At 71.2% G+C, this 44,581-nt stretch carries 41 protein-coding genes (1 of these 41 only partly in view); 18 read left to right on the plus strand and 23 right to left on the minus strand.

The window, feature by feature from the left end:
* Positions 1-1,542, minus strand: the 5' portion of a protein-coding gene (locus tag ACFYW9_RS06865) for an AMP-dependent synthetase/ligase (RefSeq protein WP_351863054.1). 363 nt of this gene lie to the left of the window's left edge; only the first 1,542 of its 1,905 coding nucleotides appear in the window; its start codon is at positions 1,540-1,542; the stop codon falls past the left edge of the window.
* Positions 1,543-2,048: 506 nt separating this feature from the next.
* On the opposite strand from ACFYW9_RS06865, the gene ACFYW9_RS06870 reads away from it, so the two are divergent.
* Together ACFYW9_RS06870 and ACFYW9_RS06875 are read left to right on the plus strand one after the other, a co-directional pair.
* Entirely contained in the window at positions 2,049-3,170 is a 1,122-nt protein-coding gene (locus tag ACFYW9_RS06870; protein WP_389145663.1) for a MaoC family dehydratase, read from the plus strand.
* A gap of 216 nt (positions 3,171-3,386) precedes the next feature.
* Positions 3,387-4,679 carry a DUF6716 putative glycosyltransferase gene (locus tag ACFYW9_RS06875; protein WP_389145666.1) on the plus strand — a complete coding sequence of 431 codons (1,293 nt, stop codon included), beginning with the start codon at positions 3,387-3,389 and terminating at the stop codon, positions 4,677-4,679.
* Positions 4,680-4,720: 41 nt separating this feature from the next.
* On the opposite strand, the gene ACFYW9_RS06880 is transcribed toward ACFYW9_RS06875, so the two are convergent.
* From ACFYW9_RS06880 to ACFYW9_RS06915, 8 genes are all read right to left on the minus strand, one after another.
* The gene (locus ACFYW9_RS06880; RefSeq protein ID WP_389145669.1) at positions 4,721-5,395 is read right to left on the minus strand and encodes a TetR/AcrR family transcriptional regulator; all 675 of its coding nucleotides are present in this window, start codon (positions 5,393-5,395) and stop codon (positions 4,721-4,723) included.
* A 47-nt stretch (positions 5,396-5,442) separates the two neighbouring features.
* Positions 5,443-5,748 (minus strand): DUF4229 domain-containing protein, encoded by a 306-nt coding sequence (locus ACFYW9_RS06885; protein WP_351863050.1) that lies wholly within the window; start codon positions 5,746-5,748, stop codon positions 5,443-5,445.
* 129 nt (positions 5,749-5,877) lie between these two features.
* The gene (locus ACFYW9_RS06890) at positions 5,878-6,411 is read right to left on the minus strand and encodes a GNAT family N-acetyltransferase (protein ID WP_389145673.1); all 534 of its coding nucleotides are present in this window, start codon (positions 6,409-6,411) and stop codon (positions 5,878-5,880) included.
* 1 nt (position 6,412) lies between these two features.
* Complete coding sequence (gene mqnE, locus ACFYW9_RS06895) at positions 6,413-7,576, minus strand: aminofutalosine synthase MqnE (RefSeq protein WP_389145677.1); 1,164 nt, start codon at positions 7,574-7,576, stop codon at positions 6,413-6,415.
* An 83-nt stretch (positions 7,577-7,659) separates the two neighbouring features.
* Positions 7,660-8,115, minus strand: coding sequence for an Lrp/AsnC family transcriptional regulator (locus ACFYW9_RS06900; RefSeq protein ID WP_266761447.1), 456 nt, complete (start codon positions 8,113-8,115; stop codon positions 7,660-7,662).
* Between the two features lie 77 nt (positions 8,116-8,192).
* A complete protein-coding gene (locus ACFYW9_RS06905; RefSeq protein ID WP_351863047.1) occupies positions 8,193-8,882 on the minus strand; it encodes a UbiX family flavin prenyltransferase in 690 nt (229 codons plus the stop codon).
* Between the two features lie 31 nt (positions 8,883-8,913).
* A complete protein-coding gene (gene mqnP, locus ACFYW9_RS06910) occupies positions 8,914-9,816 on the minus strand; it encodes a menaquinone biosynthesis prenyltransferase MqnP (RefSeq protein ID WP_389145682.1) in 903 nt (300 codons plus the stop codon).
* Complete coding sequence (locus ACFYW9_RS06915) at positions 9,813-11,264, minus strand: menaquinone biosynthesis decarboxylase (RefSeq protein ID WP_351863045.1); 1,452 nt, start codon at positions 11,262-11,264, stop codon at positions 9,813-9,815. The genes mqnP and ACFYW9_RS06915 overlap by 4 nt, the downstream gene beginning before the upstream one ends.
* 89 nt (positions 11,265-11,353) lie before the next feature.
* Here ACFYW9_RS06915 and ACFYW9_RS06920 point away from each other — a divergent pair, with 89 nt between their 5' ends.
* The gene (locus ACFYW9_RS06920) at positions 11,354-11,752 is read left to right on the plus strand and encodes a PLD nuclease N-terminal domain-containing protein (RefSeq protein WP_351863044.1); all 399 of its coding nucleotides are present in this window, start codon (positions 11,354-11,356) and stop codon (positions 11,750-11,752) included.
* Between the two features lies 1 nt (position 11,753).
* Complete coding sequence (locus ACFYW9_RS06925) at positions 11,754-12,659, plus strand: LysR family transcriptional regulator (RefSeq protein WP_389145687.1); 906 nt, start codon at positions 11,754-11,756, stop codon at positions 12,657-12,659.
* Here ACFYW9_RS06925 and ACFYW9_RS06930 read toward each other — a convergent pair.
* Positions 12,544-13,584: a DMT family transporter gene (locus tag ACFYW9_RS06930; protein WP_389145690.1), complete on the minus strand. Its 1,041-nt coding sequence runs from the start codon at positions 13,582-13,584 to the stop codon at positions 12,544-12,546. The genes ACFYW9_RS06925 and ACFYW9_RS06930 overlap by 116 nt on opposite strands.
* 100 nt (positions 13,585-13,684) lie before the next feature.
* Entirely contained in the window at positions 13,685-14,332 is a 648-nt protein-coding gene (locus ACFYW9_RS06935; RefSeq protein ID WP_389145801.1) for a TetR/AcrR family transcriptional regulator, read from the minus strand.
* Between the two features lie 179 nt (positions 14,333-14,511).
* Here ACFYW9_RS06935 and ACFYW9_RS06940 point away from each other — a divergent pair, with 179 nt between their 5' ends.
* From ACFYW9_RS06940 to ACFYW9_RS06965, 6 genes are all read left to right on the plus strand, one after another.
* Positions 14,512-15,969, plus strand: coding sequence for an MFS transporter (locus ACFYW9_RS06940; RefSeq protein ID WP_389145693.1), 1,458 nt, complete (start codon positions 14,512-14,514; stop codon positions 15,967-15,969).
* A 118-nt stretch (positions 15,970-16,087) separates the two neighbouring features.
* The gene (locus ACFYW9_RS06945; RefSeq protein WP_389145696.1) at positions 16,088-16,753 is read left to right on the plus strand and encodes a class I SAM-dependent DNA methyltransferase; all 666 of its coding nucleotides are present in this window, start codon (positions 16,088-16,090) and stop codon (positions 16,751-16,753) included.
* 62 nt (positions 16,754-16,815) lie between these two features.
* Positions 16,816-17,274 carry a nucleoside deaminase gene (locus tag ACFYW9_RS06950; protein ID WP_351863039.1) on the plus strand — a complete coding sequence of 153 codons (459 nt, stop codon included), beginning with the start codon at positions 16,816-16,818 and terminating at the stop codon, positions 17,272-17,274.
* 91 nt (positions 17,275-17,365) lie between these two features.
* Complete coding sequence (locus tag ACFYW9_RS06955) at positions 17,366-18,316, plus strand: isopenicillin N synthase family dioxygenase (protein WP_389145804.1); 951 nt, start codon at positions 17,366-17,368, stop codon at positions 18,314-18,316.
* Positions 18,317-18,413: 97 nt separating this feature from the next.
* Positions 18,414-20,573 (plus strand): hypothetical protein, encoded by a 2,160-nt coding sequence (locus ACFYW9_RS06960; protein ID WP_389145699.1) that lies wholly within the window; start codon positions 18,414-18,416, stop codon positions 20,571-20,573.
* Positions 20,573-22,117 (plus strand): ABC transporter substrate-binding protein, encoded by a 1,545-nt coding sequence (locus ACFYW9_RS06965; RefSeq protein WP_389145702.1) that lies wholly within the window; start codon positions 20,573-20,575, stop codon positions 22,115-22,117. The genes ACFYW9_RS06960 and ACFYW9_RS06965 overlap by 1 nt, the downstream gene beginning before the upstream one ends.
* On the opposite strand, the gene ccsB is transcribed toward ACFYW9_RS06965, so the two are convergent.
* The 7 genes from ccsB to hemL all read right to left on the minus strand — a co-directional run bounded on the left by ccsB (position 22,114) and on the right by hemL (position 29,968).
* The gene (gene ccsB / locus ACFYW9_RS06970) at positions 22,114-23,235 is read right to left on the minus strand and encodes a c-type cytochrome biogenesis protein CcsB (RefSeq protein ID WP_389145705.1); all 1,122 of its coding nucleotides are present in this window, start codon (positions 23,233-23,235) and stop codon (positions 22,114-22,116) included. The genes ACFYW9_RS06965 and ccsB overlap by 4 nt on opposite strands.
* The gene (locus ACFYW9_RS06975; protein WP_389145708.1) at positions 23,232-25,064 is read right to left on the minus strand and encodes a cytochrome c biogenesis protein ResB; all 1,833 of its coding nucleotides are present in this window, start codon (positions 25,062-25,064) and stop codon (positions 23,232-23,234) included. The genes ccsB and ACFYW9_RS06975 overlap by 4 nt, the downstream gene beginning before the upstream one ends.
* A 3-nt stretch (positions 25,065-25,067) precedes the next feature.
* Positions 25,068-25,805: a cytochrome c biogenesis CcdA family protein gene (locus tag ACFYW9_RS06980; RefSeq protein WP_389145807.1), complete on the minus strand. Its 738-nt coding sequence runs from the start codon at positions 25,803-25,805 to the stop codon at positions 25,068-25,070.
* Positions 25,806-25,855: 50 nt separating this feature from the next.
* Entirely contained in the window at positions 25,856-26,473 is a 618-nt protein-coding gene (locus ACFYW9_RS06985) for a TlpA family protein disulfide reductase (RefSeq protein ID WP_389145711.1), read from the minus strand.
* A 66-nt stretch (positions 26,474-26,539) separates the two neighbouring features.
* The gene (locus tag ACFYW9_RS06990; RefSeq protein WP_351863033.1) at positions 26,540-27,802 is read right to left on the minus strand and encodes a hypothetical protein; all 1,263 of its coding nucleotides are present in this window, start codon (positions 27,800-27,802) and stop codon (positions 26,540-26,542) included.
* A 151-nt stretch (positions 27,803-27,953) separates the two neighbouring features.
* Positions 27,954-28,655, minus strand: a complete 702-nt coding sequence (locus tag ACFYW9_RS06995; RefSeq protein ID WP_389145714.1) for a histidine phosphatase family protein — start codon at positions 28,653-28,655, stop codon at positions 27,954-27,956.
* Complete coding sequence (gene hemL, locus ACFYW9_RS07000) at positions 28,652-29,968, minus strand: glutamate-1-semialdehyde 2,1-aminomutase (RefSeq protein WP_351863032.1); 1,317 nt, start codon at positions 29,966-29,968, stop codon at positions 28,652-28,654. The genes ACFYW9_RS06995 and hemL overlap by 4 nt, the downstream gene beginning before the upstream one ends.
* A gap of 578 nt (positions 29,969-30,546) precedes the next feature.
* On the opposite strand from hemL, the gene ACFYW9_RS07005 reads away from it, so the two are divergent.
* On the plus strand, positions 30,547-30,984 hold the full coding sequence (locus ACFYW9_RS07005) for a hypothetical protein (protein ID WP_326790851.1): 438 nt from the start codon (positions 30,547-30,549) through the stop codon (positions 30,982-30,984).
* A gap of 108 nt (positions 30,985-31,092) precedes the next feature.
* Here ACFYW9_RS07005 and ACFYW9_RS07010 read toward each other — a convergent pair whose 3' ends face one another.
* Positions 31,093-31,827 carry an SDR family NAD(P)-dependent oxidoreductase gene (locus ACFYW9_RS07010; RefSeq protein ID WP_389145719.1) on the minus strand — a complete coding sequence of 245 codons (735 nt, stop codon included), beginning with the start codon at positions 31,825-31,827 and terminating at the stop codon, positions 31,093-31,095.
* Between the two features lie 464 nt (positions 31,828-32,291).
* Here ACFYW9_RS07010 and ACFYW9_RS07015 point away from each other — a divergent pair, with 464 nt between their 5' ends.
* The 5 genes from ACFYW9_RS07015 to ACFYW9_RS07035 all read left to right on the plus strand — a co-directional run bounded on the left by ACFYW9_RS07015 (position 32,292) and on the right by ACFYW9_RS07035 (position 38,582).
* Entirely contained in the window at positions 32,292-33,026 is a 735-nt protein-coding gene (locus tag ACFYW9_RS07015) for a hypothetical protein (protein WP_389145722.1), read from the plus strand.
* Between the two features lie 308 nt (positions 33,027-33,334).
* Positions 33,335-34,057, plus strand: coding sequence for a class F sortase (locus ACFYW9_RS07020; protein WP_351863030.1), 723 nt, complete (start codon positions 33,335-33,337; stop codon positions 34,055-34,057).
* Positions 34,058-34,240: 183 nt separating this feature from the next.
* The gene (locus ACFYW9_RS07025; RefSeq protein WP_351863029.1) at positions 34,241-36,196 is read left to right on the plus strand and encodes an amino acid transporter; all 1,956 of its coding nucleotides are present in this window, start codon (positions 34,241-34,243) and stop codon (positions 36,194-36,196) included.
* 160 nt (positions 36,197-36,356) lie between these two features.
* The gene (locus ACFYW9_RS07030) at positions 36,357-37,073 is read left to right on the plus strand and encodes a response regulator transcription factor (protein ID WP_389145727.1); all 717 of its coding nucleotides are present in this window, start codon (positions 36,357-36,359) and stop codon (positions 37,071-37,073) included.
* Positions 37,074-38,582, plus strand: a complete 1,509-nt coding sequence (locus ACFYW9_RS07035) for an ATP-binding protein (protein WP_389145730.1) — start codon at positions 37,074-37,076, stop codon at positions 38,580-38,582.
* A 251-nt stretch (positions 38,583-38,833) separates the two neighbouring features.
* Here ACFYW9_RS07035 and ACFYW9_RS07040 read toward each other — a convergent pair whose 3' ends face one another.
* Together ACFYW9_RS07040 and ACFYW9_RS07045 are read right to left on the minus strand one after the other, a co-directional pair.
* Complete coding sequence (locus tag ACFYW9_RS07040; protein ID WP_389145733.1) at positions 38,834-39,535, minus strand: FMN reductase; 702 nt, start codon at positions 39,533-39,535, stop codon at positions 38,834-38,836.
* Positions 39,532-40,623: an LLM class flavin-dependent oxidoreductase gene (locus ACFYW9_RS07045; RefSeq protein WP_351863257.1), complete on the minus strand. Its 1,092-nt coding sequence runs from the start codon at positions 40,621-40,623 to the stop codon at positions 39,532-39,534. Before ACFYW9_RS07045 ends, ACFYW9_RS07040 begins: the two co-directional genes overlap by 4 nt.
* 256 nt (positions 40,624-40,879) lie before the next feature.
* On the opposite strand from ACFYW9_RS07045, the gene ACFYW9_RS07050 reads away from it, so the two are divergent.
* Positions 40,880-42,301, plus strand: a complete 1,422-nt coding sequence (locus tag ACFYW9_RS07050) for an MFS transporter (protein WP_389145736.1) — start codon at positions 40,880-40,882, stop codon at positions 42,299-42,301.
* A 103-nt stretch (positions 42,302-42,404) separates the two neighbouring features.
* Here ACFYW9_RS07050 and ACFYW9_RS07055 read toward each other — a convergent pair whose 3' ends face one another.
* Complete coding sequence (locus ACFYW9_RS07055; protein ID WP_389145739.1) at positions 42,405-43,295, minus strand: NADP-dependent oxidoreductase; 891 nt, start codon at positions 43,293-43,295, stop codon at positions 42,405-42,407.
* Positions 43,296-43,417: 122 nt separating this feature from the next.
* On the opposite strand from ACFYW9_RS07055, the gene ACFYW9_RS07060 reads away from it, so the two are divergent.
* Positions 43,418-43,831, plus strand: coding sequence for a winged helix-turn-helix transcriptional regulator (locus ACFYW9_RS07060; RefSeq protein ID WP_389145742.1), 414 nt, complete (start codon positions 43,418-43,420; stop codon positions 43,829-43,831).
* Here the strand turns inward: ACFYW9_RS07060 and ACFYW9_RS07065 are convergent.
* Positions 43,804-44,307, minus strand: coding sequence for a MarR family winged helix-turn-helix transcriptional regulator (locus ACFYW9_RS07065; RefSeq protein ID WP_389145745.1), 504 nt, complete (start codon positions 44,305-44,307; stop codon positions 43,804-43,806). The genes ACFYW9_RS07060 and ACFYW9_RS07065 overlap by 28 nt on opposite strands.
* Positions 44,308-44,581 lie beyond the last annotated feature (274 nt).

The raw sequence follows: 44,581 nt of genomic DNA on the forward strand, positions 1-44,581 counted from the left end.
GAGGGGCGCCGGGGCGACGTTCTTGCCGCCCGCGGTGATCAGGATCTCCTTCTTGCGGCCGGTGATGGCGAGGTAGCCGCCGTCGTCCAGTTCGCCGATGTCGCCGGTCGCGAACCAGCCGTCCGGGGCGGCGTCGACGACACCGCCCGCGTGCGGGTCCCAGTAGCCGCGGAAGACCTGCGCGCCGCACAGCAGCACCTCCCCGTCGGCGGCGATCCGCACCCGGGTGCCCGGCAGGGGCCGGCCCACCGTGCCGAGGCGCGGTTTCTGCGGCGGCGTGACGGTCGCGGCGGCCGTGGTCTCCGTCAGGCCGTACCCCTCGAAGATCTCGATGCCGGCTCCCGCGTAGAAGGCGGCGAGCCGGCGGCCGAGCGGGGACCCGCCGCAGATGGCGTGCCGGACCCTGCCGCCGAGGGCGTTGCGGATACGCCGGTAGACCAGGGGGTCGTAGAGGGCCCGGGCCGCGCGCAGGGCCCGGCTCGGGCCGGGACCGGTGCCGTGCTGTTCGGCCTCGACGGCCTCGCCGTACTTCTGGGCGATCCGGGCCGCCCGGTCGAAGGACGAACCGCGGCCCATCCGTTCGGCCGTGGCGCGGCCGGTGTTGAAGACCTTCTCCAGGACGTAGGGGATGGCGAGCAGGAAGGTCGGCTTGAACGAGGCCAGGTCCGCGAGGAGTTCCTCGGTCCGGAGACTCGGGGCGTGGCCGAGTTTGACCCGCGCGCGCAGACAGGCCACGGCCACCATGCGGCCGAAGACGTGCGAGAGGGGGAGGAAGAGGAGGGTGGAGGCGGGATCCCGGGTGCGGGCCTTGAAGATCGGGTAGAGCAGTTCGACGGCGTTGTCGACCTCGGCGAAGAAGTTGCCGTGGGTCAGGACGCAGCCCTTGGGGCGGCCGGTGGTGCCCGAGGTGTAGATGAGGGTGGCGAGCGTGTCCGGGCCCAGCACCCCGCGCCGTACGGTCACTTCCTGGTCCGGGACCTCACGGCCGAGCTCCGCGAGACGCTCCACATGACCCTTCTCGAAGATCCACATGTGCCGCAGGTCGGGGATGTGTCCGCGCTCGGGGCCGAGCGCGGCGGCCTGCTCCACGGACTCCACGGCGAGCGCGACGGCTCCCGAGTCCTGGAGGATCCAGCGGGTCTGGAAGACGGAGGAGGTCGGGTACACCGGCACGGTGACCAGGCCCGCGGCCCAGGCGGCGAAGTCGAGGAGCGTCCACTCGTACGTCGTCCGGGCCATGATGGCGATCCGGTCGCCCGGCACCAGCCCCTCCGCGATCAGCCCCTTGGCCACCGCCAGGACCTGCTCGGCGAACTCGGCGGCGGTCACGTCCGTCCAGCCCTCGCCGTCCGGGGTCTTCCGGCTGAGGACCGGCTCCAGCGGGGCGGCGGCCGCGTTGTCGAACGGGATGTCCGCGAGGGATCCGTGCGTCACCTGTCCCACGATCGGCGGCACCGCGACCTCGCGCACGACACCGTCCAGCCGCCTGATCTCGGGCTCCGGAAGGAAGGGGGCGGAGTCGGACGAGTACGGGCTGGACACGGGGCGGCTCCTTGTCGGCCGAAGGCCGGGGCGGGTGCGAAGCGTGTTCGGGCCCGGAGGAGACGCGCGGGGGCGCGAATCCTCGTACGGGCCCTGGGAGTGGGGGTTCAGGGGTCTCGGCAACCCGGTGAGACGGGGATCCTACGGTGCCGAAGTGTGGGGTTTGTGACGCTTTGCCGCAGGCGAAGTGCGGGTTACCCGGGGTAGCTGTGCCCTTTCCGGCCCCGCGGCCGACGACGCCGAACGCCCTGGCCACCCCTGCGCCGGAGCACCCGGCGCCGGTGCGCCGAAGCCTTCGCGGCCCGCCTCCGAGCGCCCCGCCGCCAAGAGGCCGCCGCAGCCCATCTCGCCCCCCACCCCCTCCCCGACGTAGCCTTACCCTCGGTAACTTACTCCAGAGTCACCTCATACCCGCCCCCACGCCGGACAGTCCCGCCCGCCGAACCCCGCGCCGCCCCGCCCCGCCCCGCCGAGAGCCGCACCCTTCCGCCCGCCTGGAGACTCCGATGCGCGTTCAGCCCCCCGTCCGCCCCGAGCCGGGGACCCGCACCCTCGCCGCTCCCCCCTCGCTCGTCCCGCTGCTGGCCCGCGGCGCCCTGCTCTCCCCCTTCAAGCGGCCCCGCCCGGACGCCCCCGTCCCCGCCACCCGGTTCGTCCTCCCCGGCGTGCGGGCCGACCTCGCCCACCTCGCCGCGTACGAGCGGGTGTGCGGGTTCCCTACCGGCGCGGACGCCCTTCCGGTCACGTATCCGCATGTGCTCGCCTTTCCGCTGGCGATGCGGATCCTCGCGGGGCGCGCGTTCCCGCTTCCGCTGCTCGGGCTCGTGCACACCTCGATCGAGATCACCGGACGCCAGGAGTGCGCCGCGAGCGCGGAGTACGAGCTCGCGGTGCTGGTGGAGAAGCTGGCACCGCACCGCAGGGGCACGGAGGCGACGGTGCTGACCGAGGCGAGGGTGCACGGCGAGCTCGTATGGGAGTCGAGGAGCACCTACCTCGCCCGGCACAGTCCCCGGAACCCGGACAAGGCTCCCGCCCGGGCCCACAACCACCCCCGGAATCCGGACCTGGATCACGACCAAGGCCGGGACCCGGACCATGACCACGGCCGGAACCTGGACCCGGGCCACGACCACGACCGGGACCAGCCCCGGAATCCGGACCCGGACCACGGCCAAGGCCGGGACTCGGACCACGGCCGGAACCCGGGCCAGGACCACGGCCCGGGCACGGACCACGACCACAATCACGGCCGGGACCCGGCGCACCGCCAGGACCCCACCCCCCAGCGGGACTCCGAGCCGCTGCCCGCCCTCGCCGAGTGGCACCTCGCCCCGGACGTCGGCCGCCGCTACGGCGCCGTCTCCGGCGACCGCAACCCCATCCACCTGCATCCCCTCACCGCCCGCCTCTTCGGCTTCCCCCGTGCCGTGGCGCACGGCATGTGGACGGTCGCCCGCTGCCTCGCCGAGTACGGGCCGGGGCAGCCGGCCGAGGTCCGGGCCGAGTTCAGGGCGCCGGTACTGCTGCCCGGGGCGGTGACGTACGCCGCGCGGGGGACGTCGTTCGAGCTCCGCTCGGGCGGGCGGCTCCATCTGACCGGCCGGGTACGGCCACCGCGCGCGTGAGACGGAATGAACTTCGGGCGAACACCGCATGACGGAAGGCTCCCGCCACACGCTCCCGCCGCCGTCAACTCCCAGGTGGGACAGCTTTGCCGAGAAAGCCCTCACAGGGTTCACCCAGCGCGCCAAGGCGCCGTCAAGCAGTCCCTCATCCCCTCCTCAGACAGCGTTCCTAGCCTCGGTCCACCCCCGGCCGCCGCCAGGAAAGGCTCCCGAACCATGCCCCCCAGACGTATCGCCGTCATCGCCGACTCCGACACCCGCTGGAAGTGGGGCGCGTCCGTCGCCCGGCAGATCGCCCCCGGGCACGCCCTCGACGCGCTCTTCCTGCGCACCCGGGCCACCCCGACGGAGCGCCAGCTCACGGAGATCGGGATCGTGCCGGACACCCGGCGCGACGTCACGGTCGCCGAACTGGTCGACGACCGGGAGCTCGCCGCCGCCGACGTGCTCGTCCTGGCCACCGCGGGAGGAACGACACTCGCGCTCACCCACGGCCTGGGCATCGCGTGGCAGGGGCGGGAGCGGCGGCCGGTCACGGTCACGGGATATGTCGGGGTCGTGTACGAGAAGATGGTCGACGGGCTGATGGCCCGGGCCGGCACCGACCTCGTCCTCGCCAACAGCGGGTACGACGCCGACCGTTTCCGTGCCGCGTTCGCGAGCGTCGGCGTCGACCCCGGCTCGGTCGTGGAGTGCGCCCTGCCCTTCCTCGGCGGGGAGCCGTACGCGCCGTCCGCGGAACGGCCCTTCACGCTCACCTTCGCCGTCCAGCCGTCGGTGCCCAAGGGCCGGGCGTCCCGGCTCCAGTTGCTGGAGCGGGCGGCGGCCCACGCGCGACGGCACCCCGACCGGCTGGTGCTGATGAAGCTGCGCAGTCTGCCGGGCGAGCACACCACGCACGTCGAGGCCGATCCGTACCAGCTCCTCGTCGAGAGGATGGCCGAGCCGGCCCCGGCCAACCTGCGTCTCGTCTACGGCAACATGGGCGAGGTCCTGGACCGCACCGACCTGTTGGTGACGGTCAGCTCCACGGCCGCCCTGGAGTCGATGCACCGCGGCATCCCGACCGCGATCCTCACCGACTTCGGGGTCCGCGAGGCCCACGGCAACCACTACTTCGTGCACTCGGGCTGCCTCGCCTCCTGGGACGACCTCGACGCCGGCGCGGCGCCCCGTGTCGACCCGGCCTGGGCGGCACGGCAGGGCGTCGGCAAGAGCGATCCGTACGCCGCCGCCCGCGCCCGGGTCACCGCGCTGGAATCGGCGGGGCGGCTGCCGGCGCTGCGGCCGTACTACTCGCCGCAGCGGGCGGGGGCGTATCTCGGCGGCATCCTGGAGCGCAACGGCCTCGACGACAAGGGCAGGCCGTCGGCGCTCGCGCCGGGCGGGAGCGACGCGGGCCCGCTGCGGACGGTGATCCGCCGGGCCGCGCGCGGCGGTGCCAAGTCGCTCTACCGCGTGGGCCGGGAGCGGGTCGCCCCCGCGCTGCGCCGCTGGGGCCAGAACTGACCCCGCCCGGAACGGACGGGTCCCGCCCTAGGGCCTGGGTGTCAGGCCTCCGCGGCGGTCTGGGACGGGATGCCCGTGACCGGCAGGGACCAGGGCCGGCCCTGCATGAGGGTGCCGAGTCCCGTCCAGGCGAAGTTCATCAGGGTGGCGGCGGCCTGCCGGGCCGAGACGCCGGGGGTGGCGTTGGCCCACGCGGCCATCGACTCGGCGGCGCCGACCAGCGCCTCCGCGAGCCCGGCGACCTCGCGTGCGGGCAGCGACGGGTCGCGATGTGCCTCGCGGGCGGCGACGACGATCAACTGCGTGACGAAGTGGACCAGTTCCTCGCGCATCGCGAAGACCTCGGCGGCGAAGGGCTCGCCGTGCGTACGGGCCTGGAGGTGCAGGACCGCCCAGCCGTCCGGGTTCTCGGCGGTGTGCGTGAAGAACGCCCTCAGCCCTTCCCAGAGCTGACGGTCGGCGGGCAGTTCGGGACGGACGCCGGCGCGGACCGCCACGGTCAGCGCCTTGGCCTCACGCCGGATGCACGCGGTGAACAGGTCTTCCTTCGAGTTCAGGTACAGGTACACCAACGGCTTGGACACGCCCGCCAGTTCGGCGATCTCGTCCATCGACGCGGCCCGGTACCCACGCTGCCCGAAGGTCCGTACAGCCGCGTCCAGCATCTGCTGTTCGCGTACCGCACGCGGCATCCGCTTGCTCTTCACAGCACCCATGCGCCCAGCCTACGAGGGACCGCGGGGCGGCCGGGCGCGCGGCGGTTTCAGGACGCCTGGTTCGCGGCGCCCCGGTCGGCCTCGTCCACGGCGACGTCCTCCTGGCTGCGGTTGCGGTCCAGGTTCGCCCGGGCGCGGTCCACGCGGGCGACGACCTCGGCCGAGGCACGGTCGCGCGCGCCGCGCAGGACGACGAAGCTGATCGGCGCGGAGATCACCAGGGCCAGCAGGACGACCCACATGTAGTTGGAGTCGCCGAGGCCGCGCGGGGCGACGCCCGAGTAGACGAGGCCCCAGACGACCACGAGGCAGCCCACGAAGATACCGAGGCGCATCAGTGTGTAGCGGAGCATCTCAATCCACTCTTCCGTTCCGAACGTTCCCAAAGAACCCTGTCCAGTGAAGCACGCCGGAACAGCGATCTTGCAGGGGGTCCTCGGTCACGGGGACGGGGCGTCCTCGGTCACGGAGCGGGAGGGCGGTCAGGCGCGGCGCGGCAGGGGCAGCAGCATCGTGATGTCGTCCCGCTCGTCGCCGGGTGCGACGCGGATCGCGCCCGGCACCCGTCCGACCTCCTTGTAGCCGCAGGAGGAGTAGAAGCGTTCGAGGCCCTCACCGCCCCGGCAGGTCAGCCGTATCGCCTCGATGCCGTCGAGACGGCCCGCGGCCTCCTCGGCGGCGACGAGCAGATCCCGGCCGTATCCCCTGCCCTGGTGCCGCGGGTGCACCATCACGGTGTACAGCCAGACCCAGTGCCGCATCAGCCGGTGGGTGTTGTGCGTGAGGAAGGCGGTCGCGGCGACGCCGCCCTCCTCGTCCCGGCCGACCAGCAGCCGGGTGCGGCCCTCCGCCATGGCGACGAAGTGCTTCACGAGTTCGGGGCGCACGTCGCCGGCGGCCACCGGCGGCACGAAGCCGACGGAGCCGCCCGCGTTCGAGACGTCCACCCAGAGGGCGACGACACCGTCCCTGAGCTCAGGGGTGACCGCCGGGTCCAGTTCGAAGACCAGCGCCACGTCAGACCCGCATGGCCTGCGGGGTCTCGCGGCGCGCCGCGTCCGGTCCGTCGTACTCGCGGATGATCTCGTAGCGCGTGTTGCGCTCCACCGGGCGGAAGCCCGCGTCCCGGATGAGGTCCAGCAGGTCCTCGCGGGTGAGCTTGTTCGGCGTGCCGTAGTTGTCCGCGTCGTGCGTGATCTTGTACTCGACGACCGAGCCGTCCATGTCGTCGGCGCCGTGCTGGAGCGCGAGCTGGGCGGTCTGGACTCCGTGCATGACCCAGAAGACCTTGACGTGCGGGACGTTGTCGAAGAGCAGCCGGGAGACGGCGAAGGTCTTCAGCGCCTCGGCGCCGGTCGCCATCTGGGTGCGCGCCTGGAGGCGGTTCCTGACCTTGCCGTCCTTCATGTCCACGAAGTCGTGCTGGTAGCGCAGCGGGATGAAGACCTGGAAGCCGCCGGTCTCGTCCTGGAGCTCACGCAGCCTGAGCACGTGGTCGACCCGGTGACGGGGTTCCTCGATGTGCCCGTAGAGCATCGTGCACGGGGTCTTGAGACCCTTCTCGTGCGCGAGGCGGTGGATGCGCGACCAGTCCTCCCAGTGGGTGCGGTGGTCGACGATGTGCTGCCGGACCTCCCAGTCGAAGATCTCCGCGCCGCCGCCGGTCAGCGACTCCAGGCCGGCCTCGATCAGTTCGTCGAGGATCTCCGAGGCCGACAGCCCGGAGATGGTCTCGAAGTGGTGGATCTCGGTGGCCGTGAACGCCTTCAGCGAGACGCTCGGCAGGGCCTTCTTCAGTTCGCTGAGCGAGCGCGGGTAGTACCGCCAGGGCAGGCTGGGGTGCAGGCCGTTGACGATGTGCAGCTCGGTGAGGTTCTCGCCCTCCATCGACTTGGCGAGGCGGACGGCCTCCTCGATGCGCATCGTGTACGCGTCCTTCTCGCCCGGCTTGCGCTGGAACGAGCAGTACGCGCAGGACGCGGTGCACACGTTCGTCATGTTGAGGTGACGGTTGACGTTGAAGTGGACGACGTCGCCGTTCTTCCGCGTGCGCACCTCGTGCGCGAGCCCGCCGAGCCAGGCCAGGTCGTCCGACTCGTACAGCGCGATGCCGTCCTCGCGGCTGAGCCGCTCACCGGCCCGGACCTTGTCCTCCAGCTCGCGCTTGAGCCCGACATCCATGCGATTACCTCTCCCTGTGACGAACGCTGCCAACCGTACTCCCCCGCCTTTCCGGCGAAGGGCCCCCACCAGGGGGTTCGCGCCTACTCCTCCTCGGGCAGTTCTCCGACCCGGTTCTCCCACTTCGTGGAGAGCACGATCGTCGTGCGGGTGCGGGAGACGCCCTTGGTCCCGGACAGCCGCCGGATGGTCTTCTCCAGTCCGTCGACGTCGCTGGAGCGCACCTTGAGCATGAACGAGTCGTCTCCCGCGATGAACCAGCAGTCCTCGATCTCGCTGAGGTCGCGCAGCCGCCGGGCCACGTCCTCGTGGTCGGCGGCGTCGGAGAGCGAGATGCCGATCAGGGCGGTGACGCCGAGACCGAGCGAGGCCGAGTCGACCGTCGCGCGGTACCCGGTGATGACGCCGGCCGCCTCCAGCCGGTTGATGCGGTCGGTGACACTGGGTCCCGACAGTCCGACGAGGCGCCCCAGCTCCGCGTAGGAGGCCCGGCCGTTCTCCCTCAGTGCCTGGATGAGCTGCCTGTCCACCGCGTCCATGCGATCGAAGCCTTCCGCTGAAAAGGTCGGAGAAGTCGTGAGAGTTCGGTCGTGAGAGTTCGAGAGGTCGTGAGAGGTCAGGTGGTGGCGTCCCGGGAGCCGCTCCCGAGTTCGCCCTTCCACCGGCGGTACAGGCCGTGTTCGACGCCCGCCGCGTCGAGGGCCCGTCCGGCGACGAAGTCCACCAGGTCCTGGATGTGCGTGGCTCCCGCGTAGAACGCCGGCGAGGCGGGCAGCACGGTGGCGCCCGCGTCGTCCAGGGAGACCAGGTGACGCAGTGTCTGCCCGTTCAGCGGGGTCTCCCGCACGGCGACGACCAGCTTGCGCCCCTCCTTGAGGGTGACACTCGCGGCCCGTTGCAGCAGATCCTTGGAGAGGCCGAGGGCGACTCCGGCCACACAGGCGGTGGACGCGGGCACGATCAGCATGCCCTTGGCCGGATACGAACCCGACGAGGGGCCCGCCGCCAGGTCGCCGGCGCTCCAGTGCCGTACGCCGTCGAGATGTTCCCCGGGGACGTCGAAGGTGCCGGGCTTGCCGTCGGCGCCCCGTTCCAGCCACGCGCGCAGATCGTCCCGCCAGTGGGCGTCGCGGAACGGGAGGCCGGTCTCGTCGAGCAGCGTGAGCCGTGAGGCCCTGCTGACGACCAGGTCGACGCTCTCCCCCGCTTCCAGCAGCGAACGCAGCACCGCGGCCGCGTACGGCGTACCGGACGCGCCGGAGACCCCCACGATCCAAGGCCGGCGCTGCGTCTGTCCTGGCTTCATGGTGTCGAGCCTATCCGGCCACCGGCCATGGTCAGACCGTCAGCCCGCGCACCAGCAGGTCGAGCAGGGCACACACGAACAGGGCGATCCCGATGAAGCCGTTGACCTGGAAGAACGCCCGGTTCAGCCGGCTCAGGTCGTGCGGCTTCACGATGGAGTGCTCGTAGAGGAAGGCACCCGCGACGATCACCAGACCCAGCCAGAAGAAGGCGCCGGCGCCGGTGGCCGCTCCGTACCAGACGAACAGCGCCGTCGTCACCGCGTGGCAGCCGCGCGCGCCCTGGATGGCGGCCGGGATGCCGAAGCGCGCCGGGACCGACATCACGCCGATCTCCCGGTCGGTCTCGACGTCCTGGCAGGCGTAGATCAGGTCGAAGCCGCCGATCCAGACGCCGACCGCGAGGCCGAGGACGACCGCGTCCCAGGACCAGGTGCCGGTGACGGCGATCCAGGCGCCGACCGGGCCCATGGCCTGGGCGAGACCCAGGATGGCCTGCGGGAAGTTCGTGAACCGCTTGCCGTACGGGTAGACGACCATGGGGATGACCGCGATGGGCGCCAGCGCGAGGCACAGCGGGTTGAGCAGGGCCGCGGCGCCGAGGAAGACGACCAGGGCGACCAGCGCGCCCGTCCAGGCGTGCTTCACGCTCATCGCGCCGGTGACCAGTTCGCGATGGGCCGTACGGGGGTTGCGGGCGTCGATCTCGCGGTCGATGATCCGGTTCGCCGCCATGGCGAAGGTGCGCAGGCCCACCATCGCGACGGTGACCAGGAGCAGCTTCGCCCAGTGGATGTTCTTGTCGACCTCGAACATCGCGGTGAGCGCCGCGATGTACGCGAAGGGCAGCGCGAACACCGAGTGCTCGATCATGACGAGGCGCAGGAACGCCTTGGTGCGGCCCGGCTGCGGAAGCGCCGCGGAAGCTGAACTCACAGCCCGTACTCCTTCCAACGGCGGTCGACCTTCGCCGCCGTCCGCGGGTCGGACAGCACCATCTCGGGCCAGCCGCCGTCCCGGGTGTAGCCCTCCTCGGGCCACTTCTTCGTCGCGTCGATGCCCGCCTTGCCGCCCCAGAACTGCTGGTAGGAGGCGTGGTCGAGGTGGTCGACCGGGCCTTCGACGACGGTGAGGTCACGCGCGTAGTCCGTGTTGCCGAGCGCGCGCCAGGCCACCTCGTGCAGATCGTGGACGTCGCAGTCCGCGTCGACGACCACGATGAGCTTCGTCAGGGACATCATGTGGGCGCCCCAGACGGCGTGCATCACCTTCTGGGCGTGCTTGGGGTACTTCTTGTCGATCGAGACGATCGCGCAGTTGTGGAAACCGCCCGCCTCCGGCAGGTGGTAGTCCACGATGTCCGGCACGATGATCTTCAGCAGGGGGAGGAAGAACCGCTCCGTCGCCCGGCCGAGGGGCCCGTCCTCCGTGGGGGGCCGCCCCACCACGATGGACTGGAGCAGCGGCCGCCTGCGCATCGTCACGCAGTCGATGGTCAGCGCCGGGAACGGCTCCTGCGGGGTGTAGAACCCGGTGTGGTCGCCGAACGGCCCCTCGGGCAGCGTCTCGCCCGGCTCCAGCCAGCCCTCCAGGACGACCTCGGCGTTCGCGGGCACCTGGAGCGGAACGGTCTTGCAGTCGACCATCTCGATCCGCTTGCCCTGGATGAACCCGGCGAAGAGGTACTCGTCGATGTCACCGGGCAGCGGGGCGGTGGAGGCGTACGTCACGGCGGGCGGGCAGCCGAAGGCGATCGCCACGGGCAGCCGCTCGCCCCGGCGGGCCGCGACCTGGTAGTGGTTCCGGCTGTCCTTGTGGATCTGCCAGTGCATGCCGATGGTGCGCTTGTCGTGGCGCTGGAGGCGGTACAGACCGAGGTTGCGGATGCCGGACTCGGGGTCCTTGGTGTGGGTGAGGCCCAGGTTGAAGAAGGAGCCGCCGTCGTCGGGCCAGGTGAACAGGGCGGGCAGGGCGTCGAGGTCGACGTCCTCGCCGCGCAGCACCACTTCCTGCACCGGCGCGTCCTTGACCTTCTTCGGCGGAACGTGCGCCATCGCGCCGAGCTTCCCGAAGGCCTCGCGCACTCCCACGAAGCCGTGCGGCAGCTCCGGCCGGAGCAGTCCGCCGATCTTCTCGGAGATCTCGGCGTACGACTTCAGGCCGAGGGCCTTCAGCAGTCGCCGGTCGGTGCCGAAGACGTTCATCGCGAGCGGCATCGCCGACCCGCGCACGTTCTCGAAGAGCAGCGCGGGGCCGCCCGCCTTCTGCACCCGGTCGACGATCTCCCCGACCTCCAGGTACGGATCCACCTCGGCCTTGATGCGCTTGAGGTCTCCCTCGCGCTCCAGCGCCCTCAGCAGGGAGCGAAGATCGTCGTAAGCCATGTGTCCAAGTATCGGCCACCCGCTACCCTGTGCCCGTCACCGGGGGGCCCGTGCCGCCCCGCCGTCGCTCACTGGGGGATCGTTCGGCCATGCTCAGGTATCTGCCCTTCCTGCTGGTCCTGGCGCTGTGGATCTATGCCTTCATCGACTGTCTGAACACGCCGGAGGAGGAGGTCAGAGGCCTGCCCAAGGTCGTCTGGGTCATCATCATCCTGCTCTTCGGCGAGGTGCTGGTCGGTCCGGTCGCCTGGCTGGTCGCGGGCCGCAACCGCCGGGGTCCGGCAGACGGCTCCACGCCCTCCGAGTGGCACCGCAACCACCGCACGCAGTTCGTCGCGCCCGACGACAACCCCGAGTTCCTCAACTCGCTCAAGGCCGAGAACCGCAAGGACGAGTCCCTCCTGAAGGACTGGGAGGCCGACCTGCGGCGCCGCGAGGAGGAGCTGAAGCGGCGCGAGGAGCAGACCAGGTCCGACGAAGAGTCCTGAGATGGAGCTGCGCCTGCTGGTGACCTTCGAGAAGGTCGCGACCGTCCTGAGCTTCACCCGGGCGGCGGCCGAGCTGGCGTACGCGCAGTCCAGCGTGACCGGCCAGATCCGCGCCCTGGAGTCCTCGCTCGGCACGGAGCTCTTCGACCGGCTGGGCAGCAGGATCCGGCTGACCGAGGCGGGTGAGCGGCTGCTGCCCTACGCCCGGCAGATCATCGAGCTGACGGAGGAGGCGCGGGTCGCGGTCGTCGGCGCCGAGGAGCCCTCCGGGGCGCTCACCGTCGGCACGATGGAGTCCCTCACCTCGTACCGGCTGCTGCCGCTCCTGGAGTTCTTCCATCACCGCCATCCCCGGGTGCGGCTGTCGCTGCGCACGACCATCGGTGACGAGACCCGACAGGCCCTGCGCCAGGGCACGTACGACGTCGGCTTCCTGATGGAGGAGGACACCGAGCACGCGGGTCTGGAGGTCGCGGTGCTCGCGGAGGAACCCCTCGCGCTGGTCGCCGCCCCCGGCGATCCGCTCGCCGGCACGGCACCGGCCACCGCCGACCTCACCGGCCGCTCCCTGCTCGCCACCGAACCCGGCTGCGCCTACCGGGACTTGTTCGAGCGGGAGCTCAACTCCCTCACCCCGGAAGCTTCTCCCGTCGACTTCACGGAGTTCGGCACGATCGAGGCGACCAAACGGGCCGCGGCGGCCGGCCTCGGGATCGCACTGCTTCCCGAGGTGACGGTCGCCGCGGAACTGGAGCGGGGCACGCTCGTACGGCTGGACTGGGAGCCGCCGTTCACGCTTCGGACGCAGCTGGCGTGGCGGGCCGGGAAGCGGCTTCCGGCGCATGCGCGGCTGTTCGTGGAGCGGGCACGGCAACTGGTGTCCGAGGAGTCCGGCCGGCCCGGGTGATCCGGCCCGCCAGGGAGATCCCGCCGGTCCCGGCGGTCCCGGCGGTCCCGGCGGTCCCGGCGAGCGTGACCTTCAGGCTGGCCGTCACGATCAGCGGGACGCCGAGGGCCTGGACGAGCCCGATGTGGTGGCCGTACACCGCCCAGTCCATGACCATCGCGACGGCCGGGTAGGTGAAGGCGAGCACGGCGATCTTCGCGGTCGGGAGCTTGGCGTACGCGGCGTACATCAGGACGTACATCAGCCCGGTGTGGACGACTCCGAGCCCGACCAGCCAGCCCCAGTCCGCCCCGGTCCCGCGCATCGCGCCGAAGTCGGCGAAGGGGAGCAGCAGCGGGATGCCGACGAGGACCTGGACGAGCGCGATGAGGTGCGGGCGGACGCCGGTGACGCGCTTGGTGACCAGGGTGGACAGTCCGTAGAGGAGCGCGGCGAGGAGTGCCTGTCCCAGGCCGGTGAGGTACGAGCCGCCGTTCGCGAAGTCGGCCGGGGAGACGCCCGAGACGAGGACGAGACCGGCGAAGGCGAGGGCGATCCAGCCGACCTTGGCCGCCGTGAGCCGCTCACGGAAGAGCAGGGCGCCGAGCAGCACCACGTAGAACGGCTGCGTGTGGTAGACGACGGTCGCGACGGAGATCGAGGTGTTCTCGTACGACTGGAAGAGCAGGACCCAGTTGAAGACGATGAACATCCCGCCGAGCGCGGCGAGTCCGAGCGTGCGCGGGGTGAAGCCGTGGCCCCGGAAGTAGCCCCGGGCCAGCGCGTAGCCGCCGAGGGCGAGCGCCCCGAACAGGACGCGGAAGAAGACGACGTCGAAGGGCGGGGCCCCGGACTCGACGACGAAGACGCCGAGGGTCCCGGAGAGCATCATGGCGGCGGTGAGCTGGGCGACGCCCTTGTTCTCGACCGCGGTGGCTGAGGTCATGTGCCGAAGGTAGGAGCGGGACCCGCCGCCGGGCCACGGCCCACCGGGGCGTCCTGCCGATGCCCCCATCGGCACCGCCGATGGGTACGGGCGGGAGGCGTCAGACTCCGGCCTGGAGGCGGAGGCCCGCCAGGGTCAGGTCCAGCGCGGCGAGGAACTGCACCTTGTCGTCGTGCCCGTCGAACTCCTCGACGATCTCGTGCACGAACGGGAACTCCTTCGCGTCGAGCGCACGCCAGGTCCCGGTGTAGCGGCCGAGGAACTCGTCGCGGTCCATGACGCCGTCGAGCACCTCCTGGGGCGGCTCCTGCCCCATCTCGGCGGCGTTGCCGACGACGACGCCCACGATCGCCGACACGGCGTGGAACCGCTGCAACGGCGTGAGGTCGAGTCGGAGCGTCTGCTGCCCCAGCTTCTCGAAAAGCCGCAACGAGTTGCCCTGGACGTCGGTGCGGCGCATGAAGTGCGCGCCCAGCCACGGCCGGTCCACGACCGCGTCGAACAGCGTGACGGCCATCACGCGCAGGTCGTCGATCGGGTCGCCGCCGGCGGTCTGCCCCTCGACGGCGGTCAGCACCCCGCCGAGCACGTGGTCGATGGCCCGGTCGAGCAGGTCGTCCTTGCCCGAGACGTACCAGTAGATGCTGCCGACGCCGGTGCCGAGCCGGGTCGCGAGGGCGCGCAGCGTCAGCGCCTGCTCGCCCGCCTCGTCGAGCAGGGCCACGGCCGCGCCGAGAACGGCCTCGATGGAGTGCGAGGCCCGCTGACGTCCTCGGGAAGGGCGATCGGCGGGTCGTGGTCGCGGGCCTGTCATGACGTCCATCCAATCACAGCTTGCGTCATCATCGAACCTCGTTCTATTCTCGAACACCGTTCCATTGTCGAACGTCGTTCCATAGCCGACGGCGTTCCGAGAGGAGGCCCGCCATGACCACGACCGCCCTAGCGCCCGCCGCGTCGCGCACCTATCCGTCCCTGCGCGCGGCGTGGATTCCCCTGGCCGCGCTCTGCCTGGCCTTCTTCGTCGAGATGGTCGACAACACCCTGCTCTCGATCGCGCTGCCCACGATCGGCCGGGACCTCGACAGCAGCACGACCGCGCTGCAGTGGGTCACCGGCGGGTACTCGCTGACGTTCGGCGGCCTGCTGCTGACGGCGGGATCGATGGCCGACCGGCTCGGGCGCCGGCGTGTGCTGCTGGCCGGCCTGGCGGTGTTCGGCCTGCTGAGCCTGGCCGTCGTCGCGGTCACCACCGCGGGGCAGCTCATCACCTTGCGGGCCGGCCTCGGCGTCGCCGCGGCGGCGATGGCCCCCATCACCAACTCGCTGGTCTTCCGGCTGTTCGACGACAAGGCGCTGCGCATGCGCGCGATGACCTTGATGATCGTCGTCGGCATGTCCGGCTTCGTCCTCGGCCCGCTGCTGGGCGGCACCGCCCTGGCCCACTTCCAGTGGCAGTGGCTCCTGGTCGTCAACGCCCCGATCGCGTTGATCGCGGCCATCGGCGTCCGCCTCGGCGTCCCGGCCGACCGGCCGCAGGACCTGACCCACGACAAGCTCGATCTGCCGGGCGCGGGCCTGAGCGTCACCGCCATCGGCCTCGCCTGCTACTCGCTGACCAGCGGCGTCGAGCACGGCTGGCTCTCCACGGCCACCCTCGCGTCGGTCCTCGGCGCCGTCGTCGCGGGGATCGCGTTCGTGTGGCACGAGCGCCGCAGCGCGTCCCCGATGCTGGACCTCCGCCTCTTCTCCGACGGCACCGTCCGCGGCGCCGCCATCGCGCAGATCGGCACGGCCATCGCGATGGCCGCCGTGATGTTCGGGCTGATCCTCCACTTCCAGTACGTCTACGGGTGGAGCCCCGTACGGGCCGGCCTGGCGAACCTGCCGATGATCGTGACCATGGTCGTCGCGACCCCCCTGTCCGAGTGGCTCGCGGGAAGGTTCGGCCACCGCGTCGCCTGCCTGGTCGGCGCGGCCTGCCTGGCCGGCTCACTCGCGGGGCTGTCCTGGGGCGTCGACCGCGGCTACGGCGCGATCGCGGTCTGCATGGTCGTGATGACCGTCGGACTGCGCACCGTCATGACGATCTGCGCCATCGCGCTCGTCGACGCGATGCCGGGCAACCGCACGTCGATCGGCACGGCGCTCAACGACACCGCCCAGGAGGTCGGGAGCAGCATCGGCACCGCCGTGGTCGGCACCCTCATCGCCGCGCTGGTCACCACCCATCTGCCCGCGGGCACCTGGAGCGACTCCCTGGTGGCGTCGTTCTTCCACGGCGAGCGGATCACCTACGCCGTGCTGGCGGTCGTCGTCGGCCTGATCGCGGCCGGCGGCGCACTCACGCTCACCGACTCCCACGTCACCGAGGAGCCCGCCTGAGACGTCCGAGCCGGGGTTGCCGGGTGCCTCCGCGGCACGGGCGAGCCGCTGCCGCGGGTGGCGGATTCCGGCCGGTGGCGGCCGTGAGTGTCCGGGCTCCGGTCTACCCTTCGCCGCCATGACCACTCGCCTGCACGCCACCCGCACCTCCTACGACACCGTCGCCGCCGACTACGCCGAGCTGCTCAAGGACGAGTTGGGCAGACCGCTGGACATGGCGATGCTGGCGGCGTTCGCGGAACGGGTGCGGGCCGGCGGGGGCGGGGCCGTGGCGGACCTCGGGTGCGGGCCGGGCCGCGTGACCGCCCATCTGGAGAAGCTCGGGCTCGACGCGTTCGGGATCGACCTGTCGCCCGGGATGGTGGCGGTGGCCCGCCGGACCCATCCTCGTCTGCGGTTCGAGGTGGGCACGATGACCGGACTCGGCCTCGGGGACGGCACGCTCGCCGGAGCACTCGTCTGGTACTCCACCGTGCACACGCCGGTCGACGAACTGCCGGTGATGTTCGCCGAGTTCCACCGCGTCCTGGCCCCCGGCGGCCATCTGCTCATCGCGTTCAAGGCCGGCGACGGACAGGTGCGGCTGGAGCACGCCTACGGCCACGACGTGGACCTCGACGTCCACCGCTTCCCGCCCGAGCGGGTGGCCGTACTCCTGCGGAACGCGGGCCTGTCCGAGGTCGCCCGCCTCGTCCGCGAGGCCGAGCCCCCGGAGAAGACCCCGCAGGCCTTCGTCCTGGCCCGCAGGACCGGAGATCCGCTGTCGGCCGCGACGGTTCTCTGAGTGCCCCGACGCGCCCTCGTGTTCCGGCGACGCGGGAGGGGGGCCCGGGGGACAGTGGAGTCATGGAGCGCATCGATCAGGTACGGGCCCGCGCGTGGCTCGCGACCGCCCTGGCGGAGGCACGCGCCGGGCTCGCCGAGGGCGGTATCCCCATCGGGGCCGCGCTGTACGGCGCGGACGGCACCCTGCTCGGCCGCGGCCACAACCGCCGCGTCCAGGACGGCGACCCTTCGGCGCACGGCGAGACGGCCGCGTTCCGCGACGCGGGACGGCAGCGGACGTATCGCGGCACGACCATGGTGACCACCCTGTCGCCGTGCTGGTACTGCAGCGGGCTGGTCCGGCAGTTCGGGATCTCCCGGGTGGTCGTCGGCGAGGCGGCCACCTTCCACGGCGGCCACGACTGGCTCGCCGAGCACGGCGTGCAGATCGTGCTGCTCGACGATCCCGAGTGCACCGCGCTGATGCGCGACTTCATCGAGAAGAACCCGGCCCTGTGGAACGAGGACATCGGTGAATGACCCGGCGAACACCCAGGCGAACAGCCCGGCGGATCCCCCGGGGACGGCGAAGGCCGGTACCGCCGACCCCGCACGCTCCCCGGCTCCCGGCATCCCCACCATCGATCTGCGGCCCTGGTTCTCCGGGGACCCCGCCGCCCGTGCCGTGCTCGCCCGCACCGTCGACGACGCCCTGCGAACCGCCGGGTTCCTGCTCGTCACCGGCCACGGCGTGGACCCGGAGCTGCGCCGCGGCCTGCGGGAAGCCGCCCGCGCCTTCTTCGCGCTGCCCGCCGGGACCAAGCAGCCGTACGCCGCCCGGGTCGGCGGGCGCGGCTGGCTCGGGCCCGGCGCCGAGGCCAACGGCTACGCGGAGGGCACGATGACCCCGCCGGACCTCAAGGAGTCGCTGACGTTCGCGACGCACGAGCCGTTCGAGGACCCGGAGACCAACGCCCAGTGGTACGCGCCGAACGTCTGGCCCGCCGAGGCCCCTTCGCTGCGGGCGCTCTGCGAGGAGTACCTGGCCGGGATGGCCCGGCTGGAGAACGAACTCCTGGAGCTGCTCGGCGAGGCGCTCGGCCTCGGACCGGACTTCTTCACCCGGCACATGGACCATCCGACGTACGGCTTCAACATCAACTGGTACCCGGGGACGGAGGTCGTCGGCGAGCCCGAGCCGGGCCAGTTCCGCATCGGGCCCCACACCGACTTCGGCACCGTCACCATCCTCGACCGGCAGGCCGGAAAGGGCGGCCTCCAGGTGTTCACGGACGCGGACGGCTGGCAGGACGCTCCGTTCGACCCGGCGGCACTGACGGTCAACATCGGTGATCTCATGGCCCGTTGGACCGGCGACCGCTGGCGCTCGGGACGGCACCGGGTACTGCCGCCGCCGACCGACGCGCCCGCCGAGGAGCTGATCTCGCTCGTGTACTTCGGCGAGTGCACCCCGGGAACGCTGGTCGAGTCGGTACCCGCCCCGGTCGGCCGCGTCGCGTACGAACCGGTGGATTCCCACACATACCTGCGCCGGAAACTCGATTCGATCACTGTCGGTTGAACGGTTGAATGCTTTCGTAACTGAACGGACACCGGATGGCCTATCCCGAACCAACCCCCCCTTCTTAAACTGTTGTTGATACACCTCACAGCAGCACATGTGGAATGAGCCGGACCGCGGACCAGGGGGAGATGCGGTGCACACAGGGCTGCACGGCCGGGGGGCGCTGTTCGACACCGATCCGCCCGGACTCGCGTCACGACTGGTCGGCCTGCGTCCGTACCAGCTGCGCGCCACACCGTACGAACATCCCGGGGAACCGCCCTTCGTGATCTTCACGGGCGGCCGGGGACTGGGCAAGACCGCCGTGCTCCTCGCCCTGCGCGAGGCCTACCGCGGGCACACCCCCGTCGCCCTGATCGACGGCGAGGAACGGCAGTTCGCCGCGCCGCCCCCGGACCGTCCGGCCGAGTCCTGGTCACCGGTGGCGCAGGCGCTCACCACGGCCGCGGAACAGCTCGCCGAACCGGTGAAGGGCGCCGGACGCATCGGCTTCCCGCGACTGTCGTCCGGCCTGCTGGCCGTGGCGGCGGGCGGCTGGAGCGACCGCGACGTGCCGCGCATCCGGCAGGAGGCGGAGCGCATCCTGCTGCTGAGCGAGACCGAGTCCTGGCTGTCGGGGTTCGCGGGACGCTGGGTGAGCAAGGTGATCTCCAAGCTCGTCGCGTCCACGAGCGGGACCGGCCCCGTGGTGGAGCCCATCATCGAGGCGACCCTGGAGGCCTTCACGGAAGGCGTCTCCCCGGCCCACCGCCGGCTGCGCAGGGCCGCCGGCTGGTACCGGGACTACCCGAACGCGGGCGGCAGCCCCAAGCTCGCGCTGATCCTGCTCTCCCGGCACTTCCGGGCGGGCGGCGACTCCCGCAGACACGCCGAACGCCATCTCGTACGCGCCCTGCTGGCCGATCTCGACGACGCCTACGCGGGCGTCGTCCAGCGCTCGCACCGGCGGGGACGCCCGGTCCTGCTGATCGACAACGTCCAGGAGCCCGCGGGCCTCGGACTCCTCGAGCCGGTCCTGCGCGACCGCGCCGACGGCGTCAAGGACCAGGCCGTCTTCTTCGCCACGCTCCGGGGCGACTCGCATCCGGCGCTGCGCAACGCGGGCCGCCGCACCCTGCCCGAGACGGCCCGGGCCACCGGATGGCGGCCCGGCACCTCACCGTCCTCGCGCGCCCTGCTCGTCCCGCTGCCGCCGCTGACCCCCGACGACACCCTGCACATCATGGACACCGCGTCCGGCGGCCTCGGTGCCGGACCCTCGGCCCCGACCGCCGTACCGCCCCAACTCCCGCACGCCACCCATCGGCTGACGGGAGGCAGCCCGCTCGGCATCACCCTGCTGGCCGCCTCGGTCCGGCAGAACCTGCCCGAAGGCGCCGACTCGCTCGGCACGTTGCTGACCGCCCACATCGCCCCGCACGAGGACCACGCCGGCCGCCCCGCCTATCAGGAGCTCCTCGGCCGGCTCGTCCCCGGCGGCCGCCTCGACGAACTGACCGTGCTGGCCGCGGCCCACGACCGTGACTCGGCGTGCTCGCTCGCCCAGTCGCGGCTTCCGGAGGACTTCGGCACGTCCGGCGTCCTCGACCTGGAGGAACGGCTCGCGTCGGAGGGCTGGGCGACGGCGGCCGGACAGTTCGTCGGCGACCCCTTCCTGCGCGCGCTCCTGCTGCTCAGGCTGCACCACGACGACGCGGACCACGAAGGATGGCGAGCCGTGCACCGCACCCTCGTCGACCACTACCAGGACCTGGGCGCGACGGCCCCGGCGGACAGCGACCGCTATCGACTGCACCACGAACTCGCCCTCGGGAAAGCGGACTTCGCGGTGGCGCATCTGCGCGACACCTTCCCCCTCTCCGACACCCGCGGCTGGCTGTCCGCACTGCTCTTCATCGCCTCCGCTCCCTACTACCACGCCCATGATCCGGACGGCCGCGACTTCGAGGGCCACGACCACCGCGCCTCCGTCGCCCTCGGCCGCACGGACGCCGCGCACCGGCCGCCGGAGGGCGTGGACCCTGTACTGCACCTGCGGGTACGGCGGTTGCTGCACGCGGTGTGGCAGCTCACCGACCCCTTGGTGCTGCCCGACCCGAGGGTGGCCGAGCGGCTGCGCTTCGAGCTGGAGCAGCTCTCGAACCTGCGGCCCGCGGGCAACGCCCTGCTGTGGCGGGCCTCTCGGGACTGGCCCGCCGACGCCCTGGCCGGCCGGCCGCTGCGCGTCCCGGACGACGAGGACGGAGGACGGTGATGGCTCGCTTATGGGTGTGGCTGCGCGAGGACATCTGGGAGATTCGTTTCCGCAGGTACGTCGCGCTGACCCTCGCCGCCGCCCTCGTGGGCCTCGGTGTCTGGGGCGGCATGACGGCGGCGAAGGTGGACCGGTCGTGCGCGCCGGGAGTCGTCCAGCCGAAGGACGGTGACGAGTGCGTGGGCGTCTCCTGGACGGCGTACACCTTCGGGCGGTCGCGGTTCACCGAGACCGTGCGGGCGATCGACCGTGAGAACCGCCGTCTGACTCCCGGCAGTTACGTCACCGTCGCCCTGCTCGAACCCTTCACCGCGACCGACGCCGACAACCTCGCCGACGTCCTCCACGAACTCCAGGGCGCCTACCTGGCGCAGTACCAGGCCAACCACGACACGACCGGGCTGAAGCCGAAGATACGGCTCGTGCTCGCCAACCCCGGTGCCACCGGCGCCTCCTGGCGGCACACCGTCGACCAGCTCGACCGGATGACCAAGGGCCCGGACCGGCTGCGCGCGGTCACCGGGGTCGGGGTGAGCACCGAGAACAACAAGAAGGCGGTCGCGGAGCTCACCCGGCGGGGCATACCGGTGATAGGGAGTTCGATCACCGCCGACAGCCTCGCCAACGGGCAGGGCGGCAAGGACCCCTTCCCCGGGCTCGCCCGTGTCTCCCCCACCAACACCGACGAGGCACGTGCCCTCGCCTCCTTCGCCAAGGTGTCGGCGGTCAACGCCTTCCTGGTCTACGACCGGACCGGCGATCCCTACACGCGCACGCTCCAGACGTCGTTCGAGAAGATGCTCAAGGGCGCGCGCTCCGAGGCCCAGCCGTTCACCCCGCCCGCCGACCGCAGCAAGGAGGGAAGCACCGCCAACGTCTTCGCGCAGATCGCCAACATCCTGTGCAACACGCCGAAGACCACGAACACCGTCCTGTTCGCCGGCCGGCACACCCAGTTGCGGCAGTTCATCAACGCGCTGGGCGCCCGGGGCTGCTCCGACCGCCGCTTCACCGTGCTCACCGGCGACGAGGGCTCGTACCTCGCGGGTGACAAGGACCTCGACCCGGCCGCCCTGAAGGACCCGCTGCTGACCGTGCGCTACACGGCCCTCGCCCATCCGGACGCCTGGCCGAAGGACAGCGCGCGGACCGGCGGCAGCGCGGCCGACGCGAAGGTGCTCGGGCGGCTCCTGGCCGACGCCGCGCGGGAGCCGGTCGGCCCCATCGGCCCGGTGGCCCTCGACGACGGCCAGCTGATCATCGCGTACGACGCCATGCGGCTCGCGGTGCGCGGTGTCCGCGGGGCCTCGCCGACCGGGCGGATCCCCGCGCTCGCGGACGTCGGCCTCCAGTGGCCCCAGGTCAAGGGCGCCCAGCTCCGGGTGAACGGGGCGAGCGGGTGGATCTGCCTGGACGTCCACGGGAATCCGTACGACAAGGCCGTGCCGATCGTGGAGCTGACCCACGACAGCCGCGCCCGCTTCGTGAGGATCGCCTGGCCGGACGGCAGGCCACCGGCTGCCCAGTGCCTGCCGCCGTCCTAACCGACGTCTGCGTAGGAGTGCTTGCCGCTGACGAAGATGTTGACGCCGTAGTAGTTGAACAGCCAGCAGCCGAAGGCGACCAGGGCGATGTAGGCGGCCTTGCGGCCCTTCCAGCCGGCCGTGGCCCGCGCGTGCAGGTGGCAGGCGTAGGCGACCCAGGTGATGAACGCCCAGGTCTCCTTGGGGTCCCAGCCCCAGTAGCGGCCCCAGGCGTCGCCCGCCCAGATCGCGCCCGCGATGATCGTGAACGTCCACAGCGGGAAGACGGCGGCGTTCACGCGGTAGGAGAACTTGTCGAGCGAGGCCGAGGCGGGCAGCCGCTCCATGACGGAGGTGGCGAACCGGCCGGGCTTCCCGCCCTTCTCCAGCTTGTTCTCGTAGGAGTCCTTGAAGAGGTACAGCACCGTGCCGACGGCGCCCACGTAGAAGACGGCGCCGCACAGGATCGCGGTCGAGACGTGGATGTACAGCCAGTACGAGTGCAGCGCGGGGACCAGCTGGTCGCTCGCGGTGTACAGGACGGTGACCGCGAGACCGAGGTCGAGCAGGACCGTGGTGATCAGCGGGAGGCCGAGCCAGCGGACGTTCTTCTTCAGCGCGAGCAGGACGAGGAAGACCCCGACGGCGACGGTGGAGAAGGTGATGTTGAACTCGTACATGTTGCCCCAGGGGGCACGCCGCACCGACATGGCGCGGGCGAGCACTCCGGCCGCCTCGACGCCCCAGGCCAGCACGCTCAGGGAGACGGCGATCCGCCCATAGAGGTCGCCCTGCTCGTCCCCGCCGTGAGCGCCGGGCCCGTCGGGCACGTCCCGCGCGCCCGCCGCGGAGCGGGTGACGACCTTCGGCCGTTCCAGCACGGTGGTCCCGCCGGCCTTGCGCACGGTGACCTCGGGGGCCGCGGCCGCCTTCGCGCCGTCCGCGGTGAGCGCGCTCGCGGTGCGGGAGACCTTGCTGCGGCTGCCGAAGAGCCACTCGGCGATGAAGGCGAAGAAGGCCAGGGTGTAGACGGCCATCGCGGAGTAGATCAGCGTGTTGCTGATGTTGGCGAGGTGTTCGTTGGTCGCGGTGGCCAGTTCGGTCACGGCGCCCAAATCATGTGCGGTGGCGAGCGTCACTGCTTCTCGGCCCCTTCAGCGGCGGGTACGGGGGGTTCGGCGTCGGCGTCGGCGTCGGTGGGTGCCGCGTCTTCGTCGGGCTTGGTGGGTGCCTGTTCGTGCACGAGCGCGGCCAGGTCGCCGAGCTCCTCGGGAAGCTTCGCGGACTCGCTGCGGCCGAGCCCGGCCATCTCGACGACGGTGACACCGTCGTCGCCGGTGGTCGCCCGCACCCAGACGCGGCGGCGCTGGATGAACAGCGAACCGGCGAGTCCGAGGATCGCGGCGAACGCCCCGGCCAGCGCCCAGTCACTGCCGGGCTGCTGGGTGACCTGGAAGTTCGCCCACTCCTTGATGTCCTTGTCGAAGGTGATCGAACCGGCGCCGTCCGGCAGCTTCATCGTCTCGCCGGGCAGCAGCCGTGCCTTGAGGATCCCGCCCTTGGCGTCCTTGAACTGCTTCATGTGGGACGTGTCGAGCTGGTACACGTTCTGCGGGAGGCCGGCGTCGACCCCGAGGCTGCCGTGGAAGCCGTTCAGCGCGAGCACGGGATAGTCGAGCGCGGGGAACTGGGAGAACATGGTGCCCTTGCCCGCCCCGGCGAAGGTCGGCACAAAGACGCCGGAGAAGCCGAGCTGTTCGGTCCTGCCCTGGGCGTTCTTGTAGCCGTCCATGACCTTGATCGCTCCGACCGAGGTGACGTTCCCGTCCTGCGGCAGCATGGGCACGGCGTCGTGGAAGACGACGTCGCCCTTGCCGTCCCGGACGGTCACGGTGGGCGCGTAGCCGTGGGCGGTCAGATAGACCTTCGTGTCGCCGATCACGAGCGGCTCGTTGACCTTGACGAGCGCCTCGTGCTCCTTGCCGTAGGCGCCCTCGCTGTAGGTGATCGCCGCCTGGTACGTGCGGGGCGTGCCCTTGTTGGGACCGGTCCGCTCGTAGGTGCCGGTGAAGTTCTTCAGGTCGAAGCTGAACGGTGTCAGGTCGTCGGTGCTGAAGAGGTTGCCTGACTTGAAGTCGTCGTAGGACAGGAGCGTGTTGGAGAAGCCGTCGCCCTCGACGATCAGCTTGTCGCCCTCGGACTTGAAGAGCTGGCCCCAGGCGAAGGCGACGAGCATCACGATCAGCGCGATGTGGAAGAGCAGGTTGCCGGTCTCGCGGAGGTAGCCCTTCTCGGCGGCGACGGCGTCCTTGTCGACGTGCGCCCGGAACCGCTTCTGCCTGAGCACCTTCAGCGCGATCTCGCGGACCTGCTCGGGCTCCGCCGCGGTGCGCCAGGTCGTGTACGCGGGCAGCCGGGTCAGCCGCCGGGGGGCGCCCGGCGGCCGGCCGCGCAGCTGTCCGACGAACTGCCAGGTGCGGGGCACGATGCAGCCGATGAGCGAGACGAACAGCAGGATGTAGATCGCGGAGAACCACACCGAGCTGTACACGTGGAACAGGCCGAGCCGGTCGTAGAGCGGACCGAGCGCGCTGTGCGCGTCCTTGAACTCCTGCACCTTGGCCGCGTCGGTACCGGACTGCGGGATCAGCGATCCGGGGATGGCGCCGAGCGACAGCAGGAAGAGCAGGATCAGCGCGACCCGCATCGACGTGAGCTGGCGCCAGATCCAGCGGACCCAGCCGGTGACCTCACGGCCTGTCCAGGCGATCCGTCCCAGGGCGCCGGGGGTGCGTGCGCCGCCGAAGGAGCCGGGCACCACCGTCTCCACGGGCGCGGTGGACAGCTGCGAGGCGGCCTCGCCGAGCTCGCGGGCGTCCCGCGTCTCCCGGGAGGCCGGCGTGTCCTCGCCGGCCGGGTCCCCGGTGCCGGCCGGGCCGGCGGTCTTGCCGGTGTCAGTGCTGCTCATGGGTCAGATCCCTACCGTGAAGCCGTCGGACCAGGTCTGCATCTGCTGCACGATGCCGTCCCAGGCACCGGTCAGCAGGAGGAGGCCGGTCACGATCATCATTCCGCCGCCGATCCGCATCACCCAGGCGTAGTGACGCTTCACCCAGCCGAACGCGCCGAGCGCCTTGCGGAAGGCGACCGCGGCGAGGACGAAGGGCACTCCCAGTCCGAGGCAGTAGGCGACCGTCAGTATGGCCCCGCGCCCGGCGCTCGCCTGGTCCATGGAGAGCATGTTGACGGAGGTGAGTGTGGGGCCCAGACACGGCGTCCAGCCGATGCCGAAGAGCGCGCCCAGTATCGGCGCGCCCGCGAGCCCGGTCACCGGCCGCTTGTGGAAGCGGAACTCGCGCTGGGTGAGCCAGGGCATCAGCCCCATGAAGAACACACCGAGCGCGATCATCAGCGCGCCGAGGACCTTGCTGAGCGTGCCGTTGTACTCGTGCAGCGTCGAGCCGAAGTACCCGAACAGCGCCCCGCCGGAGACGAACACGGCGGTGAAGCCGAGCACGAACAGACTGGCCCCCGCGACCATCCGTCCCCGTCTGGCCTCGGCGAGGTCCGTGCCGCTGACCCCGGTGACGTACGACAGATAGCCGGGTACGAGCGGCAGGACGCACGGCGAGAAGAAGGAGACGAGCCCGCCGAGCACGGCGATGGGCAGCGCGAGCAGCAGGGCGCCGCTGTAGACCGTGGTGTTCATACCGGTCGAGGCGGCGAGGTTCACGGACGTCTGGAGAAGGGGCACGTCGGTCACTTCTCCGCGAGGACGGGGTCGAGCATCTCGTGCAGCTTGTCCTCGCTGAGCGCCTGGAGCGTGCGGGCCGCGATCTTCCCGTCCCGGTCGATGACGATCGTGGAGGGGATCGTCTGCGGGTTGAGCGTGCCCTTCTTGAAGCGGAGCATCAGCTTGCCCGTCGGGTCGTACAGGCTGGGGTACGGGACGTCCTGCTGCTTCTCGAAGGCTCTGGCCCGGGAGGTGCTGGGGTCACGGGTGTTGATGCCGACGAACTGCACGCCCTGGTCGGCGGTCTCCTCGGCGACCTTGACGAGGTTCGGCGTCTCGGCGCGGCACGGCGGGCACCAGGAGCCCCACACGTTGAGGACGACGACCTTGCCCTTGTAGTCCGCGACATCGAGCTGCTTGCCGTCGGTGGTCTCGCCCGAGAGGTCCGGGGCGGTGTCCCTGGACCCCTTGGCGACGGTGGAGATTCCGTCCTTGCCGGAGACGAAGCCGCTGTTGCCCGCGCCGCCCGAGGTGCCGCCGGAGGTGCACGCGGACAGCACGAGCGCGGCGACGACGGCCCCCGCGGTGTACAGGACGACGCGGGGGCGGTTCGGGCGCTGGTCTGCGCGGCAGGCGGCACTCATGTGAAAAGTTTCGCATGCCCGATTCGGGGATCTTCCGCACCCCCCTTGCGGGTGGAAACCCGCATTTCAGGCGGCCTGTCCCCGAAGGTAGCGGTGCCAGCCTCCGGCGGGCTCCTCGGCCACGTCCATGGCCTGGAGCTTCGCCAGCACCTCGGGCCGCTGGACGTCCAGCCAGTCCACGAACTGCCGGAAGGAGACCATGCGCACGTCGGAGCCCTTCTGCTTCTCCCGGGCGATGTGGGTGAAGACGTGCTCGACGGCGTCCATGTAGATGCCGCCGTTCCACTCCTCGAAGTGGTTGCCGATGAAGAAGGGCGCCCGGTTCGTCTCGAATGCCCGCTTGAATCCCGCCACGTACGACGCGGAGGCCTGCGTGCGCCAGCCCGGGTAGTTGTACGAGGGCGCCCGGGTGGTGGCGATCGACTGGTTGGCGAGGATGTTGTAGTCCATCGAGAGGACCTCGAAGCGGTGCCCGGGGAAGGGCATCGCCTGGAGGGGCAGGTCCCACAGGCCGCCCTTCCTCTGCGGCCAGCGCTGGACACCGCCGGGCGAGGAGGCGTCGTAGCGCCAGCCGAGCTCCTTGACGGCGGGCAGCAGGCTGTTCTGGCCGAGCAGGCACGGGGTGCGGGCGCCGATGAGCTCCTTCTCGTAGTCGAAGGGCAGCGGGGGCAGGTCGGTCCAGCCCGTGTTGGTGCGCCACTCGGTGACGAAGGACTTGGCCTGCTCGATCTCGCTGGCCCACTGCCGGGACGTCCAGTTGCCGACCGAGCCGGAGCCGCCGCAGAAGTGGCCGTTGAAGTGGGTGCCGATCTCGTGGCCGTCGAGCCAGGCCTGACGGACCAGCTTCAGGGTGGAGCGGACGTGGTCGTCGCTCAGATAACCGATGTCCGAGGCGCCGCGGGGGTTGTTCGGCGGGTCGTAGAGGCGCTTCTTCGACTCGGGCAGGAGATACAGCCCGGAGAGGAAGAACGTCATGTGCGCGTCGTTCTCCCTGGCGAGCTGGAGGAAGCGGTCGAAGAGACCGGTGCCGACCTCTCCGGCTCCGTCCCAGGAGAAGACCACGAACTGCGGCGGGGTCTCGCCGGGTTCGAGCGGCACGGGAGCCAGCGGCTGGCGCGGCTGCTTGCCGGTGTAGGCGGTGGACCCGTCGCCGATGAGACGTACGGCCGGCTTCTTCGGGGTGCCCGGACGGCCGGTGCCGCCGGTGGGAGAGGGGTCAGGATGCCGCTCGGCTTCCTTGCCCGAGGTGGTGCCGCACGCGGCGAGTCCGAGCGCGGTCGCCGCACCCGCACCGAGGCCGATCATTCCCCTTCGGCTGACGTCGCGCATACGGTCCTCTTTTCATCGCACCCTCTCAGCTGACTCTCAGCTTGTATCCCATGAGAGGGCGCGATGAAGTCGCGGGTTCCCTTTAACGCGCGCAGATTTATGTGATTTTACGAAGATACGCCCATTTGGCCCGGCTCTTCGCTTTCGACCGTCAGGCCCCGAATGCCTTGTCCTTGCCCTTCACCGGCTTGGCGCCCGCCAGGAGATGAGCCGGCACCAGATCGCGCGCGGGCTCCGTATAGCCCACGGACACGATCTTGTCGCCGCGGTAGGTGAACGTCGTCAACGAGGCCAGGGTGCACTGCCGCTTGCGCGGGTCGTGCCACAGCCGCCGCTTCTCCGCGTAGCTGCGGACGATCCAGATCGGCAGCTGATGACTCACCAGCACCGCCTCGTGGCCGCGCGCGGCGTCCTTGGCGGCATCCAGCGCACCCATCATGCGGACGACCTGGTCCACGTACGGCTCGCCCCAGGACGGCCTGAAGGGGTTGACGAGGTGCTTCCAGTTCTCCGGCCGCCGCAGCGCGCCGTCCCCGACCCCGAAGGTCTTGCCCTGGAAGACGTTGTCGGCCTCGATGAGCCGCCCGTCCGTCGCCAGGTCGAGCCCGTGGGCCTTCGCGATCGGCGTGGCCGTCTCCTGCGCCCGCTCCAGCGGCGAGGCCACGACATGCGTGACATCGCGCGAGCTGAGGTGCTCGGCCACCCGGTCGGCCATCTGCCGCCCGAGCTCGGACAGGTGGTACCCGGGCAGCCGCCCGTAGAGCACCCCGTCCGGGTTGGCGACCTCGCCGTGCCGCATCAGGTGGACGACGGTGATGTCCCCCGCGCCGTTCTTGTCGCTGGTCCCGCTCATGCCGTGGCCTCCGCCGCTGCCCGCGCCGCCGCCGGAAGGGCGTCGGCGATCCTCTGAACCGCCTGGTCGTCATGGGCCGTCGACACGAACCACGACTCGAACGAGGACGGCGGCAGGTAGACACCCTGCGCCAGCATCGAGTGGAAGAACGCGGTGTAGCGGAAGGACTCCTGCGCCTTCGCGTCCTCGTAGTCGCGCACCTCGCGTCCCGTGAAGAAGACGGAGAACATGTTGGAGGCGCTCTGCAGACGGTGGGTCACACCCTCCTTGGTGAGCGCCTCGGTCACCAGCGCCCGGATCCGCCCCGACACCGCGTCGATCCTGTCGTACGCGGCCTGGTCGAGCAGCCGCAGCTGCGCGAGCCCGGCGGCGGTGGCGACGGGATTGCCCGAGAGCGTGCCCGCCTGGTACACCGGCCCGGCCGGCGCGAGGTGCCCCATCACGTCCGCGCGGCCACCGAACGCGGCGGCCGGGAAGCCGCCGCCCATCACCTTGCCGAAGGTCATCAGGTCCGGACGCACACCGTCGATCCCGTACCAGCCGGCCCTGCTGGTGCGGAAGCCGGTCATGACCTCGTCCGAGATGTACAGCGCGCCGTTCTTCGCGCAGGCGTCCTTGAGGCCCTGGTTGAAACCGGGCGCCGGCGGCACCACACCCATGTTGCCGGGCGATGCCTCCGTGATCACACAGGCGATCTCGCCGGGGTGCGCGTGGAACGCGGCCTGCACGGCTTCGAGATCGTTGTAGGGCAGGACGATCGTGTCGGCGGCCTGGGCACCGGTGACGCCGGGCGTGTCGGGCAGCGCGAAGGTCGCCACCCCGCTGCCCGCCGCGGCGAGCAGCGAGTCGACATGGCCGTGGTAGCAGCCGGCGAACTTGATCACCTTCGTGCGCCGGGTGAACCCTCGGGCCAGCCGGATGGCCGACATGGTCGCCTCGGTGCCGCTGGAGACGAGCCGGACCTGCTCGACGGGCTCGACGCGGGCGACGATCTCCTCGGCGAGGGCGACCTCCCCCTCACCGGGCGTACCGAAGGACGTACCGCGCGCGACGGCCTCCTGAGCGGCGGCGACGACCTCGGGGCGGGAGTGCCCGAGAATCATCGGACCCCAGGAACAGACCAGGTCGACGTATTCACGGCCATCGGCGTCGGTCAGGTACGGACCGGTACCGGACACCATGAACCGGGGCGTACCACCCACGGCACGGAAGGCGCGCACCGGAGAATTCACGCCACCTGGTGTGACGGCCGCCGCACGGTCGAACAGCGACTGCGAGGCTGGGGCTTCGTAGGGATAAGGCAGTTCGGTCATGACCTGCGACGTCTCCGACTCCGGGGGGCTAGTGACCTCCTCAGGGTAGGCCAGGGGGTCCGGTGGGCCGCGAGGGGAAGACCGGGGCGCCCTGAACGGACGGCCCCGGCCCGACGTACGGCTCTCCACAGAGGAATGATCCCGGCCATCGCCGGGCCGGTGTGACGGAGCCCGGTATGACAACCGGGTCGCTTCGCCCGGCCATCTGCGAAACTGGGACCAGAACGGACAGCTCACATGAACGACGGTGTTCAGGGGCCGCGAAGATCCCGCGGACAGGTGTTTCGGCGTACGTTTCGGCGTGCGACCGTGGGGGAGGTCACTGTCACGATGATCGGGTTGCGTGGCGGGGGTCGCGCGACTTAGAAAAGCAGTCGGGTGGAGATATGCATCGCGGTGGACTGGGCGAGGGGACCGACGACCTCAACCCTCGGCGTGCCCGGCGGGGGAAGCACCGGCGTGAGGCGGAGGAAGCGGCCGGCAGAGCGGGACAGGCACAGGGATCGCAGGGTGACCCCGACGAGCGGATCGATCGCGCGGTCGAACGACTGCGGGCGGAGAGCGGGAATGGTGGCCGAGTGGGGGTGACGTACAAATACTTCGGCGCGCCCGACGGCGCGACGGCCGCCAGGGTCCCGATCTCGATGCGTCCCGAAGAACTCGGCGGCGACGAACTCGGCATGAACGGCATGTTCACCAAGATCAAGCCGGAGACGATGGCCGCGATGGTCCTCACCGGCATAGAAGGCGTCCCCCTGAACAAGGTTCCGCCTCTGGAGCTCGTCGTCCTGCACCCCGACTACGCCGTGGTCAAGCTCCCGATGACCGTCGTCGACCCGCTGCGCGGCCTGGGCGAGGAGGCCGTGGGCGCGGCCGCCTTCATCTGGTCCACCGTCCCGGACCGGGGCGGCCCACGGGACGCCTTCAACGTCTACCAGCTCCTGCACGAGTGGCAGGACTTCTCGCACCGCCTGCACGAGGCGGGGCATCAGCCGTACTGCCTGGTGTGGCCCTGATCCGGGCTTCCTGAGCAGCGGGCGGGGTTTCCGGACCCCGCCTTTTCTCATGCCCCGGGACGGTCGCGAACGATCACCGGCCCGGGGCGTACCACCGGAAGACCCCCGCTACAGCCCGCCCGCGACCCGCAGGACCGCACCCGTCGTGTACGAGGCGTCGTCCGACAGGAGCCAGGACACCGCACCGGAGATCTCCTCCGGCCGGCCCGCGCGGCCCATGGGAATGACGTCGGCCATCCAGGCCGGGCGCTGCGGGTCCTCGTGGAAGTCGGTCCAGACCACCCCCGGAGCGACACCGTTCACGCGGATGCCGTCCGCCGCCACCTCCTTGGACAGGCCGACGGTCAGGGCGTCGACGGCCGCCTTCGTCGCCGCGTAGTGGACGTACTGCCCCGGACTGCCGAGGGTCGCCGCCGACGACGAGATGTTGACGATCGCACCCCCGCCGGACGCGGTCATCTCCCGTACGGCGCGGCGCGCGCACAGCAGATAGCCGAGGACGTTGACCTCGAGGGCGCCCCGCATGCCCTCGGGGTCGGCGTCGGCCAGTGGTCCGTTGGGTCCGCTGACGCCCGCGTTGTTCACCAGCCCGGTGACCTGGCCGAGTCCGGCCGCCGCGTCGAAGAGCCCGTCGACCGCGGCGGCGTCGGAGGTGTCCACGGCCACCGTCAGACAGCGCCGGCCCGCGTCCACGACGGCGTCCGCCACCTTCTCGGCCGCCACGCGGTCGGACCGGTAGCCGATGACGACGTCATGGCCCTCCAGGGCCAGCCGCCGGCAGACGGCGGCGCCGATCCCGCGGCTGCCGCCGGTCACCACCGTGATCCTCCGCCCGTTCCCCACGATCGCCTCTCCTCGCGACACGAACCATCGGTGTGACGGCAGAGGGGACCACTCCCGCTCTCCCGCGCCCGCGGCGACATCATCGACCGCCGCCAGGACATGACTCTCCCAGGAATCTTCCACGGCTCGCTCAGGACAAGAGCCTTCAGGGCGACGGGAACTGACGGTGAGCACCTCGCACGGCTCATTCGGCGAAGCAGACGTGTCGCCGCCGATCGGGTCATCCGAAGAACACCTCTCAGGACGGCTCCCTCCGGGCGAGCGCGACGAATCGGCAGGTCAGAGAAGCGGACCGCCCTCGGGCGATCGCCGGGACGGCCGCAGGACGGGTCCCCGGCCATGGGCCGGGCGAGCTTCCCGGGTGGTGCGCTCGCCTCATCGGACTGACGGTGGATCACGTCGCACCGGGTTTTTGCCTGCTGACAAGAGGTCAGCTGCCTGGTTCTGACGGAAGGACTCCCACAATGCGATCTGCCCGCATGCTCCTGGCCGCTGCGACGGCCACCGCCGCTCTCGCGATCGCCGCCCCCGGCGCGTACGCCGTCACGGCCGGCGACTGGGACCACAGCGACTCCTCTTCCTCCTCGTCTTCCTCTTCCTCCTCGTCCTCGTCCCCCTCCAGCAAGGAGAAGGAGGACTCCGGCTACGGCAAGGAGAAGGAAGACTCCGGGTACGGCAAGGAGAAGGAGGACTCCGGCTACGGCAAGGAGAAGGAAGATTCCGGGTACGGCAAGGAGAAGGAGGACTCGGGGTACGGCAAGGAGAAGGAGGACTCCGGCTACGGCACCGAGCACGAGAGCGACCACGGCAAGCCCACCTGGCACCACCAGAAGCCGGAAGGCGGCGTGCACACCGGCGGCGGTGCGCTGACGTCCGTCACGACGGACGACTCCGTCAAGGTCGACAAGAAGTACGACCCGGAGACCTACAAGGACAAGGACTCCTCGAGCTCCGACCACAGCAGCGGCTCCTGGGACTCCGGGACGGACAAGGGCTCGTGGGGCTCCGGGACGGACAAGGGCTCGTGGGACTCGGGCAGCAAGGAGTCCGGGGGCAAGCCGCACGGCGGCGTGCACACGGGCGGCGGCGGTCTCGCCACGACCTCCGGTGTCACGGCCGGCGGAGTCGGCGTCCTGGGCCTCGCGGCCGTAGGCGTGTACATGCTGCGCCGTAGGAACGCCGCGGGCGGTGTGGCCTGACCATGTCTGACGACATAGCGGTCCGGGCCGCCACCCGCTCACCCCGTGGCGGCCCGGCCGGTCTCCCCTCCGGCTTCTGACGACCTTGCCGGTCCTGCCGGTCCTGCCCCTGCTTCCGGATCTACCGCTGACTCAGCCGGCCTTGCCGTTCTTGCCGGCTCTTCTGCCGTTGCCGGTCCTGCCGGTCCTGCCGGACCTTCCCGGTCCTGCTTCTGCTGCTGATTCTGTTGCCCGTCCCGCTGTTCCCGCCGTTCCCGCCGCTCCCGCCCAGTCCGCTCCGCTGCCCCGACCCGATGAGGTGGTGCCCGATGGCAGCCCGGTTGTCCTCTCCCGCCGAGACCCCGCACCCGTCACCCGAGCGGACCTTCAGACGTCGTGTCACATGGGTCGTGTGGTGCGCCGGTTTCGCGGTCCTGGTGGCCACGAACGTGCTCCACCGCCAGGACCAGTCGTCCGGTCCCGCCTCCCCTGCCGTGGCGGCCCCCGCGCACTCGCACACGCCCACGCCCGTATCGTCGGCCTCGCCCTCGGCCTCGGCCTCGACCTCCCCCTCGAACGACCGCCCGGCGGCGAAGCACCTCCCGCGGGCCGAGCCGACCCGGCTGCACATCCCGAAGATCTCGGTGGACGCGCCCTTCACCGACCTCGCCATCGACGCCACGGGCAAGCTCGAGGCCCCGCCCGCGAACGACACGAATCTGGTCGGCTGGTACGCCAAGGGCGTCTCCCCCGGTGAGGTGGGGACGGCGGTCATCGCCGGGCACGTCGACACGAAGACCTCCGCCGCCGTGTTCGCCGGTCTCGAAAACCTGGAGAAGGGCGACAAGTTCAGCGTCGAGCGGTCCGACGGCCGGACGGCGTCGTTCGTCGTCGACAGCGCCGAGACCTTCGCGAAGGACGCCTTCCCCGACGACAGGGTGTACGCCGACACTCCCGACGCCGAGGTCCGCCTCATCACCTGCGCCGGCACCTACGACCGCACCGTCAAGGACTACACCGACAACCTGGTGGTCTTCGCCCATCTCGTCTGAGCGGGCGACGGACACCTGCCACCCGGCGCTCTCGTGATGCGCGGTCAACAGGTCTTAACGCAAGCTTGACGCGTGAGGCCCATGGACGCTTGGGCCCGTGGATCACTCTCTGCATACGCTGATGGGCGCCGTCTCCTCGATGGCCGGAACCGTTCGAAGAGACGTAGGTCAGGAGAGCCACCGATGGCCAGCACCGAGCCCGCCCCGCCGAGTCGCTTGCGGGCGTGGATGCTGGAGGGCCTCTCCGACATGGGCAAGGGCCGCCAGCTGCCGCGGCCGGCCGCCGAACCCGCGCCCGCGCACAAGGGGCAGCGCTGGTGGCGCGTCATGTGCCTGACCGGCGTCGACTACTTCTCCACCCTCGGCTACCAGCCCGGCATCGCCGCCCTCGCGGCCGGACTGCTGTCCCCCATCGCGACCATCGTGCTCGTCATCGTCACTCTGGCGGGAGCGCTGCCCGTCTACCGCCGGGTCGCGGAGGAGAGCCCGCACGGCGAGGGCTCCATCGCGATGCTGGAACGCCTGCTCTCCTTCTGGAAGGGCAAGCTGTTCGTCCTCACCCTGCTCGGCTTCGCCGCCACCGACTTCCTGATCACCATCACCCTCTCGGCGGCCGACGCCTCCACCCACCTGGTGGAGAACCCCCATCTGAACAGCGCCCTGCACGACAAGCAGATGGTGATCACCCTGTTCCTGGTGGCCCTGCTGGGCGCGGTCTTCCTCAAGGGCTTCCTGGAGGCGATCGGCGTCGCGGTGGTCCTGGTGGCCATCTACCTCGGGCTCAACGTCGTGGTCGCGGCGGCCGGAGTCTGGCAGGTGCTCACCCACGAGTACGTCGTCACCGACTGGACCACCGCCCTGACCGCCGAACACGGGAACGTCTTCGCGATGATCGGGGTGTCCCTGCTGGTCTTCCCCAAGCTCGCGCTCGGCCTGTCCGGCTTCGAGACCGGTGTGGCGGTCATGCCGCATGTGGAGGGCGACCCCGGCGACACCGAACAGAAGCCGGCCGGCCGTATCCGCGGCGCGAAGAAACTGCTCACGACGTCCGCCGTGATCATGAGCGTCTTCCTGATCGTGACCAGCTTCATCACCACCGTGCTGATCCCGGAGAAGGAGTTCGAGCCGGGCGGCCAGGCCAACGGCCGCGCCCTCGCCTACCTGGCGCACGAGTACCTCGGCAACGCCTTCGGCACGGTCTACGACGTCTCCACGATCTGCATCCTGTGGTTCGCCGGCGCCTCCGCCATGGCCGGGCTGCTCAACCTCATGCCGCGCTATCTCCCGCGCTACGGCATGGCCCCGCACTGGGCGCGCGCCGTCCGCCCCATGGTGATCGTCTTCACCCTGATCGCGTTCCTGGTCACCTGGATCTTCGACGCCGACGTCGACGCGCAGGGCGGCGCGTACGCCACCGGTGTCCTCGTCCTGATCAGCTCCGCCGCCATCGCCGTCACCATCGCCGCCCGCAAGGCCCGCCAGAAACACTGGACCAACGCCTTCGCCGTCATCTCGGCGGTCTTCCTCTACACGACCGTCGTGAACGTCATCGAACGCCCCGACGGTGTGAAGATCGGCGCCTGCTTCATCGCCGGCATCATGCTCGTCTCCTTCCTCTCCCGGCTCGCCCGTGCGTTCGAACTGCGCGTGACCAGCATGACCATGGACGACATGGCCGAGCGGTTCGTACGGGACATCGCGAGCCGGCGGATCCGTTTCATCGCCAACGAGCCCGACAAGCGCGACATCACCGAGTACCGCGAGAAGATCGAGCAGATCCGCGCCGACCACGACCTCCCGCCCCAGGAGGACTTCGTCTTCCTGGAGGTCACCGTCGGCGACCCCTCGGAGTTCGAGTCCGTCATGAACGTACGCGGCGAAGTGCTGCACGGCCGCTACCGCGTCATCACCCTGGAATCCGCCTCCATCCCCAACGCCCTCGCCGCCCTGCTGCTCTACGTCCGCGACACCACGGGCGGCACCCCGCACATCTACTTCGAGTGGACCGAGGGCAACCCGTTCACCAACTTCCTGCGCTTCTTCCTCTTCGGCCAGGGCGAGGTCGCCCCCGTCACCAGGGAAGTCCTGCGCGAGGCCGAACCCGACCGCGCGCGCCGGCCACGGGTGCACGTCGGCTGACCCGCCCGGGCCCGGTCAGGCCCGGTGAAGTCCGGAGCAGCCACGTCCGACACACCGCGAAGACCCGACACACCGCGAAGAGGTGAGAGGCCGGTATGAAGGCCCGTCGCGGACCCGCTCACCAGGTCGCACGCCGCCGACGGCTTGGCAGACTGGTCGGGTGCCCCAGAACGTACTGCTCGCCGAGGACGACCGCGCCATCCGCCATGCCCTGGAAAGGGCACTGACACTGGAGGGCTACACGGTGACAGCCGTGGCCGACGGCGTGGAAGCGCTGGCCCAGGCCCACCGCACCCCGCCGGACGTCCTCGTCCTCGACGTCATGATGCCCGGCATCGACGGCCTCCAGGTGTGCCGCGTGCTGCGCGCCGAGGGCGACCGCACCCCCATCCTGATGCTCACCGCGCTCGTCGAGACCGCCGACCGCATCGCCGGCCTCGACGCCGGAGCCGACGACTACGTCGTCAAGCCGTTCGACGTCGAGGAGGTCTTCGCCCGGCTGCGCGCCCTGCTGCGCCGCACCGGCAACGGCACCCTCGACGACGACGCGCCCACCCCCGCGCCCCGGACGTCCGGTGCGCAGATCTCCGCGGCCGGGCTGCGCATGGACATCCAGGCCCGCCGCGTCTGGCGCGGCCGGCGCGAGCTGGAACTGACCCGCACCGAGTTCGAGCTCCTCGAACTGCTCGTCCGCAACGCGGGCATCGTCCTCGACCACTCCACCATCTACGACCGGATCTGGGGCTACGACTTCGGCCCCGGCTCCAAGAACCTCGCCGTGTACGTGGGCTATCTGCGGCGCAAGCTCGACGAGCCGGGCGCCCCGGCGCTGATCCACACCGTGCGGGGCGTGGGATACGTCCTGAGGGAGGACTGAGTGCGCCGACGGCTGCGGCAGGTGTCCTCGCTGCGGGCCACCTTCACCGTGTCCTTCGCGGCCGTCGCCGCCGCCGTCACGGTCCTGGTCGGCTTCCTGAGCTACGACGCCGCCGCGCGGCTGGTGCGGGTCGACCAGCAGACCGTCTTCGCCGAGGTGGTGCAGGACCTGCGCGATCAGGTCCGTGAACATCCCTTGCACCCGGGCGACTTCGCCTCCTCGGACCCGGGCCACGGGCCCCTCGACGACATCATCCGGCCCAGCCGCACCGACGTGCAGGTGCTCGGGCCCGGCGGCGTGATCGTCGACCACGGCGTTCCGCCCCTGCCCGTGGGCGGCCAGGACCGGGCGGTCGCCGGCGCCGCCGAGGCGGGCGGGCTGATGGAGCACAAGGACGTCGACGTCACCGGCGACCGCTACCGGCTGGCGACCGTCTCGCTCGGCGGCGGACGGGGTGCGGTGCAGGTCGCCCAGCAGTTCAGCGACACCGAGGATCTGCTCCGGGAGCTCCAGCAGCGCACGGTGCTGCTCGTCGGGGCCGTCGTGATCGCCGCGGGGCTGTTCGGCTGGTGGCTGGCCCGGCGCATCACCCGGCGCCTGGTGCGGCTCGCCGGGGCCGCGGAGAACGTGGCGCGCACCGGACGTCTCGGCATCCAGGTGCCGGTCACCGGGTACGACGAGGTGGCCCGGCTCGGCCGCTCCTTCGACCGCATGCTCGGCCGTCTCGCCCAGTCCGAGGAGGACCAGCGCCGCCTGGTCCAGGACGCGGGACACGAACTCCGTACGCCGCTGACCTCCCTGCGTACGAACATCTCGATGCTCCGCCGGATCGACGAACTGCCGCCCGACGCCCGTGAGGAACTCGTCGCCGACCTCGCGCTGGAGTCCCGGGAACTGACCGACCTGGTCAACGAACTGGTCGCCCTCGCGGCCGGCCGGTCGGACACCGAGCCCGTACGGCGGCTCGACCTCGCCGAACTCGCCGAGGACGTCGCGGTCGTCGCGCGCCGCCGCACCGGCCGGGACATCACCGTCCGGGCCACCGGCGACACCGCGGTCGACGGCCGCCCGACCGCCCTCCAGCGCGCGGTATCCAACCTCGTGGAGAACGCCACCAAGTTCGACCGGGGCGGAACGGCTCCGATCGAGGTCGTGGTGACAGGCCCGGCCCGACAGCCGGGCATGCCCCCCACCGACACCCCCGCACCCCTTACGAGCCCCACGAGTTCAGCCACCTCAGCCGCCTCAACCGCCTCCACGGGCGATCACGCACCGGTCCGCGTCGAGGTGCTCGACCGCGGTCCCGGCATCGGCGACGACGACCTCGTGCGCGTCTTCGACCGCTTCTACCGGGCCGCCGACGCCCGCAGCCTCCCCGGCTCGGGCCTGGGCCTGTCGATCGTCCGCGAGATCTCCGCAGCCCACGGAGGCACCCCGTTCGCCCACCCCCGAGAGGGCGGCGGCACGGTGATCGGCTTCACGGTGGAAGGCGCACCGGCACTCGACTGACACGCGCGGTTCGGGCGGTGGGTGGGTCGGGGCCGTGCCGGTGCATCAGCCCGTCGCCGTTGGACGGAGATGTGACCGTCGGTAGCGACGGGCATCGATGTACCGGCACGTCCCCTCCCGCCGGATCCCGGCTGCGGGTGCGGGATCCAGACGGCTCCGGCAGGATTCAGCCCCTCCGGCGATTGAGGAGCGGGGTCCGGGGCGGAGCCCCGGGTACGGGACGGGTAGGGGCGGAGGGGGCGAAAAACCCGCTACACCCGCAGCGCCGCGAGCTGCTCCGCGAACGGCACCACGTGGAAACCGTCCGCCCGGCCAGACGCGGGCTGAGCGGGAACAGCCGCTTCGGCCCCGGCCGGAGCCGCACCTGAAGAGGACGCCGAGACCGGAGCCGAGACCGACGGGCCGGGCGTCGAAGGGACGGGCGTCGAGGGGACGGTCAGCGCTGTCATCAGGGCAAGAAGCTCACCCGCCGCCCGCTCGATCCGCTCGGCAAGCCCCTCCGCCCCCCAGTCCTCCGAAGCCGCGTACACCCCGGTCGGCACGACCACCGCCCGCAGATACGCGAACAGCGGCCGCAGCGCGTGTTCGAGGACGAGCGAGTGCCGCCCGGTCCCCCCGGTGGCCCCGATCAGCACGGGCTTGCCCGCCAGCGCGTCCTTGTCGAGCACGTCGAAGAAGGACTTGAACAGCCCGCTGTACGAGGCGGAGAACACCGGTGTGACGACGATCAGCCCGTCCGCCGAGGTCACGTCGTCGATCGCGGCGGACAGCGCCCGTCCGGGAAAGCCGTTGGTGAAGTTGTGGGCGATCTCGACGGCGAGGTCGCGCAGTTCGACGACCCGCAGGTCCACCGGACCGGACGCCCGGCCGGCGGTCGCGGCCGCCAGCCGGTCGGCCAGCAGCCGCGTGGACGACGGAACGCTCAGCCCCGCCGAGACGACGACGAGCTTCATACGGCGGTCACCTCTTCCTTGGCGGCGGCCACCCGGGCCGCGTGGGTCGGCGCGTCCGGCACACCGGCCGGCCGGTTCTTGGCGAACTCCTCGCGCAGCACCGGCACGACCTGCTCGCCGAGGAGGTCGAGCTGCTCCAGGACGGTCTTGAGCGGCAGCCCGGCGTGGTCCATCAGGAAGAGCTGGCGCTGGTAGTCACCGGCGTACTCGCGGAAGGCCAGCGTCTTCTCGATGACCTGCTGCGGCGAGCCGACGGTCAGCGGCGTCTGCTCGGTGAAGTCCTCCAGCGACGGCCCGTGCCCGTAGACCGGCGCGTTGTCGAAGTACGGCCGGAACTCCCGTACCGCGTCCTGCGAGTTGGCCCGCATGAACACCTGGCCGCCGAGGCCGACGATCGCCTGCTCGGGCGTTCCGTGCCCGTAGTGCGCGTACCGCTCGCGGTAGAGCTCGACCATCTTCTTGGTGTGGTCGGCGGGCCAGAAGATGTTGTTGTGGAAGAAGCCGTCGCCGTAGTACGCGGCCTGTTCGGCGATCTCGGGCGAGCGGATGGAGCCGTGCCAGACGAACGGCGCGACACCGTCCAGCGGGCGCGGGGTCGACGTGAACGACTGGAGCGGCGTACGGAACTTGCCCTCCCACGTCACCACGTCCTCGCGCCACAGGCGGTGCAGCAGCGCGTAGTTCTCGACGGCGAGGTTGATGCCCTGCCGGATGTCCTGCCCGAACCAGGGATAGACCGGCCCGGTGTTGCCGCGGCCCATCATCAGGTCGACCCGTCCGTCCGCGAGGTGCTGGAGCATCGCGAAGTCCTCGGCGATCTTCACCGGGTCGTTGGTGGTGATCAGCGTCGTGGACGTGGACAGGACGAGCTTCTCGGTGCGTGCCGCGATGTAGCCGAGCATCGTGGTCGGGGACGACGGGACGAACGGCGGGTTGTGGTGCTCGCCGGTCGCGAAGACGTCGAGGCCGACCTCCTCGGCCTTCAGCGCGATGGCGACCATGGCCTTGATGCGCTCGTGCTCGCTCGGCTCCCGGCCCGTGGTCGGGTCCGGTGTCACATCACCGACGCTGAAGATCCCGAACTGCATGGTCACTCACCCTCCACCTTGTTGATTGTTCAACTATACCCTCGAACCACCACCTCACCTCAGGTATTCCGGCCCTGACGGAAGCCGCCACAGAGCCCCACGGCGGGCCGCACCGCACAGCCCACCCCGAAGGACTACGACACCCGCCACACCACGACCGCCGCCACACCACGACCGCCGGCACACCACAACCACCGACACACCCGCCCGATATCCCACTTGACCGCGCCGCACCCCATGCCCGACATTTATCTGCGTGACACAGATACTGCATGACGCTCAGAAAAAGACGGAGCACCCACCCGCCCCCATCCGCTGGGCGATCCTCGGCGTCGTCCTCGCCGCCGACGTCCTGGACCTCCTCGACGGCACCATCACCAACATCGCCGCCCCGACCATCGCCCGCGACCTAGGCGGCGGCACCACACTCATCCAGTGGCTCGGCACGTCCTACGCCCTCGCGCTCGGCGTCCTGCTCGTGCTCGGCGGGCGGCTCGGCGACAAGTACGGCCGCCGCCGGCTCTTCCTGACCGGCCTCGCGGGCTTCACCGCGGCCTCGGTCGCCTGCGGCCTCGCGCCCACGCCGGGAACCCTCGTCGCCGCCCGTCTCCTCCAGGGCGCGTTCGGCGCGCTCGTCATCCCCCAGGGCTTCGGCATCCTCGGGGCGACCTGGCCCCGGGACCAGATCGGCAAGGCCTACAGCCTGTTCGGACCCGTGATGGGCCTGTCCGCCGTCGGCGGCCCGGTCCTCGCCGGACTCATCGTCGACGCCGACCTCGCCGGTCTCGGCTGGCGCCCGATGTTCCTCATCAACCTCGCCCTCGGCGGCGCCGCGCTCCTCGCCGCCGCCCGCCTGCTCCCCCGCGACACCGGCGACCGCTCGACCACCGTCGACATCCCCGGCTCCGCCCTCCTCGCCGCCACCATGCTCGCCCTGCTCACCGGCCTCATCGAGGGCTCGGCCCACGGCTGGGACGCACTCCCCGCCCTGCTCCTGCTCGCCGGACTCGCCCTCTTCGCCGGGTTCTGCCACCGCCAGCGCACCGCGCCCAGCCCCCTGATCAAGCCCTCCCTCCTCCACAACCGCGGCTTCACCTCGGGGCTGCTCCTCGGCGTCGTCTTCTTCGCCGCGGTCGCCGGCCTCCTCTACGTCGTCTCCCTCTTCCTCCAGCAGGGCCTCGGCCGCTCCCCCGCGGCCGCCGCGCTCGCCCTGACCCCCCTGTCCGCGGGCATCGTCATCGCCTCGATCGCCTGCTACCAGCTGATCGGCCGCCTGGGCCGCCGCCTCGTCCTCATCGGCTTCCTCGTCACCCTCGCCGGGACGGCCCACCTCCTCGCCCTGGTCACCGTCTCCGGCACGGACACCGGCGGCTGGGCCCTGGTCCCCCCGCTGCTCGTCATCGGCCTCGGCATGGGCGCCTGCTTCGGCTCGCTGTACGACGTCACCATCGGCGACATCGCACCCGCGGAGGCCGGCAGCGCGGGCGGCTCGCTCGGCGCGGTCCAGCAGCTCGCCAACGCGATCGGAGCCGCCGCCGTCACCAGCGTCTACTTCGGGACCGACGGCGGCGGGATCCACGCCACCACCATGAGCCTCACCGTCGTGGCCGCGATCACCCTCCTGTGCTGCCCCCTAGTAGCCCTGCTCCCGCTCAAGGCACCGGAGCAGCACCACTAGGACCTGTCCGGCCGATCACGGCGGAGACGCGCGGCGGCCGGACAGGCACCCCACCTCGGCGCCACCTGATCCGAACGACAGACCCTGGCCACCGGGCCGCCGACTAAGGCACGAGGACCAGCCGGCCCCGCAGTCCGCCCTCCGCGAGCCGCGCGTGCGCCTTGACGGCCTCGTCGAGGGCGTACGTCCCGGCGACCCGGGTCGTCAGCGCCCCCTCGTCGACGAGCGCCACCAGCTCCGCGAGCCGGGCCCCGTCGGCGGCGACCTCCACGGCACCCGTCCGCACCCCGCGCACGGACGCCGGGTGGGCCCCCGGGATGACGCCCATGAAGGCGCCGCCGTCCCACACCCAGTCCAGGGCGTCCGCGCCCAGGATCGCCGCGTCCAGCACGGCGTCCACGCTCCGCGGAGCCACCCCGTCCGAGACGAACCGGTCCGCCCCCAGGGACCGTACGAGCTCCTCGTCGCCCTCGCGGGCCAGCGCGGTCACGCTCACCCCGAGCCGGGCGGCGAGCTGCACGGCATACCCGCCGACCGCTCCCGCCGCCCCCGTGACCAGCAGACTCGCGCCCGGCTCCAGGCCCAGCCAGTCCAGGGCCTGGGCCGCGGTCAGCGCGTTGAGCGGCAGGCTCGCCGCGTGCGCCGCGTCGACCGAGCGGGGCGCCGCGGCCACCGCGTCGGCGTCGACGACCACGAGATCGGCGTGCGTGCCGAGAGGCTTGGCGATCCCGTACGCCAGCGCCACCACCTCGTCACCCACGTTCCATCCCGAGGCGACCCCGACCGCCTCCACCACACCCGCCACGTCCCAGCCGAGCCCCAGCCGCTTCCCGGCACCCCCGAAGACACCGGCGCGCACCCCGGCGTCCACGGGGTTGACCCCGGCGGCCGCCACCTTGATCCGCACCTGCCGGGCCCCCGGCTCCGGCAGGGCGACCTCGACGATCTCGACGGCCTCCGGACCGCCGAACGACGTCACAACCGCTGCACGCATCCCAGCTCACCCCATCTGTAGGTCATCCACGGGTCTCTTTCCCGCTGCAACAACCCTAGGAAGAGCTACTATCCATTGGTAAGTAGGCACCTGAAGGTGCGTACGTCACCCGGAGGTGAGTCATGGCGACCACGACGGCGGCCCAGCGGCGCCACCAGGCCCGCGTCGAGTACGACGCGTTCCTCAAGAGCTGCCCCACCAACCAGCTCCTGGACCGCATCAGCGACAAGTGGGTCAGCCTGATCGTGAGCGCGCTCGCCCAAGCGGGCGGACCGATGCGCTACAGCGACCTCGGCCGCAAGATCGCCGGGGTGAGCCCCAAGATGCTGACGCAGACCCTGCGTTCCCTGGAGCGCGACGGCATCGTCTCCCGCACGGTCACCCCGGCGGTGCCGGTCCGCGTCGACTACGAGCTCACACCGCTGGGCACGAATCTGAGCTGCCTGCTCACCGCCGTCAAGGACTGGGCGGAGCACCACATCGAGGAGGTCGTCGAGGCCCGCGAGCGTTACGACGCCTCGGACGAGGCGTCCTGAAGGTCCCCGGACCGCAGCCGCGCGACCTGTTCGGCACTGAGGTCGACCGTGCGCCGCATGTGCCCGATGATCAGGGCCACCTCGTCGTCGTCGAGCCCGTCGAACAGGCCGTACCACCCGGCGCCCAGCCGATCCCACATCCGCCCGAACTCGGCGATCTTCTCCGGCACGGTCGCGACCAGCACCCGCCGCCGGTCGACCACATCGCGCTCCCGCACGACATAACCGGCCTTCTCCAGCCGGTCCACCAGCCGCGTGGCCGACCCGGTCGTGAGCCCCGTCATCTCGGCGATCCGCCCGGTGGTCACGGGCCCGTCCTCCAGGCTGAGCAGGTTCACGCACTGCACGTCCGTCGGATGCAGCCCCACGTGGTCGGCGAGAGCCTGGTTGAACAGGGCGTACGAGGCCATGTACCGCCGCGACACGACCGCCAGCTCCCCCAGCAGCCGCCCTCGCCGTTCCCCAGCCGTGGCCATACGGCCCCCTTCCACCAGCCCAGCCGAAATCGTACGCCGCACCGCTTCCGCCCCCTGCCCACAAGCCTTCCTCCGCCCCTACCCGACCCACCCCTGGGGCTCCGCCCCAGACCCCGCTCCTCAAACGCCGGAGGGGCTGGATCCTGTACCCGCAGCCGGGATCCGGCGCGAGGGGCCGTGCCGGTACATCGATGCCCGTCGCCACCGACGCCCACCCCTCACCCAACGGCGACGGGCTGATGCACCGGCACGGCCCCGACCCACCCACCGAACC

It is taken from the genome of Streptomyces sp. NPDC002698 (assembly GCF_042888945.1).
Classification (GTDB): Bacteria; Actinomycetota; Actinomycetes; order Streptomycetales; family Streptomycetaceae; genus Streptomyces.

Bases quoted from the DNA above. Each gene is read 5' to 3' on its own strand.
- ACFYW9_RS06930 (WP_389145690.1), bottom strand. From the start codon at position 13,584: ATGACCTCAGCCACCGCGGTCGAGAACAAGGGCGTCGCCCAGCTCACC.
- ACFYW9_RS07020 (WP_351863030.1), top strand. From the start codon at position 33,335: ATGGCAGCCCGGTTGTCCTCTCCCGCCGAGACCCCGCACCCGTCACCC.
- ACFYW9_RS06995 (WP_389145714.1), bottom strand. From the start codon at position 28,655: ATGAGCGGGACCAGCGACAAGAACGGCGCGGGGGACATCACCGTCGTC.
- ACFYW9_RS06975 (WP_389145708.1), bottom strand. From the start codon at position 25,064: ATGAGCAGCACTGACACCGGCAAGACCGCCGGCCCGGCCGGCACCGGG.
- ACFYW9_RS07060 (WP_389145742.1), top strand. From the start codon at position 43,418: ATGGCGACCACGACGGCGGCCCAGCGGCGCCACCAGGCCCGCGTCGAG.
- mqnE (WP_389145677.1), bottom strand. From the start codon at position 7,576: ATGGATGTCGGGCTCAAGCGCGAGCTGGAGGACAAGGTCCGGGCCGGT.
- ACFYW9_RS06905 (WP_351863047.1), bottom strand. From the start codon at position 8,882: ATGAAGCCAGGACAGACGCAGCGCCGGCCTTGGATCGTGGGGGTCTCC.
- ACFYW9_RS06945 (WP_389145696.1), top strand. From the start codon at position 16,088: ATGACCACTCGCCTGCACGCCACCCGCACCTCCTACGACACCGTCGCC.
- ACFYW9_RS07015 (WP_389145722.1), top strand. From the start codon at position 32,292: ATGCGATCTGCCCGCATGCTCCTGGCCGCTGCGACGGCCACCGCCGCT.
- ACFYW9_RS06915 (WP_351863045.1), bottom strand. From the start codon at position 11,264: ATGGCTTACGACGATCTTCGCTCCCTGCTGAGGGCGCTGGAGCGCGAG.
- ACFYW9_RS06965 (WP_389145702.1), top strand. From the start codon at position 20,573: ATGGCTCGCTTATGGGTGTGGCTGCGCGAGGACATCTGGGAGATTCGT.
- ACFYW9_RS07045 (WP_351863257.1), bottom strand. From the start codon at position 40,623: ATGCAGTTCGGGATCTTCAGCGTCGGTGATGTGACACCGGACCCGACC.
- ACFYW9_RS06960 (WP_389145699.1), top strand. From the start codon at position 18,414: ATGTGGAATGAGCCGGACCGCGGACCAGGGGGAGATGCGGTGCACACA.
- ACFYW9_RS07025 (WP_351863029.1), top strand. From the start codon at position 34,241: ATGGCCAGCACCGAGCCCGCCCCGCCGAGTCGCTTGCGGGCGTGGATG.
- hemL (WP_351863032.1), bottom strand. From the start codon at position 29,968: ATGACCGAACTGCCTTATCCCTACGAAGCCCCAGCCTCGCAGTCGCTG.
- ACFYW9_RS06885 (WP_351863050.1), bottom strand. From the start codon at position 5,748: ATGCTCCGCTACACACTGATGCGCCTCGGTATCTTCGTGGGCTGCCTC.
- ACFYW9_RS06920 (WP_351863044.1), top strand. From the start codon at position 11,354: ATGCTCAGGTATCTGCCCTTCCTGCTGGTCCTGGCGCTGTGGATCTAT.
- ACFYW9_RS06940 (WP_389145693.1), top strand. From the start codon at position 14,512: ATGACCACGACCGCCCTAGCGCCCGCCGCGTCGCGCACCTATCCGTCC.
- ACFYW9_RS06980 (WP_389145807.1), bottom strand. From the start codon at position 25,805: ATGAACACCACGGTCTACAGCGGCGCCCTGCTGCTCGCGCTGCCCATC.
- ACFYW9_RS07055 (WP_389145739.1), bottom strand. From the start codon at position 43,295: ATGCGTGCAGCGGTTGTGACGTCGTTCGGCGGTCCGGAGGCCGTCGAG.
- ACFYW9_RS06985 (WP_389145711.1), bottom strand. From the start codon at position 26,473: ATGAGTGCCGCCTGCCGCGCAGACCAGCGCCCGAACCGCCCCCGCGTC.
- ACFYW9_RS06870 (WP_389145663.1), top strand. From the start codon at position 2,049: ATGCGCGTTCAGCCCCCCGTCCGCCCCGAGCCGGGGACCCGCACCCTC.
- ACFYW9_RS07040 (WP_389145733.1), bottom strand. From the start codon at position 39,535: ATGAAGCTCGTCGTCGTCTCGGCGGGGCTGAGCGTTCCGTCGTCCACG.
- ACFYW9_RS06950 (WP_351863039.1), top strand. From the start codon at position 16,816: ATGGAGCGCATCGATCAGGTACGGGCCCGCGCGTGGCTCGCGACCGCC.
- ACFYW9_RS06925 (WP_389145687.1), top strand. From the start codon at position 11,754: ATGGAGCTGCGCCTGCTGGTGACCTTCGAGAAGGTCGCGACCGTCCTG.
- ACFYW9_RS06880 (WP_389145669.1), bottom strand. From the start codon at position 5,395: ATGGGTGCTGTGAAGAGCAAGCGGATGCCGCGTGCGGTACGCGAACAG.
- ACFYW9_RS06990 (WP_351863033.1), bottom strand. From the start codon at position 27,802: ATGCGCGACGTCAGCCGAAGGGGAATGATCGGCCTCGGTGCGGGTGCG.
- ACFYW9_RS06875 (WP_389145666.1), top strand. From the start codon at position 3,387: ATGCCCCCCAGACGTATCGCCGTCATCGCCGACTCCGACACCCGCTGG.
- ACFYW9_RS06900 (WP_266761447.1), bottom strand. From the start codon at position 8,115: ATGGACGCGGTGGACAGGCAGCTCATCCAGGCACTGAGGGAGAACGGC.
- ACFYW9_RS07065 (WP_389145745.1), bottom strand. From the start codon at position 44,307: ATGGCCACGGCTGGGGAACGGCGAGGGCGGCTGCTGGGGGAGCTGGCG.